We start from the raw sequence: 56,713 nt of genomic DNA, 5'->3' as shown, positions 1-56,713 counted from the left end.
GCATTCCCCACCAGCACGGCGCGATGGGAGACGGATGAGCTGGCAGTGGAGAGCGCCAGCGGGTAGACGCTGCGCTTCCCGGCATGCAGGATGCGACCAAGACGCCAGCCGAAGGCTTTTTGCAGCTCATCGCAAAACTGTTCGTCTGACCAGCTCGCCACCTGCTGCTGTTTTTCACGCGGGTGACACCACACCAGCGAAGAGCGCCCCTGCGACATCGGCAGCATCGCCAGCGGACCATGTTCAGTAAAGCGCTCAAAGGCGCGCCCCTGATGGGCAACAGAGGTGGTGACATTGGCAATCACCGCCGCCTGGTCATAAGGCGACTGCTGCCAGTCGATATTGAGCTGTCCGGCAATCGATGAGCGCGAGCCGTCTGCCGCCACCAGCAGTTCGCCGGTGAGCTGCTTGCCGCTTTGCAGCGTCACCGTCACCTGCTCTTCACTGCGGGTAAAGCGATCGACGCGATCCGGGCAGTGAAGGGTAACGCCCGGCGCGTTTTGCAGCCGCTTAAAGAGCCGCTGCCCGACATCGTGCAGCTCAACCACATGGCCTAACGCATCAAGCCGGTACTCTTCCGCCGTCAGCGTGACGAAACCGGCATGGCCGCGATCGCTGACGTGTACGGTTGAGATGGGCGTTGCGCAGGAGGCAAGCGCCTGCCAGACGCCGATATGCGCCAGCTGCTGGCAGGTGCCCGCCGCCAGCGCGATCGCACGCGCGTCAAAACCGGGGTGATCCTGCGCGCCGGGCGCGTTGGCTTCCACCAGATGAACGGCAAGCTTGCCCTGTGTCAGATGTGAAATCGCCAGCGCAAGGGTTGCGCCAGCCATGCCGCCGCCAACGATGATCACGCTCATGCGCGCGCCTTCGCCATCAGCGCTTCAATCTCATCGGCTTTTTTGACTACGCTGGCGGTCAGGTTCTCGTTGCCGTTGTCGGTGATGACAATGTCATCTTCGATGCGAATGCCGATGCCGCGATACTTCTCCGGCACATCGGCATCCGGCGCGATGTAGAGCCCCGGTTCAACGGTGAGCACCATGCCGGGCGCCAGCTCGCGGGAGCGATCCTGGCCGTAAACGCCGACATCATGCACATCCAGCCCCAGCCAGTGGCTTAAGCCATGCATAAAGAAGGCGCGGTGAGCGCTTTGTGCAACCAGCTCTTCAACGTCGCCCTGCAAAATGCCGAGCTTCACCAGCCCGCTCACCATAATGCGCACCACTTCTCCGGTCACTTCCTGAATTGAGGTGCCGGGGCGGAACAGTTCAAGCGCGCGTTCCAGCGAGGCGAGCACAATGTCGTAAATCTCACGCTGCGCCGGAGTAAATTTGCCGCTGACCGGGAAGGTGCGGGTGATATCGCCAGCATAGCCTTTGTATTCGCAGCCCGCGTCAATCAGCACCAGATCGCCCGCGCGCATTTCGCTTTCGTTCTCGGTGTAGTGCAGGATGCAGCCGTTTTCGCCCGCGCCCACAATGGTGTTGTAGGAGGGAAAGCGCGCGCCGTGGCGGTTGAACTCATGCTGAATTTCGCCTTCAAGCTGATACTCAAACATGCCCGGGCGGCACACCTGCATCGCGCGGGTATGGGCCAGCGCGGAAATTTCGCCCGCGCGGCGCAGCACTTCAATCTCTTCAGCGGATTTAAACAGGCGCATCTCATGCACGATGGGCCGCCAGTCGGTCAGCGTAGCGGGCGCTTTCAGATTCTGGCGCGAGCCTTTGCGCAGCTTGTCGAGCGCGGCAAAGAGGATGGTGTCCGCGTAAGCATATTCGCCCTGCGCGTGATAGACCGCATCAAGGCCATTGAGCAACTGATAGAGATGCTCATCAATCTCCGGGAACGCCAGCGCGCGATCGACGCCGAGCTTCTCAGGCGCGGCTTCCTGGCCGAGGCGGCGACCAAACCAGATTTCAGCGGTTTTGTCGCGCACGCGGTTGAAGAGCACGCTGTGGTTGTGGGTGTCATCGCTTTTGATCAGCACCAGCACCGCTTCCGGCTCGTTAAAACCGGTGAAATACCAGAAATCGCTGTTCTGGCGATAGGGGTATTCACTGTCTGCGCTGCGGGTCGCTTCCGGCGCGGCAAAGATCAACGCCGCGCTACCCGGAACCATCTGCGCCAGTAAAGCCTGGCGACGACGGAGAAACTCAAGCTGTGTCATGACACCTCCTCCATGTAAAAAACTAATTAGTGTAGTGTGGGCTTGCGCACTTCCGGTGCGGTCGGCTGCTGGCGCGTGAAGGTATCGTGGCAGAGCAGCGCCGCAACGCGGACATACTCGATAATCTCTTCCAGAGACATCTCCAGCTCTTCCTGATCTTCGTCTTCGTCGTAGCCCAGCTGCGCGATGTTGCGCAGGTCGTCGATCGCTTCGCCGGTTTCGCCGGTCACTTTGTCGAGCTTCGGCTGTGAGACGCCAAGCCCCAGCAGGAAGTGATTCACCCAGCCTGCCAGCGCATCGGCGCGGTCAAAGACGCTGACGTCGTCGCCTTCCGGCAGATAGAGCTGAAAGAGAAACCCATCATCTTCCAGCGAATCGCTGGTGGCGGCATGCATTGCACGCAGCGCCTGGGCCAACTCGTGACCGAAGGCCAGCCCTTCGTTGGTTAAATCATGCAGCAGCGGCTGCCATGAGGTGTCTTTGTTGCCGCCGCAGAGCATCCCCGCGATCAGCCCATGCATTTCAGCAGGATGCAATCCAACGCCTTGTTGGTTGAGTAACTGGCCTACTTCCTTGTAACCAGGTATTTCGTTCTGTATAGACATGCGCATTCGTCGTCGTTGGGGGAAATATTCATGGTATGCTACCACTTTGGACCCTGGTGATATACCCGTGATGGTTCACGTTACATGCCATTGCATGTACGCGGATTACTTAAGGTATAGACGTAAAATAGTTGAAAGTACTGACCAGGGTCGCTTATAGTGTCGCCCCTTCGCAGCCCAGGGCTCGAATGCGAAGGCAGAGCGCAGTCAAACAGCAGGAAGGTGGCATGTCTGCACAACCCGTCGATATCCAAATTTTTGGCCGTTCACTCCGCGTGAACTGCCCGCCTGAGCAGATAGATGCGCTGAATCAGGCTGCGGAAGATCTGAATCAGCGGTTGCAAGATCTGAAGGTTCGCACTAGAGTCACAAATACTGAGCAGTTGGTGTTTATCGCCGCGCTGAATATCAGCTACGAGCTTGCTCAGGAAAAGGCAAAAACCCGTGATTACGCCGCCAGCATGGAGCAGCGTATTAAGATGTTACAGCAGACCATTGAACAGGCTTTACTTGATCAGGGTCGCATAACGGAAAGACCGGGGCCGAAGTTTGAATAATACTTCAAGGTCAACTATGGTAGATTGACAGTGAGTTAAAAAATTCTCTGAGATGTTTGCAAGCGGGCCAGTCCCCTGAGCCGATATTTCATACCAACAGAGTGTGGCGATCCATGGTTGGTGAGCATGCTCGGTCCGTCCGAGAAGCCTTAAAATCATGACGACACATTCACCTTGAACCAAGGGTTCAAGGGTTACAGCCTGCGGCGGCATCTCGGAGATTCCCCTCTTCTACCAGTAACGACCATGACGCAACTGCCCGATTCACTTCCGTCACGACAAGCAATCCGCAAACAGATTCGTCAACGCCGACGAGAAATCACCAGCGCCCAGCAGCGCCGATTCGCTGAACAAGCCGCACTGCGCATGATGGCCTGGCCGCCTGTTGTGATGGCACATACCGTTGCCCTGTTTCTCTCCTTTGACGGCGAACTCGATACACAACCGCTGATTGAACAACTGTGGCGAAGCGGCAAACGCGTATATCTTCCCGTATTGCACCCTTTCAGTCCCGGCAATCTGCTCTTTTTGCACTACCATCCGCACAGCGAACTGGTGACCAATCGTCTGAAAATTCAGGAGCCGAAACTGGATGTGCGTGATGTGCTTCCACTAAGCCAGCTTGATGTGCTGATCACGCCGTTAGTCGCCTTTGATGAACAGGGGCAGCGCCTCGGCATGGGCGGCGGTTTCTACGACAGAACGCTGCAAAACTGGCGCGCGTATGGCGTACAGCCGGTCGGTTATGCCCATGATTGCCAGCGCGTAGAGAAGTTGCCGGTGGAGGAGTGGGATATTCCGCTGCCTGCGGTGATCACGCCGTCAACGGTGTGGGAATGGTAGGTTGTTCCCCTCCCGGACGGGAGAGGAACAGCTAACGCAACTTAGAACAGCAGACGGGAACGAATGGTGCCCGGAATCGCTTTCATGCTCTGTAGCGCGGTCTGCGCAACCTCTTCTTCCGCTTCGATATCAACCACCACATAGCCCATATGCGGTGTAGTTTGCAGATACTGCGCCGCAATGTTGATGTTCTGGCTGGCGAAAATCTGGTTAAGTGCCGTCAGCACGCCAGGGCGGTTTTCATGGATATGCAGCAGACGACGACCGCCGTGCAGCGGCAGGGAGACTTCCGGGAAGTTTACCGCCGAGAGTGTTGAGCCGTTATCGGAGTACTTAATCAGCTTACCGGCAACTTCCAGGCCGATGTTCTCCTGCGCTTCCTGCGTTGAACCGCCGATGTGCGGCGTCAGAATAACGTTATCAAACTCGCAGAGCGGCGAGTCGAACGGATCGCTGTTGGTCGCCGGTTCGGTCGGGAAGACGTCAATCGCTGCGCCCGCCAGATGCTTACGCTTCAGGGCATCGCACAGCGCCGGGATATCAACCACCGTGCCGCGCGCGGCGTTGATCAGCAGTGCGCCCGGCTTCATCAGCGCCAGCTCCTCTTCGCCAATCATATTCTTCGTTGAAGCGTTTTCCGGCACGTGCAGGCTGACCACGTCGCTCATGTTCAGCAGATCGGAGAGATGCTGCACCTGCGTGGCGTTGCCGAGCGGCAGTTTGTTCTCAATATCGTAGAAGAAGACGTGCATCCCCAGTGATTCAGCGAGAATACCGAGCTGGGTACCAATGTGGCCGTAACCAATGATGCCGAGCTTTTTGCCGCGCGCTTCATAGGAGCCGACCGCCAGCTTGTTCCAGATACCGCGGTGCGCTTTGGCGTTCGCTTCCGGAATGCCGCGCATCAGCAGCAACAGTTCGCCGATCACTAACTCCGCCACGGAACGGGTGTTGGAGAAGGGGGCGTTAAAGACCGGTACACCGCGTTTGGCTGCCGCTTCCAGGTTCACCTGGTTGGTGCCGATACAGAAACAGCCGATAGCGACCAGTTTTTCCGCTGCGGCGATGACATCTTCAGTCAGTTGAGTACGGGATCGCAGGCCAATGAAGTGGGCGTCGCGGATGGACTCTTTCAACTGCTCGCTGTCCAGTGCGCCCTTGTGGAATTCGATGTTGTTATAACCCGCCGCGCGGAGGCTTTCGACCGCTTTCTGGTGCACCCCTTCGACGAGCAGAAATTTAATCTTGTCTTTCTCCAGTGATACCTTTGCCATTTACCCGACCCTGTTTTATGTCTGACTGTGATGTTGTGCGGAGGAAAACCGCGTTAGCCAACATATCAAAAAAAACTATCGCGGCAATATGAACGTTTGCGTCACCGCTCTGAAGAAATGTCATCCAGCGGGAAATGGCAGAGAAAAATGCTGGAAAAGCAGAAGCTCGCGGCAGGGATGCGAGATGAAGGGGAAAAACGTGACAGATATCACCGAATTTAACGATGTCAGATTTTTACCGGGAGACCGCTGCCTCCCGGTCAGATCATTTCACGATGGTTTTGACGCCATCCGGGGTGCCGATCAGCGCCACGTCAGCCCCGCGATTCGCGAATAAGCCCACCGTGACCACACCGGGAATATTGTTGATGGTGTTCTCCATCGCGATGGGATCGAGAATTTCCAGACCATAGACATCAAGGATGACGTTGCCGTTATCCGTCACCACATTCTGACGATACTCCGGGCGGCCGCCCAGCTTGACCAGCGTGCGCGCGACCGCGCTGCGCGCCATCGGGATCACCTCAACCGGCAGCGGGAATTTGCCGAGGATCGGCACCTGCTTGGAGGCATCCGCGATACAGATAAACTTATCCGCCACTGACGCGATGATCTTCTCGCGGGTCAGCGCCGCGCCGCCGCCTTTGATCATCTGCATCTGGTCGTTGATCTCATCCGCGCCGTCGACGTAGATCCCCAGGCGATCGACCGCGTTAAGATCGAAAACGGTAATGCCTAAGCTTTTCAGCTTCTCGGTAGAAGCGTCCGAGCTGGAAACCGCGCCTTCAATCTGCCCTTTCATGGTACCCAGCGCGTCAATAAAGTGTGCCGCGGTGGAGCCGGTGCCTACGCCGACAATGGTGCCGGGTTCAACATAGTGAAGTGCTGCCCAGCCCACTGCTTTTTTGAGTTCATCCTGCGTCATGGTCGTTCGCCTGTGGTGTGAAATTTCAGGCGCATTATAAATAGGCTCTGCCGAAAAGTCCCTGTGACCTGTATCACAATACGCGACAACCATTTTCGTCTGCCACGACGGGAAATTTATGTCATAGTGCGAAAGACTATTTTTCAGGAGATTGCCCGAGCAATGAAACGTCCGGATTACAGAACACTACAGGCACTTGATGCAGTTATTCGTGAGCGTGGGTTTGAGCGTGCTGCGCAAAAGCTCTGTATTACTCAATCCGCCGTGTCACAGCGTATCAAGCAACTGGAGAACATGTTCGGGCAGCCATTGCTGGTGCGTACCGTACCGCCGCGCCCCACCGAGCAGGGGCAAAAACTGCTGGCGCTGTTGCGTCAGGTTGAGCTGCTGGAAGAGGAGTGGCTGGGTGATGAGCAAACCGGCTCTACGCCGCTGCTGCTGTCGCTGGCGGTCAACGCCGATAGCCTGGCAACCTGGCTGCTGCCCGCGCTGGCGCCGGTGCTGGTCGACTCCCCGATTCGCCTCAATTTGCAGGTGGAAGATGAAACCCGTACTCAGGAGCGTCTGCGTCGCGGTGAAGTGGTTGGCGCGGTGAGTATTCAGCCTCAGGCGCTGCCAAGCTGCCTGGTGGATAAACTGGGCGCCCTCGATTACCTGTTTGTTGGCTCAAAAGAGTTTGCCGAACGCTACTTCCCCAACGGCGTAACGCGTTCCGCGCTGCTGAAAGCGCCCGCGGTGGCGTTTGACCATCTCGACGATATGCATCAGGCCTTTTTGCAGCAATATTTCGATCTGCCGCCCGGCAGCGTCCCCTGCCATATCGTTAACTCATCGGAAGCCTTTGTGCAGCTGGCGCGCCAGGGAACCACCTGCTGCATGATCCCACATCTGCAAATCGAGAAAGAGCTGGCGAGCGGCGAGCTTATCGACCTGACGCCGGGCCTGCTGCAACGCCGTATGCTCTACTGGCACCGCTTTGCGCCGGAAAGCCGAATGATGCGCAACGTCACCGACGCGCTGCTGGCTTTCGGTCATCGGGTACTGCGACAGGATTAAGAGAGACCCTCTCCCCGAATGAGGAGAGGGACGCCAGCGTTACTTCGCGGCTGGCGTGGACTGCGGTTGCTGTTGCTGCGCCTGATTAGGCTCAATCTGGAAGACTACATCGACCTGATCGTCAAACTGGATGGTCGGCTGTTCGTAGGTCTCCTGCGCCGCAGACTCCGCTGGCGCATCGGCCTTCATCATGCGCACCATCGGGCTCGGCTGATAGTTAGAGACATGGTAACGAACGCTGTAGACCGGGCCAAGTTTGGCATTAAAGCCGGCAGCCAGCTGCTGCGCCTGGCGAGTCGCGTCATCAATCGCCGCTTTACGGGCTTTATCCTTGAAGGATTCCGATTGCGCAACACCCAGCGAGACGGAGCGGATTTCGTTCAGACCCGCTTTCAGCGCGCCATCAAGCAGTGAGTTAAGCTTGTCCAGCTCGCGCAACGTCACCTCCACGGTGCGCACAGCGCGATAGCCTTTCAGAATACTTTTGCCATTCTGGTAGTCGTAATCGGGCTGGGTGCGTAAGTTAGCTGAGTTGATATCTTTACGGGCGATGCCGTTTTGCTCCAGGAAGCTCAGGTATTGCGCAACGCGATCGTCCGCCTGCTTCTTGGCTGAGGCCGCATCTTTCGCGGCGACGTTCACTTCAATCGCCAGGGTGGCGATATCGGGGGTCGCATCCACGCTTGCCGTACCCGTTGTGACAATGTGCGGGCCATCCGGCAATTCACTGGCCTGTACCGCCATTGCGCTGAAACCCACCATCGCCGCCAGGGCTATCACTTTACGTTTCACAGGTACTCCTCCATGTTACTCAATTACGTCCCGTTGGACGGACGCCTGGCAGCAAGCTTAGCCACTTACGCCTGATTGTCCATCGGACTTACCTTAACTGAATAATCCTTGCAAATGGTTAACACCTTCCACCGCCAGTTTCAGCGCGATAAACCACATCACCAGGCCGACCAGAATATTGATAACCCGCTGCGCCGTGGCGGTGCGCAAACGCGGTGCGAGCCAGGCGGCCAGCAGCGCAAGGCTGAAGAACCAGAGAAAAGAGGCGCTGATGGTGCCGAGGGCAAACCAGCGCTTCGGCATCTCCGCTAATTGCCCGCCAAGACTGCCGAGCACCACAAAGGTATCGAGATAGACATGGGGATTGAGCCACGTAACGGCCAGCATGGTGGCGATGATCTGCCCACGCCCCTGGCGAAGCGCATCGGCATTTTCCAGATCGATATCAGGGGAAAAGGCGGTTTTCAGCGCGCCAAAGCCGTACCACAACAGAAAAAGTACTCCGCCCCAGGTCACCAGCGCCAGCAGCCACGGCGACTGCATCAGTAACGCACTGCCGCCGAATACCCCGGCGCTAATCAGCGCAACATCGCTCAGAGTGCAGAGCAGCGCCGTCATGAGGTGATACTGTCGGCGGATGCCCTGGTTCAGGACGAATGCGTTTTGCGGCCCCAGCGGCAAAATTAAAGCAGCGCCCAGCATAAGCCCTTGTAAATAATAAGATAACACGTCAAATGCCCATTCGATTTATTGCAGGAAACTGACTATAACGCGCGGGGATTATTAGGTGAAATTGATAATTTTAATCTGCCATTAACCAGGCTAATGGCGACAGCGATAAAAAAGGCCGACAGTGTCGGCCTTGTGCTTACTCGTCAGGTTGCTCTTTAACCCGTTTTAAATTCACATCCATTTGCGGGAACGGGAAGCTAATCCCTTCCTCATCGAAACGGCGCTTGATGGTCTCCAGTACATCCCAGTAGACGTTTTGCAGATCGCTACTTTTACTCCAGATACGCACCACAAAGTTGATCGATGACGCGCCCAGTTCGTTGAGGCGTACTGTCATCTCGCGATCTTTGATGATGCGCTCATCGGCCTGGATAATCTCGTTCAGAATACGTTTGACCTGGTCGATATCCGAATCATAGGCCACACCGATAATCAGCTCGTTACGGCGCTCCGGCTCGCGGGAGAAGTTAATGATGTTGCCCGCGATGATTTTACCGTTCGGGATGACGATAATACGGCCATCCGGCGTGCGCAGGGTGGTCGAGAAAATCTGCACCTGCAATACCGTGCCGGCAACGCCACCGAGATCAACATACTCGCCAGAGCGGAACGGACGGAAGGTCACCAGCAGCACGCCCGCCGCAAGGTTCGAGAGCGACCCTTGCAGTGCCAGACCAATAGCCAGGCCAGCGGCACCGAGCACCGCGATCACCGACGCCGTTTGTACGCCGACGCGCCCCAGCGCGGCAATCAGGGTAAACGCGATAATACCGTAGCGCACCAGCGCGGAGAGGAAGTCCGCAACGGTGGCGTCAATGTGTCTTGCACGCATCACCCGGTTAAGGGCGTTCGAAATAACGCGCGCCACAATCATACCAACGATGATGATGGCGATAGCCGCCACGATATTTACGGCATAGCTCAACAGCAGCGCCTGGTTATTTACCAGCCAGGAGCCCGCGTTGTTGATGCTATCGACAACGTGAAGATCTTCCATATTGTGCTTCCTTCTATTGTTCCAAAACGGAAAAAACGCCCCTTGCCAAAAGGACAGCCCCCTAAAGGGTAAACAAAAAGAGGCGCTTTCGCCAAATAGTTAAACTTTTCGCACCTATAGCAGCTTATTGAATTCGCAATAAAAAAGGCCCGCAAAGTGCGGGCCTTTTCGGAAAAGAGCGGCGTAAATTACAGAACGTCTACTGCGTTCAGCTCTTTAAATGCCTGCTCCAGACGCGTCACCATGCTGGTCTGCGCTGCACGCAGCCATACGCGCGGATCGTAGTATTTCTTGTTCGGCTGGTCTTCGCCTTTCGGGTTGCCCAGCTGGCTCTGCAGGTAGCCTTCGTTATCTTTGTAGTACTTCAGAATACCTTCCCAGGTTGCCCATTGGGTGTCGGTATCGATGTTCATTTTGATAACGCCGTAGCTTACGGAGTCTTTGATTTCCTGAGCAGAAGAGCCGGAACCGCCATGGAACACGAAGTTCAGGCTGTTGTGCGGCAGGTTATGTTTCTTGGAAACATACTCCTGAGAGTCGCGCAGGATAGTCGGGGTCAGTTTAACGTTACCCGGCTTGTAAACGCCGTGAACGTTACCGAAGGAAGCCGCGATGGTGAAACGCGGGCTGATGGCGTTCAGCTTGCTGTAAGCGTAGTCCACGTCTTCCGGCTGGGTGTAGAGAGCAGATGCGTCCATATGGCTGTTGTCGACGCCATCTTCTTCACCGCCGGTGCAGCCCAGTTCGATCTCGAGGGTCATGCCCATTTTGGACATGCGCTCCAGGTACTTAGAGCAGATCTCGATGTTCTCTTCCAGAGACTCTTCAGACAGGTCGATCATGTGAGAAGAGAACAGCGGTTTGCCGGTCGCAGCGAAGTGTTTTTCACCCGCGTCCAGCAGGCCGTCGATCCACGGCAGCAGTTTTTTCGCGCAGTGGTCAGTGTGCAGAATAACCGGCACACCGTAGTGTTCTGCCATCTGGTGAACGTGATGTGCGCCAGAGATAGCACCCAGAATAGCCGCGCCCTGAGGAACGTCAGTCTTCACGCCTTTGCCCGCGATGAACGCAGCGCCGCCGTTGGAGAACTGTACGATAACCGGTGCGCGAACTTTCGCAGCGGCTTCCAGAACGGCGTTGATGGAGTCAGTGCCCACGCAGTTAACTGCCGGCAGAGCGAAGTTGTTTTCTTTAGCTACCTGGAACACTTTCTGAACGTCATCACCGGTGATCACGCCAGGTTTTACGAAATCAAAAATTTTAGACATGTTACGTAGTCCTGTATCTTTGGCCTGGAAAAATGCGTGCCTTATAGCGCGCTGAAATTAAGGCGGGTTACCCCGCCCTGCTGATCTTACTGCTTAGCGCGCTCTTCGAGCATGGCTACTGCCGGCAGAACTTTGCCTTCCACGAATTCGAGGAATGCGCCGCCGCCAGTGGAGATGTAGGAGATCTTGTCAGCGATACCGAACAGATCGATAGCAGCCAGCGTGTCGCCGCCGCCTGCGATGGAGAACGCGTCGCTGTCAGCGATGGCGTTCGCCACGATTTCAGTACCCTTACGGAAGTTCGGGAACTCAAAGACGCCAACCGGACCATTCCACAGAATAGTTTTGGCGTTTTTCAGGATTTCAGCCAGTTTCTGCGCGGAAACGTCGCCCAAATCCAGAATTTGCTCATCATCTTTGATGTCATTAACAGATTTCAGCGTCGCGTTAGCGGTTTCGGAGAACTCAGTTGCCACGCGCACATCGGTCGGAACCGGGATATCACAGGTGCTCAGCAGACGTTTGGCTTCGTCAACCAGATCCGCTTCGTACAGGGATTTACCAACGTTATGGCCCTGGGCCGCAACGAAGGTGTTAGCAATACCACCGCCAACAATCAGCTGGTCAGCGATTTTGGATAAGGAATCCAGCACGGTCAGTTTGGTAGAAACTTTGGAACCGCCAACGATAGCCACCATCGGGCGAGCCGGCTCTTTCAGCGCTTTACCCAGCGCGTCCAGCTCTTCTGCCAGCAGCGGACCTGCGCACGCGACATCAGCAAATTTACCGACACCGTGAGTAGAAGCCTGCGCGCGGTGCGCAGTACCAAAGGCGTCCATCACAAAGATGTCGCACAGCGCGGCATATTTCTTCGCCAGCGTTTCGTCGTCTTTTTTCTCGCCTTTGTTGAAGCGTACGTTTTCCAGCACGACCAGCTCACCGGCAGCGATTTCTACGCCATCCAGGTAATCTTTTGCCAGGCGAACCGGGTTGGAGAGTTTGTCTTTCAGATAGTTAACTACCGGAAGCAGAGAGAATTCTTCGTTGTATTCACCTTCGGTCGGGCGACCCAGGTGAGACGTTACCATCACTTTCGCGCCCTGTTTCAGCGCCAGTTCGATGGTCGGCAGAGAAGCACGGATACGCGCATCGCTGGTCACTTTCCCTTCTTTAACCGGTACGTTCAAATCCGCACGGATTAGAACGCGTTTACCAGCCAGATCCAGATCGGTCATCTTAATTACAGACATGGTGAATCCTCTCGATGATTCTTAAGTTTTGTAGACACTCGCGTGCCTTACCTGAAACTCACTGCAGCTATTGCTAACGTTGTGTCGAGCATACGGTTAGCAAAGCCCCATTCGTTGTCGCACCACACAAGGGTTTTAATCAGGTGCGAACCACTGACCCGGGTTTGCGTGCCATCGACAATGGCGCTGTGCGGATCGTGGTTAAAATCAATTGAGACCAACGGTAATTCCGTATAGTCAACTATACCATGAAATGTTCCCTGCGCTGCTTTTTGCAGCAACTGGTTGACTTCACTCGCTTTTACCGGCTTTTGCACCGTTACGCTTAAATCAATGGCGGTGACGTTAATGGTCGGTACGCGCACCGCAATCGCTTCGAATTTGTCATTAAACTGCGGGAAAATGCGCGAGATGCCCGCCGCCAGTTTGGTATCGACCGGGATGATTGACTGGCTGGCTGCGCGTGTACGGCGCAGATCGGCATGATAGGCGTCAATCACCTGCTGATCGTGCATCGCCGAGTGGATTGTCGTTACCGTTCCCCACTCAATGCCGTAAGCCTCGTCGAGCAGTTTGATCACCGGAATAATACAGTTCGTGGTGCAGGAGGCGTTGGAGACAAGGTGATCTTCGGGACGCAGCGTCATATGGTTCACGCCAAAGACGATGGTTGCGTCGAGATCGCTGCTGCCAGGATGAGAGAAGAGCACTTTTTTCGCGCCTGCCGCCAGATGGGCTTCGCCATCTTCACGGCTGCCATAAACGCCGGTGCAATCAAGCACGATATCAACGCCCAGCTCGCGCCACGGCAGCGCAGAAATCTCGCTTTCGTGCAGGAGGCGAATGGCATCGTCGCCAATAAATAACTGCTCCCGCTCCTGGCGCACATCCCAGGCAAAACGCCCGTGGCTGGTGTCATACTTCAGCAGATGCGCGATCCCCGCGGCGTCCGCCAGTTCATTGATTGCCACCACGGTGATCTCGGCGCGACGCCCTGATTCGTAGAGTGCCCGAACCACGTTGCGCCCGATGCGACCGAAACCGTTAATCGCTATGCGTAGGCTCATAACTCTCCTGCAAGGCCAGCCCGCCTGAAGTGGATGACAGAGTAATCCAGTCGCCACCAGAGGGGAATCCTCGCCTGCCTGAACTGCGTCTGTTTGCTTATTTGTCGAACATTTAAACGACTGAAACGCTTCAGCTAGAATAAGCGAAAGCTGGAATAAAAGGAATGATTGTCCAGACGGATTCGCCAGTAATCTGACTTGCATCACATTTTTGCTGGAATAATTGACGGGAAAAGGCAGAGTCTAACTGAGGGCCAGAAAAGCAAACGAAGGAGAGAGAAAAGCGTCCTTGCTGGTTTATCAGACGGGAGAGTGTGTTGTGAAGCATTAAACAAGCCGGGCTGATGAGGGCTACGCTGAACCCGTTTCACTCCCCCATTTCTGCACTAATGCCAAGCGCTAAACGCGGATTAAAACCAGCTGCGCTCCGGCACCTGCGGTTCGGTACGATCCGCGCGCGGCATCTCAACCGGCTGCGAAGAGAGCTCTTTCGCCCACAGATCGGCTACCCATTTGACGCCCTTCGCGGTGAAGCGCGCCTGCGACCAGCTGTGGCTGTTTTCGCCCACGCCGCCATGCACGGTGAAGTAACCCGCATCGATATGGTACTGCGGCGGCATCAGCGCGCCGTTAACCCGCTGCATGATATTGCGCTCCAGCAAAAAGCGGCGGAACTGCGGCTCTTTCACGCGCAGCATTTTGCACAGCTGGCGGAAACCGAGCGACTCTTCAACCCGCACATACTGGTCGAAAAACTCCGCTTTAGGCGCAGTAATGGCAAGCTGCGCTTCCGCACGCTGGCGCTTTTCATACTGCTCCGCCCAGGCGCGTGCCGCCGCGGCAGGATTGGTAAAATCCGGCAGGCCGACGGTTTTTTCGCGCTCCTGCCAGCGGTCGAGCATTTCGGCGGTAAAAGCCGGAGAAAGGCGTGAAACCGTCAACAGTGAGTCGCGCTTATTGAGCAAAAACTCCTGCCGCATTTCGCCCTCGCGCTCGTAAGCATTGGCGCTTACCGGCTGGGAAAGACGTTGCGCAGTTTCCAGGCTTTTAACCATCCGTTTGACTTCGGCATGGGTTACGCCCGTCAGCTTCGCGATTTCGCGGCTGCTGATGGTCGACGTGGCAGCCTGCGAATTGAGATGTTCACCAGAGATCAGCATGTTCACTCCTTACTCAAACTCACATCAGTTAAGGTGAGGAAATAGTATACAACTTACTGGATAGATATCCAGTATATTTTTTACACATAGATCAAGGGGGCTTTGAGAGCGTTCAGTAAAACGAGGAGAGCGTGGTGAGGGCAGAACATAGACGTGCCGGAGGGCGATGACGCCTGCTCCGGCACGGAATAGTGCAAGCCCGGTAAGCGAAACGCTACCGGGTAATGGGGATTACAGCAGCTCTTTGGCTTTGGCGACCACGTTATCCACGGTGAAGCCAAACTCTTCAAACAGCAGCTCTGCCGGCGCAGACTCACCAAAGGTGGTCATGCCAACAACCGCGCCGTTCAGGCCGGTGTATTTGCACCAGAAGTCGGCGATACCGGCTTCCACCGCCACGCGCGCGCTGACCGCTTTCGGCAGCACCGCTTCACGGTAAGCAGCATCCTGCTTGTCGAAGGTGTCGGTAGACGGCATGGAGACCACGCGCGCTTTCACGCCTTCAGCTGTCAGACGTTCCCACGCAGCAACGGCCAGCTCCACTTCAGAACCGGTGGCGATGAAGATCAGCTGCGGCTGACCGTCACAATCTTTCAGCACGTAACCGCCGCGAGCGATATCCGCCAGCTGCTGCTCGGTACGCTCCTGCTGCGCCAGGTTCTGACGAGAGAGGATCAGCGCCGTCGGGCCGTCGTGACGCTCAACGGCATATTTCCACGCCACCGCAGACTCAACCTGGTCACACGGACGCCAGGTGCTGACGTTCGGGGTCAGGCGCAGAGAAGCAACCTGCTCAACCGGCTGGTGCGTCGGGCCATCTTCACCCAGACCGATGGAGTCGTGGGTGTAAACCAGCACCTGACGCTGCTTCATCAGCGCCGCCATACGTACCGCGTTACGCGCATACTCGACGAACATCAGGAAGGTGGAGGTGTACGGCACAAAACCGCCGTGCAGAGAGATACCGTTGGCAATCGCGGTCATACCGAACTCGCGCACGCCGTAGTGAATGTAGTTGCCTGCGGCATCTTCATTGATCGCTTTCGAGCCGGACCACAGGGTCAGGTTGGAAGGCGCGAGGTCAGCGGAACCGCCGAGAAACTCCGGCAGCAGCGGGCCAAACGCTTCGATAGCGTTTTGGGAAGCTTTACGGCTGGCGATTTTCGCCGGCTTCGCCTGCAGTTTGGCAATGAATTCGTTGGCTTTCGCTGCGAAATCTTCCGGCATTTCGCCTTTCATACGACGAGTGAACTCGGCAGCCAGCTCCGGGAACGCTTTCGCGTAAGCGGCGAACTTCTCATTCCACGCAGACTCTTTCGCCTGACCCACTTCTTTCGCATCCCACTGCGCATAAATCTCAGACGGGATCTCAAACGGAGCGTGTTTCCAGCCCAGCTGTTCGCGGGTCAGTGCCACTTCCGCGTCGCCCAGCGGCGCGCCGTGGGAGTCGTGGGTACCGGCTTTGTTCGGCGAGCCGAAACCGATGATGGTTTTGCACATCAGCAGCGACGGTTTGTCGGTGACGCTGCGTGCTTCTTCAACGGCGCGTTTGATGGCGTCGGCATCGTGGCCGTCCACGCCGCGAACAACGTGCCAGCCGTAGGCTTCAAAGCGTTTCGCGGTATCGTCGGTGAACCAGCCTTCAACGTGGCCATCGATAGAGATGCCGTTGTCGTCATAGAACGCAACGAGTTTACCCAGCTTCAGCGTACCGGCCAGCGAGCAGGCTTCGTGAGAGATGCCTTCCATCATGCAGCCGTCGCCCATAAAGGCGTAGGTGAAGTGGTCAACAATGTCATGACCCGGACGGTTGAACTGCGCGGCCAGCGTCTTCTCGGCAATCGCCATACCAACTGCGTTTGCAATCCCCTGACCCAGCGGGCCGGTGGTGGTTTCAACGCCTGCGGTGTAACCCACTTCCGGGTGACCCGGCGTTTTGGAGTGCAGCTGGCGGAAGTTCTGCAGTTCGGTAATCGGCAGATCGTAGCCGGTGAGGTGCAGCAGGCTGTAGATCAGCATCGAGCCGTGACCATTGGACAGCACAAAGCGGTCGCGGTCAGCCCATGCAGGATTCGTCGGGTTATGGTTCAGGAAATCACGCCATAACACTTCGGCGATGTCTGCCATGCCCATCGGGGCTCCCGGGTGACCGGATTTGGCTTTCTGTACCGCGTCCATGCTCAGCGCACGAATAGCATTGGCAAGCTCTTTACGTGAGGACATTTTGACTCCAGATCGGACTGTTAAGGGCTAATCCCGTAACGACTTGACGACAGCGCGTTTTGGGCTACGCCGGAAAAAAGTGCCAACAATGTAACCCAAGCGGGTAATCATGTACATGGAGCATCCTTTTGCGCTTCAGAAATCTCTGGAAGCCGCTCGCAAGTTGCGCAATCTCCTCGCCCGTCCAACACTCTCTTCTTTATACTGGCGCTCACCGCCCTCTCGTGTAGAAGAACGGCGGAGCAAAAAACGACTCAATCATTGCGGAAGATAATAAATGAAAATTCGCCCAGCCCTTCTTGCTCTGGGGATGACCACCCTGCTTGCCGGTTGTCAGAACATGGATTCAAACGGTTTTCTCAGCTCCGGCGCAGAAGCCTTTCAGGCTTATACCCTGAGTGATGCGCAGGTTATTGCCCTGAGTGACGACGCCTGTAAGCAGATGGACAGTAAAGCGACCATCGCACCTGCAAGCAGCGAATACAGCCAACGCGTGAACAAAATTGCCGCCGCCCTTGGCGACAACATCAACGGCCAGAAGGTGAACTACAAGGTGTATGTCACTAAAGACGTTAACGCCTTTGCCATGGCGAATGGCTGCATCCGCGTCTACAGCGGCCTGATGGATATGATGACCGACAATGAGGTCGAAGCGGTAGTTGGCCACGAAATGGGCCACGTTGCGCTCGGCCATGTGAAGAAAGGGATGCAGGTGGCGCTCGGCACTAATGCGGTGCGCGCAGCGGCAGCCTCGGCGGGCGGCGTGGTTGGTAGCTTGTCCCAGTCGCAGCTTGGTGCGCTCGGGGAAAAACTGGTCAACTCACAGTTCTCCCAGCGTCAGGAGTCGGAAGCGGATGACTACTCTTACGACCTGCTGCGTAAGCGCGGCATTAACCCGGTCGGTTTAGCCACCAGCTTCGAAAAACTGGCGAAGATGGACCAGGGCCGTCAAAGCTCAATGTTTGACGATCACCCGGCTTCAGAAGCCCGTGCCCAGCACATTCGCGACCGTATGGCCGCAGACGGCATCAAGTAATGAATAAAGGAGGCGCTTGCCTCCTTTTTATTACGCCCCGGCAGCGCCGATAAAAAAATCCCCTCCGGGCCTGGCCGGGAGGGGATTGATTTCATTGCGGCTCACACCGTGCGATGAGGTTACTCATCTTCCAGATAGGTATAGCCGTAGAGACCCGCTTCGAACTCTTCGAGGAACTGCTGCTGCAGCGCATCGTCCAGCCCTGTCTCTTTAACCTGATCGCGGAACTGCGTTAACAGCTTGCCCGGATCGAGCTGCACGTACTCCAGCATATCGGCCACGGTATCGCCTTCATCAGAAAGCTCCACTTCTACGCTGCCATCCGGGAAGACAAACACGTCAACCGCTTCGGTATCGCCGAACAGGTTGTGCATGTTGCCGAGGATCTCCTGATAGGCACCGACCATAAAGAAGCCCAGCATCGGCGGGTTCTCCGGATCGTACTCGGGCATTGGCATCGTGGTGGCAATGCCGTCGCCATCGACATAGTGATCGATAGCACCATCGGAGTCACAGGTAATATCCAGCAGCACCGCACGGCGCTCCGGCGCATGGTTCAACCCTTCCAGCGGCAGCACCGGGAAGAGCTGATCGATACCCCACGCATCCGGCATCGACTGGAACAGGGAGAAGTTGACGTACATCTTGTCCGCCATACGCTCCTGCAGTTCGTCGATAATCGGACGGTGCGCACGGTTGCTCGGATCGAGCTGCTTCTGCACTTCATGGCACATGTTCAGGTAGAGCTGCTCTGCCCACGCGCGCTCTTGCAGGCTAAAGGTGCCGGAAGAGTAACCAACGTGAATGTCGTGCAGATCCATCTGGCTATCATGCAGCCACTCGCGCAGCGAACGGCGCGTCCCCGGCTCGTGCATCTCCTGCCAGGTTTCCCACATGCTTTGCAGCGCGCGCGGCGCATCTTCCGCCGGCGGAATAGCCGGGGTGTATTCGTTGCGCTCAACGCCAATGATATTGGAGACCAGCACCGTATGGTGCGCGGTGACCGCGCGGCCCGATTCGGTGATCACCGTCGGGTGCGGCAAACCGTGCTCTTCGCAGGCATCGCCAATCGCCCAAATAATGTTGTTCGCGTACTCGTTCAGGCCGTAGTTAACGGAGCAGTCGGATTGCGAACGGGTGCCTTCATAATCGACACCCAGGCCGCCGCCGACGTCGAAGCACTGAATATTCACGCCCAGCTTGTGCAGCTCAACGTAGAAACGGGCAGACTCGCGTACGCCGGTGGCGATATCGCGAATATTGGCCATCTGCGAACCGAGGTGGAAGTGCAGCAGTTGAATGCTGTCCAGACGACCGCGCTCACGCAGCATCTCAACCAGTTGCAGCACCTGCGTCGCCGCCAGACCAAACTTCGACTTCTCACCACCGGAGGATTGCCACTTGCCGGAGCCTTGCGATGCCAGACGCGCCCGCACGCCAAGGCGCGGGATCACATTCAGACGTTCAGCTTCTTCCAGTACGATGGCGATTTCGCTCATCTTCTCGATCACCAGATAGACCTTGTGGCCCATCTTCTCGCCAATCAGCGCCAGGCGGATGTATTCACGGTCTTTATAGCCGTTACAGACGATCACCGAACGGGTCATGCCCGCATGGGCGAGTACCGCCATCAGTTCCGCTTTTGAACCCGCTTCCAGCCCCAGCGGTTCGCCGGAGTGGATTAGGGATTCAATGACGCGACGGTGCTGGTTAACCTTGATCGGGTAAACCAGGAAGTAGTCGCCGTTATAGCCATAGGATTCACGCGCGCGTTTAAAGGCGGCATTAATCGAGCGCAGACGGTGTTGCAGGATCTGCGGGAAGCAGAAGAGCGCCGGTAAACGCTGGCCCTGCGCTTCACGCGCTTTCACCAGCTGTGCCAGATCGACACGCGCCTCGGGGACATCCGGATCGGGGCACACGCTGATGTGGCCCAGCTCATTGACGTCGTAGTAGTTATTGCCCCACCAGGCAATATTGTAAGTCCGTAGCATCTTGCTGGCTTCCTGGGAGCTCATCGCTACCTCCTGCATGGAACGTAGTGCACCGTGTTCGCCTGCTGACGAAGGCGAAACTGAAGAGATGTCGTCAGACATTGCGAACCTCACTTAATTAAAGTGTATACCCTGTGAACGTCACCCTGCTCATTGGCGAGGCGAAGCGACACGGGGATGAAATAGTTGACTACTATCGCAGTGACACATAGCGATAACAACCCATAAACAGCCATGATTTTCGGCATAACATGCCAAAGCACCGACTGCGCGACCGGTTTCTGGTTCATATGATAGTAAAACATCTGTCCGGACCCGAGTATGACAGGCCGGCGAAACCACGAGAAAACTCCTGATGCTCAGGAGAGCCCTTGTTCAGTTATCACAATGCCTTACCGGCCCTGGAGTCCTGAGAAGCGCCGAAATGGGGATAACATCGGCTGGTTTGCAGATCAGAGATGCGAATGACGGGAAATGCGTGCACGTCAGAACGACGCGGCAGAATATTCGGAAAACGACGGTTCATTATTTCGTATCACCTCCACGCAAGCCATGACGACCCGCGACAAGCCAAAGCCATTAAATACACTGCTTAACCCGGCTGGAAGTGGCGACACAGCACTGATGCCGTGCGCTTTTTTGATGAGCCGCGCGCGGCGTTTTATACCGATAACCGGGTGAAAAAGCAAAATAAAAAAGGCCTTCTTGCCCCATTGCCAGGAAAATTTTCCGTGACAGAGTGTGTCAGGAGGCGACGCAGATCAAAAAACGCTGGCAATGAGATGAATAAGTAACCTAAAATAGCCGTCCAGATGTTAATCCGTCCAGACCGATTAACACACAGACTTCTTGTGTCATCTTTGCGTAGCCACCGTGAAGAGAGCCGAACACAGAATTCGATTTAACCGAATTACACCAGGTGAAAATTTATTATGGCAAAACACCTTTTTACGTCCGAGTCCGTCTCTGAAGGGCATCCTGACAAAATCGCTGACCAAATTTCCGACGCTGTGCTGGATGCAATCCTCGAGCAGGACCCTAAAGCGCGCGTCGCTTGTGAAACGTACGTGAAAACCGGCATGGTGCTGGTCGGTGGCGAAATCACCACCAGCGCATGGGTGGATATCGAAGAGATCACCCGTAATACCGTGCGTGAAATCGGCTATGTTCACTCTGACATGGGCTTTGACGCCAACTCCTGCGCCGTACTGAGCGCAATCGGTAAGCAGTCCCCGGATATCAACCAGGGCGTTGACCGTGCCGATCCGCTGGAGCAGGGCGCGGGCGACCAGGGCCTGATGTTTGGCTATGCGACCAACGAAACCGACGTGCTGATGCCAGCGCCAATCACCTACGCTCACCGTCTGGTTGAACGCCAGGCTGAAGTGCGTAAAAACGGCACCCTGCCGTGGCTGCGTCCGGATGCGAAAAGCCAGGTCACTTTCCAGTACGACGACGGCAAAATCGTTGGCATTGATGCTGTAGTGCTCTCCACCCAGCATTCAGAAGATATCGATCAGAAATCGCTGCAGGAAGCGGTGATGGAAGAGATCATCAAGCCGATCCTGCCGACCGAGTGGCTGAACGCCTCGACTAAATTCTTTATCAACCCGACCGGCCGCTTTGTGATCGGCGGCCCGATGGGCGACTGTGGTCTGACCGGCCGTAAAATCATCGTTGACACCTACGGCGGCATGGCCCGTCACGGCGGCGGCGCATTCTCCGGTAAAGATCCGTCGAAAGTTGACCGTTCCGCAGCGTACGCGGCGCGTTATGTGGCGAAAAACATCGTGGCTGCTGGCCTTGCCGACCGCTGTGAAATCCAGGTCTCCTACGCCATTGGCGTGGCAGAGCCGACCTCAATCATGGTTGAAACCTTCGGCACCGAGAAAGTCTCCACCGAGCAGTTAACGCTGCTGGTGCGTGAGTTTTTCGACCTGCGTCCATACGGCCTGATTCAGATGCTGGATCTGCTGCACCCGATCTATAAAGAGACCGCTGCATACGGTCACTTCGGTCGCGAATCTTTCCCGTGGGAAAAAACTGACAAAGCCGCGCTGCTGCGCGACGCTGCCGGCCTGAAATAATCCACTGACCGCACCGCTATCAAGGCCAGCCTCGCGCTGGCCTTTTTCATTTTTATGCGCGTTATAACCATCCACTGCCATTTGTGCAGCTATACTCACTCTGCCCGTAACTATTTCATTTGAAAGCGATTACACTAGGCAATTAACGAAACTCCTCCCTTCCCTCACTGGCTGAAACGGTCGCGCGTCATAATTGTTACATCACGCTTCGGTTTAGTCTGAAATAACGCCCTGCAATTAACCATTCATTGTCAAGAATCCTATAATCCTCAACACTTTTATTTACATTCGTGGCCTGCCCGAAATGTAACCGATTACACTCATGTGATGCATATCACGACTTTTCGCTTATGAGTGACCTAACGTTTATCTCGATAAAATTCATAACATGAATGGAGGGCATAATGCCTGACAATAAGAAACAGAAGCATTCCAACAAGGCCATGACCTTTTTTGTCTGCTTCCTCGCAGCACTGGCAGGATTACTTTTTGGCCTGGATATTGGCGTGATTGCGGGCGCACTGCCCTTCATCACGGAAGATTTTCAAATCAGCTCGCACACTCAGGAGTGGGTGGTGAGCTCAATGATGTTTGGTGCCGCCGTCGGCGCAGTCGGCAGCGGCTGGCTCTCCTGGCGTCTCGGGCGTAAAAAGAGCCTGATGATCGGCGCGGTGCTGTTTGTTATCGGCTCCCTCTGCTCTGCCGCCGCACCGAACGTTGAGTTCCTGATCGTTTCACGCGTGCTGCTCGGCCTGGCGGTTGGTATCGCCTCTTATACCGCCCCGCTCTACCTCTCTGAGATCGCCCCGGAAAAAATCCGCGGCAGTATGATTTCGATGTATCAGTTGATGATCACCATCGGGATTCTCGGCGCGTACCTCTCCGATACCGCCTTCAGCTACAGCGGCGCATGGCGCTGGATGCTGGGCGTGATCATCATTCCAGCGGTGCTGCTGCTGATTGGCGTCTTCTTCCTGCCGGACAGCCCGCGCTGGTTCGCCGCCAAACGCCGCTTCAACGATGCTGAGCGGGTGCTGCTGCGCCTGCGCGACACCAGCGCCGAAGCGAAAAACGAGCTGGATGAGATCCGCGAAAGCCTGAAAGTGAAGCAGACCGGCTGGGCGCTGTTCAAAGAGAACAGCAACTTCCGCCGCGCGGTCTTCCTCGGCGTGCTGCTGCAGATCATGCAACAGTTCACCGGCATGAACGTCATCATGTACTACGCGCCGAAAATCTTTGAACTGGCGGGTTACACCAACACCACCGAACAGATGTGGGGAACGGTGATCGTCGGTCTGACCAACGTGCTGGCGACCTTTATCGCTATCGGCCTGGTGGATCGCTGGGGCCGTAAACCGACGCTGGTGCTGGGCTTTATGGTGATGGCCGCCGGTATGGGTATTCTCGGCACGATGCTGCATATGGGCATCCACTCGCCGTCAGCGCAGTACTTCGCTGTCGCCATGCTGCTGATGTTTATCATCGGCTTCGCCATGAGCGCCGGTCCGCTGATTTGGGTTCTCTGCTCCGAAATCCAGCCGCTGAAAGGCCGCGATTTTGGTATCACCCTCTCTACAGCCACTAACTGGATCGCCAACATGATTGTCGGCGCGACCTTCCTGACGATGCTGAACACGCTGGGCAATGCCAACACCTTCTGGGTATACGGCGGTCTGAACGTGCTGTTCATCCTCCTCACCCTGTGGCTGGTGCCGGAAACCAAACACGTTTCGCTGGAGCACATTGAGCGCAACCTGATGCGTGGCCGTCCGCTGCGTGAAATTGGTTCCCGTGACTGATTAACACCCTTCAGGCTTCCTCTGCGGAGGAAGCCTTTTTTGCTTATTGCACTCCCGTCCCGCCCATCCTATTCTCTGCAGTTATGAAAACACCCCGCCTCCCTATCGCCCTCCAGCAAGCTGTTATGCGTAGCCTGCGGGATAAACTCGCCCTCGCTAACCAGAAGCTTGAGCGTGACTACCCTGAACCGAAGCTGGTCTACCAACAGCGCGGCACCGCCGCCGGTACGGCGTGGCTTGCCGATTACGAAATTCGCCTTAACCCGGTGCTGCTACTGGAAAATCAGCAAGCCTTTATTGATGAAGTGGTTCCCCATGAGCTGGCGCACCTGCTGGTGTGGAAAGAGTTCGGGCGCGTTGCGCCACACGGCAAAGAGTGGAAGTGGATGATGGAGAGTGTGCTCGGCGTACCTGCACGGCGAACGCATCAGTTTGAGCTGGAATCGGTGCGGCGCAACACCTTCCCCTACCGCTGTAAATGCCAGCAGCATCAGTTGACCCTGCGTCGCCATAATCGGGTGGTGCGCGGTGAGGCGATCTACCGCTGCGTGCGCTGCGGCGAGCCGTTAATGGCTGAAACGGCTAACTGAATCCATTAAGAAGTTTTATGCGCTAACTGATTGCATCAGGAAGCCCCTTCCGCTACGTTGCGAGCTCGTTTTGACAGGGAGTTCGCTATGTTCCGTTTTATACCTTTTCTCTTCACGTTGCTGGCAGTGCCTGCCCTGGCCGCCAACGGTATCAACAACTTTTCCCAGGCCAAAGCGGCCGGAGTGAAAGTGAATGCTGACGCGCCGGGCGATTTTTACTGCGGCTGTAAAATCATCTGGCAGGGCAAAAAAGGGGTCGTCGATCTCGCCTCCTGCGGCTATAAAGTGCGTAAAAATGAGAACCGCGCCAGCCGCATCGAGTGGGAGCATGTGATGCCCGCCTGGCAGTTCGGCCACCTGCGTCAGTGCTGGCAAGATGGCGGGCGCAAACAGTGCGCCAAAGATCCGGGCTACCGTAAGATTGAGAGCGATATGCATAACCTGCAACCCGCCGTGGGCGAGGTGAATGGCGATCGCGGTAACTTTATGTACAGCCAGTGGAACGGCGGTGAAGGGCAGTATGGCCAGTGCGAAATGAAGGTCGATTTCAAAGCGAAGCTGGCTGAACCACCGGCGCGCGCACGCGGTTCGATTGCCCGCACCTACTTCTATATGCGCGATCAATACCAGCTACCGCTCTCACGCCAGCAAACCCAGCTTTTCACCGCCTGGGATAAGCTCTATCCGGTCACTGCGTGGGAGTGCACGCGCGATGAGCGTATCGCGGCCATTCAGGGCAACCATAACCCGTATGTGCAGCGCGCTTGCATGGCGCGAAAGAGCTAACCTACACTAGCGCCATTGTTAACATCCGCCCTGCCGTGCCGGGCGGTAATCTGAACGGATCTAAAACATGCGCATTCCCCGCATCCATCACCCAGAATGTATTCAGCCGGGCAGTGAAATTGCCCTCAGCGAGGATGCTGCCAACCACGTCGGCCGCGTGCTGCGTATGGGCCCGGGCCAGGCGGTGCAGCTTTTCGATGGCTCTAACCAGGTTTTCGACGCAGAAATCACCCACGCCGATAAAAAAAGCGTGCGCGTCAGCGTGCTGCGCGGCGAAGTGGACGATCGTGAATCGCCGCTGCATATTCACCTGGGCCAGGTGATGTCGCGCGGTGAAAAGATGGAATTCACTATCCAGAAATCGATCGAGCTGGGTGTAAGCCTCATTACGCCACTTTTTTCTGAGCGCTGCGGCGTTAAACTGGACGCCGAACGCCTGAACAAGAAGCTGCAGCAGTGGCAAAAGATCGCCATTGCCGCCTGTGAACAGTGCGGGCGCAACCGTGTTCCGGAGATTCGCCCGGCCATGGATCTCGAAGCCTGGTGCGCCGAAGAGGAGAGCGGTCTGAAGCTCAACCTCCATCCGCGCGCCAGCCAGAGCATTAACACCTTGCCTCTGCCCGTCGAGCGCGTGCGCCTGCTGATTGGCCCGGAAGGCGGGTTATCCGCCGATGAGATCGCCATGACCGCGCGCTACCAGTTTACGGATATTTTGTTAGGTCCCCGTGTGCTACGCACCGAGACAACGGCGCTTACCGCCATCACCGCGCTTCAGGTTCGCTTCGGCGACCTGGGTTGAAAGGAGAAGCAGAATGATTAAGCTCGGCATCGTGATGGATCCCATCGCGGACATTAACATCAAGAAAGACTCCAGCTTTGCCATGCTGCTGGAAGCACAGCGCCGCGGCTACGAGCTGCACTACATGGAGATGGCCGATCTCTATCTGATTAACGGTGAAGCCCGCGCCCGCACGCGTACCCTCTCCGTCGAGCAGAACTACGACAAATGGTATGAGTTTGGCAGCGAGCAGGATATCGCGCTGGCCGATCTCGACACCGTTTTGATGCGTAAAGATCCGCCGTTCGACACCGAGTATATCTACGCGACCTATATCCTTGAGCGCGCGGAAGAGAAAGGCACGCTGATCGTTAACAAACCGCAGAGCCTGCGCGACTGTAATGAAAAGCTCTTCACCGCCTGGTTCCCGGACCTGACGCCGGAAACGCTGGTAACGCGCGATAAAGCACGGCTGAAAGCCTTCTGGCAAAAGCACACCGACATTATTCTCAAGCCGCTGGACGGCATGGGCGGCACCTCGATTTTCCGCGTCAAAGAGGGCGACCCGAACCTCTCGGTTATTACCGAAACCCTGACCGAACTGGGCACGCGCTACTGCATGGCGCAGAACTATCTGCCTGCTATTAAAGAGGGCGACAAACGTGTGCTGGTAGTCGATGGCGAACCGGTGCCTTACTGCCTGGCGCGCGTGCCGCAGGGCGGTGAAACCCGTGGCAACCTGGCGGCCGGTGGTCGCGGCGAACCGCGTCCGCTGACCGAGAGCGACTGGGCGATTGCGCGTAAAGTCGCGCCGGTGCTGAAAGCCAAAGGGCTTATCTTCGTCGGTCTCGATATCATCGGCGATCGCCTGACTGAAATTAACGTCACCAGCCCGACATGCATCCGTGAAATCGAAGCCGAATTCCCGGTCTCCATCACCGGTATGCTGATGGACGCTATCGAAAAACGTCTGGCTAAATAAGTGCCACACAGGGTGCGAGCGAGAGCCCGCGCCCTTCCCGCTTTATCTCGTGACAGCACCCTGCTTTCCCCCCATACTACGTTGTCGCTTTTTTGAACCAGGAACAGAACCTCTGACAATGAATTTACAGCATCACTTTCTTATTGCCATGCCTGCTCTCCAGGATCCCCTCTTCCGGCGCTCCGTTGTCTATATCTGCGAGCACAGCGAGGAAGGGGCGATGGGGCTTATCATCAATAAGCCGCTGGAAAACCTGACGGTAGAGGGCGTGCTTGAAAAACTGAAAATCGAGGCCGTTGAACGCGACCCGGCGATCCGTCTTGATAAACCGGTGCTGCTCGGCGGCCCGCTGGCGGAAGATCGCGGCTTTATCCTGCACACCCCACCCGGCGGTTTTGCCTCCAGCATTCGCGTCTCGGACAACACCGTGGTCACCACCTCACGTGACGTGCTGGAGACGCTCGGCACCGGCGAACAACCCGCTGAGGTGATGGTCGCGCTGGGCTACTCGTCGTGGGATAAGGGGCAGCTTGAGGAGGAGATCCTTGATAACGCGTGGCTTACCGCGCCGGCGGATCTCAATATCCTGTTCAAAACGCCCATAGCCGATCGCTGGCGCGAAGCGGCAAAGCTTATCGGCATCGATATTTCGACCATGCCGGGCGTCGCGGGGCATGCCTGATGAGCGGCACACTGCTGGCGTTTGATTTCGGCACCAAAAGTATTGGCGTTGCCATCGGGCAGCGCATTACCGGGACGGCGCGCGCGCTGACGGCGCTGAAAGCGCAGGACGGCACCCCGGAGTGGAAGCGGATCGAAAACCTGCTCAAAGAGTGGCAGCCCGAGGCGGTGGTGGTTGGTTTGCCGCTTAATATGGATGGCACCGAGCAGTTGCTCACCGCCCGCGCCCGCAACTTCGCCAATAAAATCCACGGCCGTTTTGGCGCAAAAGTGATCCTGCATGATGAACGGTTAAGCACCGTTGAAGCGCGATCCGGGCTGTTTGAACGCGGCGGATTTCGCGCCCTTGATAAAGGCAGCGTCGACTCAGCGTCGGCGGTGATTATTCTCGAAAGCTACTTCGAACTGCACCCGTAAGCCTGCCCGTTTTCCCCTCTCTTTTCTGTTAGCCGCGATCGCGTCGCGGCTTTCTGCCGATCCTTCTCACACTTTCCAGCCCCGCTTTTTGCATTCTCGCCAATGTTTCTATAAAAGAAACATTGAAGGCTATCAGGATTTCTCAGTTAAGCGCTGAGCCAGTTCGTGCAGGGCGTCTAAGCGCGTCTCAACCACCGCATCGTCAACCTGCCACAGACCGGCAAACGCGAGCGCGGCTGAGTGGGCGCCAAGGGGTTTCGCCATCGACACTTCGCCGTCGTCGTGATGCCACACCACGTGCCCCTGCGCGCGCTGCTGGGCGACATGCGGGCCAAGCTGCTGCCACTGCTCCGGCGTAAAGCGCTGTTGCAGCGCCTCATCGCTCTCCGCTGCCAGCAGCGACATGCCGATGACCGACTGCCAGGCAGGCAGCATATGGAAACCGGCCAGCGCCTGGCTCACCTGGCTACCGGGTTCAGAGTGGTAGATATAGATCACCTGATCCTCCCACAGCACGCCCATCGCCACGACGATATCTTTCGGGGCGTAGCGTTCAAGCAGCGGCAGCGCGTGGGAGAAGAGCGCCGAGCCGCGAATGGCCTGCGCCGCCAGTGCATGAATGCCGGGGCCGGGAAGGTAGCGACGCTGCGCATCCTGCATAGTCAGGCCGATAGAGGCCATGGTCATCAATAACCGGTTTACGCGGGTGGTGTTAATGCCCATCAGACGCGACAGCTCACGACAGCCAATGGCGCGATCGCTGGAGACGAGGTACTGCAGGCAGCGAATGCCATCAATCAGACTTTGGTTCGGTTGAGAAGACATTGCAGGGTTCGCTTTTCAGTTGGCTGGAAAAAACGATTCTACCGTCAGTCAAAAAGGAAACAAGATAATGAAAATCTTTCCTCACACCGATGCCAGAGCTTTTCCGACCCGGCAGCTGCACGCCGATCTGGTCGTCGCGGGCGGCGGGCTGGCAGGGCTTTGCGCCGCGCTGGCGGCAGCGCGCGACGGTTTAGAGGTCGTGCTAATCCAGGACAGGCCGGTGCTCGGCGGCAACGCCTCCAGCGAAGTACGCCTGTGGGCGAACGGCGCGACATCGCATATGGGCAACAACAACCGCTGGGCGCGCGAAGGCGGCATTATGGGCGAGATCATGGAGGAGAACCTCTGGCGCAACAAAGAGGGCAACCCGGTGATGTTTGACCTGGTGCTGCTCGACCTTGCCAGAAGCCAGCCGGGGCTGACACTGCTGCTTAATACCGCCGTCTTTGAGGTGGAAAAAGAGGCGCAGACCATCACTCAGGTAAAAGCCTTTAACCCGATCAACGAGACGTTTTATACCGTCAGCGGCGCACAGTTTTGTGATGCCACCGGCGACGGCGTGCTCGGCTATCTGGCGGGTGCCGAATATCGTGAGGGCGCAGAAGAAGCGGAGGAACTCGGGGAGAAAATGGCCCCCGGCGACAACTTCGGCCATAAGCTCGGCCACTCCATCTACTTCTACACCAAGCAGACTGATGGGCCGGTTAACTTTGTTCCCCCCTCCTTTGCGCTGAAAGATATTACCGCCATCCCCCGCTATAAACGCCTCACCTCTACCCTTAACGGCTGCGATCTCTGGTGGCTTGAGTGGGGCGGGCGTCTTGATACCGTGCATGAGAGCGAAGAGATCAAATGGGAGCTGTGGAAGATCGTCTGGGGCGTGTGGGATCACATCAAAAACTCCGGCAACTTCCCGGAAGCGGACAAGATGACCATCGAGTGGGTCGGCGCGATCCCCGGCAAGCGCGAAAGCCGCCGCTTCGTTGGCGACCATCTGCTGAGCCAGCAGGATATCATTGAGCAGCGCGACCACTACGATGCCGTGGGCTACGGCGGCTGGTCGATCGATCTGCACCCGGCGGACGGCGTCTACAGCACCCATGACGGCTGCCGTCAGTTTCACAGCAAAGGCACCTACACCATCCCGTTTCGCAGCCTCTACAGCCGCTCGCTGGATAACCTGCTGCTGACCGGGCGGATTATCTCCGCGTCCCACGTCGCCTTCGGTAGCGCCCGCGTAATGTGTACCTGCGGCCTGCTCGGCGAGGTGGTGGGGCGCGCCGCCGCGCTTTGCCATGCGCGCGGTCTCACGCCGCAGGCCCTGGCCCAGCGCGAGCATATCGGCGCGCTGCAACAGCAGCTGCAGCTTAACGGCTGTTATATTCCGCGCCAGTGGCTCAACGACCCGGCGGCAGGTGCCAGCGTCAGCGCCAGCAGCGAGTACTGCCTGACGGCGCTTGCGCCCAACGGCAACTGGCATCCGCTGGCAGAGAGGATGGCCCTGCTGCTGCCCGTTCCGGCGGGCCATACCGTGCCCTCCATCACCCTGCGGCTGCGGGCAAAGCGGCCAACGGAGCTGACGGTCTCCCTGCTCGGCAGCGTGCGGGCTGGCAACTTCACCCCGGATTGCCACTTTGAAGAGCAGACGCTGAGCGTGGCTGACGAAGGCGAACAGACCGTCACCTTCCAGTGGCAGAGCGAACGCAACCAGTACGTCTTTCTCGCTTTCGCTGCCAATGAAGAGGTTGAGATCGCGCTGACCGATGCGCGCCTGCCGGGTATCATGACGGTGTTTAACAGCCTTAATGCGCGCGTTGCCAAACATACCCGCCAGGTCGCCGATGGCGATTACGGCGTCGATGAATTCGACTTCTGGCTGCCTCGCCGCCACCCTTCGCAGATCCTGCCCGCCCTGCGCTGCGATCCGCCGATTGCCGCCTGGAGCATGCAGAATGTGCTCAATGGCCGCCTGCGCCCTGAACAGCAGATCAACGCATGGTCCCCGGCGCTGGATGACGCCGCGCCGGAGATTGTCTGGCGTTGGGAGAGCCCGCAGACGATTAGCCAGTTGACGCTGGTGCAGGACAACGATTTCGATAACGCCATGGAGTCCGTACAGATGGGACACCCGCTCGCCGTCACGCCGCACTGCATTACGCACTATCGCCTGTGGGCCGACGAGTGGCTGCTGGCAGAGGTGCATGATAATCACCACTCCGTCTGTCAGCACCGTTTCACCCGCCCCATTACGGCGAGCAGCATCAGGCTGGAGGTCGTCGCTACCGCAGGCGCGCTGCCCGCCGTTTACGCGCTGCATCTTCACTAAAGACGCCCTTCGCGCACCCGCTGCTGGTGGCTCTGCGCGAAGGTCTGCATCCCCTGCTGCTGCCCGGTTTGCATCACGCCGGGCAGTTGATGCGTTTTGCCTTCGCGGATAAGGTTCGCCACCGCCGGGGTATTAATCAGCAGCTCAAACAGCGCCACGCGCCCGCCCTGCTTATCCACCTCCAGCCTCTGTGCCAGCACCGCCTGTAAACTGCCCGCCAGCTGGCTGCGCACCGGCTCCTTTTCCTGCGCCGGGAAACTGTCCACCAGCCGCTCGACGGCCTGCGCCGCGCCGCGCGTGTGCAGGGTCGCCAGCACCAGATGCCCGGTTTCGGCGGCGGTGAGCGCCAGGCGGATCGTCTCGCTGTCGCGCAGTTCGCCAAGCAGGATCACATCCGGATCCTGGCGCAGCGCCGCGCGCAGCCCATCGGCAAACGAGGCGCAGTGTTGCCCAATCTCGCGCTGCTGAATCAGGCTGTTGCCGCTCTGGTGCACGAACTCGATGGGATCTTCCAGTGTAATAATATGCGCCCCGGCCTGCTGATCGAGGTGCTGCACCATCGCCGCAAGGGTTGTCGATTTACCACTCCCGGTCGCGCCGGTGACGAGGATCAGGCCGTTCTCCCGCGCCAGCAGTTCGGCCAGCGCCGCCGGAGCAGAGATATCGCTAAGCTGCGGGCAGCGCTGTGGCAACAGGCGCAGCGCTAATGAGATGCCGCCGTGGCGGGCAAACGCGCCTGCGCGCAGCCGCCTGCCGCTCGCGGTGGTCAGGGCGAAATCTACCTGCCTCGACTCGCGCCACTGCTGCTGTTGCAGGGAGGTAAGCTGCCCGCTAAGCAGTGCGCTGATGTCGGGCTGCTCAAAAGGCGCAACGGTAAGCTTCCCGTGCTGTCGCCAGCGCGGTGGAGAACCACTGCACAGGTGTAGATCCGAGACATTATGCTTTACACTAAGCGCCACTATTTCTTCTATATCCATTACGCCATCCTGGAATCATGAACGATATCGCGCATAACCTGGCACAGGTCCGGGACAAAATCTCCGCCGCGGCGGCACGCTGCGGCCGGGCTTCAGAAGAAGTTACGTTACTTGCAGTGAGTAAAACTAAGCCTGCGAGCGCCGTCGCAGAAGCGATTGACGCCGGGCAGCGTGCGTTTGGTGAAAACTATGTGCAGGAGGGGGTGGAGAAGATCCAGCACTTCCAGCAGGCGGGTGTCAGCGGGCTGGAGTGGCACTTTATCGGCCCGTTGCAGTCCAACAAAAGCCGTCTGGTAGCGGAGCACTTCGACTGGTGCCACACTGTCGACCGTCTGCGCATCGCCAGCCGCCTTAGCGAGCAGCGCCCGGCCACGCGCGCGCCGCTTAATGTTCTTATCCAAATCAACATCAGCGATGAGCAGAGCAAGTCCGGGATCCCCCTGAGTGAACTGGATGAGCTTGCCGCGCAACTCGCTGAACTGCCGGGCATCTGCCTGCGCGGGTTGATGGCGATCCCGGCACCGGAAGCAGAGTACGAACGGCAGTTTGCCGTGGCACGGCAAATGGCTGTAGCATTTGAGGCGCTTAAAACGCGCTATTCAACGGTCGATACCCTGTCGTTGGGCATGACGGATGATATGTCCGCAGCCATCGCGGCGGGCAGTACGATGGTGCGCATTGGTACCGCCATTTTTGGTGCGCGCGATTACACAAAAAAGTAAGAGAAACTGAGGAACGCCATGAAGACGTTGACTTTCCTGCTCTCAACAGTAATTGAACTCTACACCATGGTTCTGCTGTTGCGCGTCTGGATGCAGTGGGCACGCTGTGATTTTTATAACCCTTTTTCGCAATTTGTCGTTAAAGCCACCCAGCCGATTGTCGGGCCGCTGCGCCGCATTATCCCGGCGATGGGGCCGCTGGACAGCGCCTCGCTGCTGGTCGCTTTTGTGCTGAGTTTTATCAAGGCAATCGTGCTGTTTATGGTGGTCACCTTGCAGCCGATTATCTGGATATCCGCCCTGCTTATTCTGGTCAAAACCATTGGCCTGATGATTTTCTGGGTGCTGCTGGTAATGGCAATCATGAGCTGGGTCAGCCAGGGGCGCAGCCCGGTTGAGTACGCACTGGTTCAGCTGACCGAGCCGCTGCTGCGCCCGATCCGCAACCTGCTGCCGGCAATGGGCGGCATCGACTTCTCGCCGATGATCCTCGTGCTGCTGCTCTATGTGCTCAATATGGGGATTGCCGAACTGCTGCAATCCACCGGTAATATGCTGCTGCCGGGGCTGTGGATGGCACTATGAGTGCCGTTGTTTCCTCTCAGGACGGGCTGGTTTTACGGCTTTATATTCAGCCGAAAGCCAGCCGCGACGCGATTATCGGTTTGCATGGCGACGAAGTGAAAGTCGCCATCACCGCCCCGCCGGTGGATGGCCAGGCCAATGCGCACCTGGTGAAATTTCTCGCTAAACAGTTCCGCGTCGCGAAAAGCCAGGTGCTGATCGAAAAGGGCGAACTGGGCCGCCATAAACAGATTAAAATCGTTCATCCGCAACAGATCCCGACAGAAGTCGCGGCGCTGATAAATTAGGATCCGCTATGCAAAAAGTTGTCCTCGCCACCGGTAACGCCGGTAAAGTGCGCGAGCTTGCCTCGCTGCTCAATGATTTCGGCCTCGATGTGGTCGCACAAACCGAGCTGGGCGTCGAATCCGTTGAAGAGACCGGGCTGACCTTTATTGAAAATGCCATTCTGAAAGCCCGCCATGCGGCAAAAGTGACCGGCTTACCCGCCATTGCCGATGATTCGGGGCTGGCAGTCGATGCGCTGGGCGGCGCGCCGGGGATCTACTCCGCACGCTACGCAGGCCTTGAAGCCAGCGATCAGCAGAACCTGGAAAAACTGCTTGATGCGCTGCAAAACGTGCCGGACGGCGAGCGCCAGGCGCAGTTCCACTGTGTGCTGGTCTATATGCGCCATGCCGACGATCCGACGCCGCTGGTGTGCCACGGAAGCTGGCCTGGCGTGATTGCCCGCGCGCCTGCGGGCAGCGGCGGCTTTGGTTATGATCCTATCTTTTTCGTCCCCTCCGAAGGCAAAACCGCCGCGGAGCTGACACGCGACGAGAAGCGCGCCCTCTCCCATCGCGGTCAGGCGTTAACCCTGTTACTGGAAGCAATGCGTAATGGCTGATTTGCCGCCTCTGAGTCTCTATATCCACATTCCCTGGTGCGTGCAGAAGTGCCCCTACTGCGACTTCAACTCCCACGCGCTGAAGGGCGAAGTGCCGCACGACGACTATGTCCAGCATCTGCTTGCGGATCTGGATGGTGATGCCGCCTACGCCCAGGGACGGGAAATAAAGACCATCTTTATCGGCGGCGGTACGCCGAGCCTGCTCTCCGGCCCGGCAATGCAGACTCTGCTTGATGGCGTTCGCGCGCGTCTGCCGCTGGCCAGTGATGCGGAAATTACCATGGAGGCGAATCCGGGCACCGTTGAGGCTGACCGCTTCGCCGACTACCAGCGCGCTGGCGTTAACCGTATCTCGATAGGCGTGCAGAGTTTCAGCGAAACCAAGTTGCAGCGTCTCGGGCGTATTCACGGCCCGGAAGAAGCTAAACGTGCGGCACGCCTTGCGAGCGGGCTGGGGCTGCGCAGTTTCAACCTCGATTTAATGCACGGCTTGCCGGATCAATCCGTTGAGGAAGCGCTCGACGATCTGCGCCAGGCCATCGCCTTAAATCCACCGCATCTGTCGTGGTATCAGCTCACCATCGAACCTAATACCCTCTTTAGCTCGCGCCCACCGGTGCTGCCGGATGACGACGCGCTGTGGGATATCTTCGAGCAGGGGCATCAGATCCTGACGGCTGCCGGTTATCAGCAGTATGAAACCTCGGCCTATGCCAAACCGGGTTATCAGTGCCAGCACAACCTGAACTACTGGCGCTTTGGCGACTACCTCGGAATCGGCTGCGGCGCGCACGGCAAAGTGACCTTCGCGGACGGGCGCATTTTGCGTACGGCGAAAACGCGCCATCCACGCGGCTATATGCAGGGAAATTACCTTGATAAGCAGCATGATGTTGAAGAGCAGGATAAGCCGTTCGAGTTCTTTATGAACCGGTTCCGCCTGCTGGAACCGGCGCCGCGGGCAGAGTTTTCCGCGTATACCGGTCTGGATGAAGCGACCATCCGCCCGCAAATTGAGCAGGCGCTGGCGCTCAATTATCTGACCGAGACCGCAACGCACTGGCAGATAACCGAGCACGGTAAGCTGTTTCTCAATTCATTGCTTGAGTTGTTTCTTAGCGAATAACGTGAAGTGAGAGATAAAAATAAGGGGAAATATTATTTCCCCTTAATTATTTTAGCGGCGTGATTATTTAAAGAATGGTATTACAGCAATTTCCGTTGGTGCATTCCGTGGCGTAATAAGACGATGCCAGAGGAGATAATGCCACCAAGAACGATCGCCAGCACGATAATAATCGCTTTCCCCGGGCCATCTTTTTTCATCGGCAGCGACGGCGAAAGTTGATATTTAAAAGGAGAGAACTCCACATCTTTAATATTCACTTTCTCAAGCTGCGCCAGATGATACTCACGGTTACGGAAGTCTGCATTCAGCTCGGTAAAATCTTTCATCGACTGCTCAATACGCAGTTTTTCAGAGATACCATCGGCGCCGAGCGCGATAGAGAAGTCCGGGTCATCCTGTACCGCCTGACCATTGCTGTAGACCGGGCGTTTGATGCCCGCGGCATTCGCTACTTCAAGGGAGTAGTTCAGGCGCTTTAATTTAGCCTCGTGCGCGTTCGCAATGCGGGTGCGATCCATCTCCAGCACATTTTTTTCGACGTTTTTCTTCAGCTCAATATCGTTACGCACGGTTTCAAGCGTTTCGCTCACCACTTTGGCGGTAATGAAATTGATATAGTCTGTCAGTACCTGCTGAGCCTCAACAGCCTTTGGCGCGGTGAAACTGAGCGACCATGAGGTGTACGGCGTGTCGGTCGTACCTGTCGACTTATCGTTGTTGGTAAGTTTGAGGTTGCCAGCCACCAGCGCCAGCGCGCGCCGCAAATCATACTGATCGAGATTACTCTGTTCCAGTTGGCCCAGCACCAGCGGAGAAGTCGCAAGGAACTCCTCTTTCAACGATTGTGAAGAAAATTTCTTGAGGAAGAGTTTGTAAACATCATCCGGCGAAACAGAACTTTTCACATCAAGGACTTGCAGGGTCATCAACGCTCTCTGCAATTCCGCCCACTGGATCTTTTCAGCCGGTGTTATCTCAGCCTGACTGGTCCATTTTTGCGGCAGTAATGCGCTAATAAAGAAGCCACAGACGGCGAAAAAAAGGACGGTGGCAATAATAAGCTTTTTGCCTCGCCATAAAAGGCTGAACAGATAAAGCAGATCAACCTCGTTATTTTTGAGATTAAGATCAGAACCTTCATAAAATGAAGCGTCGCTTCGCGGCTGTAAGTTTATTGATGACATAGAGTGCTTATGCAGGAGTGGTGTCCGTAATTGAGGCGGCGATATTAGCATCAACAAGAACATTCTGAAAGTATGTAAATAGCGGTTCGCCAGTCAAAGTCGTTTATTTTTTAAGTAAAACCCCAATATTTGGTAGGTAAAAATAGAGATATAAAGATTGATTTTACTGAAAGGCATTTATCAGAAATAAGAGAGATATACCAGGTAAGCATAATTAAGGAAAAAGAGTATTAAATAAGCAACGCAAACCAGAAGGTTATTTATGAATAGATATTGAAACAGCGGCGTTCGCAGAAAGGAAAAGCCGCTGTGGAAAGTTACTTCAGGGAGGAGGTTAACGCTTTGCGGCTCTCTTCGAGAGAAACCACGCGCTGGCAGACATCTTTGCCAAACTGCTGGAAGTCAGCTTCCTGATTTTTCCATTCGTTCTGGATAGACGTTTGTAAGCCGCCGAGATTGCCGAGCACATTCTGCAACGGGTTGCCGCCGCTTTTCATCACCGCTTTCGCGCCCATCTCGTTAATGCTGTCCTGCAGAATGCCGCCCATCGCCTGGTTGACTAACTGCTGACCATCGGCGCGAACCTGTTCAATCGCCTTGTAGTGGAACGTCAGGCCGTCGCTGCGATGCTCGATGATACGATTCATCTGCTCTTTGAGCTGCGCGTCGAGTTTGGTGAGGCGGTTACGCATGCTGCTGCTCTCCCCCACCTCTTTGACGATGATCTTATCCAGCGCAATGCGGTTTTTCTCCACGCGGGTCAGCGCGCCGTTGTCGATCCACGGCAGGGCGCTGCGTAACTCAGCCTGGTAATCTTTCGCCTGCTCGCGCTGTGCGGCGCTAAGGGAAGGCTGTTTGCCGTTAAACATCACATTGCCCTCTGGTGTGATCACCAGATTGCCGTTTTCGCCCTTCACCTGCACGGTTTGCGGGCTGATAATCACATCGTCGCGCGGCGTGACGCTGCACTGATAATCTGCCTGCGCCGCGAAAGCTGTAAGGGTGAGCGTTGCCGCCAGCAGCGTTTTACGCATTCTATTAACTCCTGTAGAGACAAAATGGGCCAGCAGATGCTGGCCCTTATGTTTGTTTAGTCCCACCAGACGTCGAAAAGTTCGCTGGTGCGTACCGCTTCGAGCTTCTGCTCCTCCAGCCACTTACGCACAAGGGCCTGATGCTCTTCGGTGCATTTGCCAATCTCTTGCAGGCAGATTAACCCTTCCCACGCCAGATAGCCGCTGCCATCAAACGCCAGTTTATTCGGCGCAATCACCTGCTTAATGAAGTTATCAACGGTGCTGTCGATCTGCTCTTCGGTGGTACCTTCCGGGAAACGCCACGCGACGGAGAAACCCACTTCCTGGAATTCGTCGATATGCATTTTTTTACGCAAGCGACGGCTGCGGTTCTTTGCCATTATTTCACCCTCTCGAACATTAAGTCCCATACACCGTGACCAAGACGATGGCCACGCTGTTCAAATTTCGTTACCGGGCGCGATTCCGGGCGCGGCACATAGTCGTTGCTGGCCGACAGGTTCTTATACCCGTCGATGGAGTTCATCACCTCCAGCATATGTTCTGCATAGGCTTCCCAGTCGGTCGCCATATGGAATACGCCGCCCAGCTTGAGCTTGCTCTTCACCAGCTCGGCAAAGGGTACCTGCACAATACGGCGCTTATTATGACGCGCTTTATGCCACGGGTCCGGGAAAAAGAGTTGCACCATGTTTAAGGCGTTATCCGGGATCATCGTGTGCAGCACTTCTACCGCGTCATGACACATTACGCGCAGGTTCTCGACGCCCTCTTCGTGCGCAGAAGAGAGGCAGGCACCGACGCCCGGCGAGTGTACTTCAATGCCGAGGAAATCCTGCTCCGGGCGGGTTTTCGCCATTTCGACCAGCGAAGCGCCCATGCCAAAACCGATCTCCAGCGTCACCGGTGCGGTGCGACCAAACAGGGCGGTAAAATCGAGCGGCTGTTCGGTAAACTCAACGCCCATCACCGGCCAGTAATTGTCCAGCGCATGCTGCTGACCCTTCGTCAGTCGCCCCTGGCGACGGACAAAGCTACGAATGCGGCGCAGCGGGCGGCCATTTTCATCAAATTCCGGTGAAATGACGTCGTTATTCATAAAGTTTTCTGCTCGTGAGAGTGTTCAGGAAACGGGCATTATCCAAAGTTCATGGCATGATGCAAGCACCGGAAAGTTCCGGTTTACAGTGCAACGCCGCTGTGCTGCAATCTTCGCCCCTGATAAAGCGATTCTGGTGACCATGCAAGCGTCTCAATTCTCAGCCCAGGTTCTGGACTGGTACGACAAATTTGGGCGGAAAACCCTGCCCTGGCAAATTGAAAAGACGCCCTACAAAGTATGGCTGTCAGAAGTGATGTTGCAACAAACCCAGGTCACAACGGTGATCCCCTATTTTGAGCGCTTTATGGCGCGCTTCCCGACGGTGACCGATTTAGCCAACGCGCCGCTGGATGAAGTGCTGCATCTGTGGACCGGGCTCGGTTACTACGCCCGCGCACGCAATTTGCATAAAGCCGCGCAGCAGATCGCCACGCTGCACAATGGCCGTTTTCCTGAAACCTTCGAAGAGGTCGCCGCGCTGCCAGGCGTTGGCCGCTCAACGGCGGGTGCCATTCTCTCTTTATCTCTCGGCAAACACTTTCCGATTCTCGATGGCAACGTTAAGCGCGTGCTGGCCCGCTGTTATGCGGTGGCCGGCTGGCCGGGGAAAAAAGAGGTGGAGAAACGGCTGTGGGAGATAAGCGAGCAGGTAACACCGGCGAAAGGCGTCGAGCGCTTTAACCAGGCGATGATGGATCTTGGTGCCATGGTCTGCACCCGCTCAAAACCGAAGTGCGAACTCTGCCCGCTGCAAAGCGGCTGTGTCGCTTACGCCACGCATAGCTGGAGCAGCTACCCGGGTAAAAAGCCGAAGCAGATCCTGCCCGAGCGCACCGGTTATCTGCTGCTGATGGAGCATGAAGGCACGGTTTACCTTGAACAGCGCCCGCCGAGCGGCCTGTGGGGTGGCCTCTTCTGCTTCCCGCAGTTTAGCGATGAAGCGGCGCTGCGCGACTGGCTGGCGCAAAAAGGGATTAACGCAGATACTCTCAGCCAACTTGTCGCGTTCCGCCACACTTTTAGCCATTTCCACCTCGATATTGTGCCGATGTGGCTTCCTGTGTCTTCCGTTGCCGCGTGCATGGATGAAGGTGCAGGTCTTTGGTATAACTTAGCGCAACCGCCATCCGTCGGTCTGGCGGCTCCGGTGGAACGCCTGATACAGCAATTACGCGCCGAAGCAGCATCTTAGCGGCGCGCAAAAAGAGGAATGATTATGAGCAGAACCATTTTTTGTACCTTCCTGCAACGCGAAGCGGAAGGGCAAGACTTCCAGCTCTATCCGGGCGACCTGGGTAAACGCATTTATAACGAGATCTCGAAAGAGGCCTGGAAGCAGTGGCAGCAGAAGCAGACGATGCTGATCAATGAGAAGAAACTCAACATGATGAACGTCGAGCACCGCAAATTGCTGGAAGAGGAGATGGTCAATTTCCTGTTTGAAGGCAAAGACGTGCACATTGAAGGCTACACGCCACAAGAAAAAAAATAGGCGTCGTGGTTTAAACCCGCCGGCAGTGCCATAAATCCAGGGAAGGCATTGCCGGTTCGCGAGCGTCTCAGGCGCTGTAATCAAACACAACTGCATCCGGAATGATGAAAAAATTTTTAGCGCTAGCGATGATCGCGCCGTTGCTGATCTCTTGTTCCAGCTCTAATAAATCCGGCGAAGACTACAACGAAGCCTGGATCAAAGACACCAACGGTTTTGACATTTTGATGGGCCAGTTCGCCCACAATATTGAGAATTTATGGGGCTTTAACGAAGTACTGATCGCAGGCCCAAAGGATTACGTTAAGTATACCGATCAGTACCAGACGCGAAGCCACATCAACTTTGATGAAGGGACGATTACTGTCGAAACCATCTCGGCGACCGATCCGGCGGCGCACCTGCGCGCGGCGATCGTTAAAACGCTGCTGATGGGCGACGATCCCGGCTCTATCGATCTCTACTCCGATACCGACGATATCACCATCTCCAAACAGCCTTTCCTCTATGGTCAGGTGCTGGATAACAACGGCGAAGCGATTCGCTGGCAGTGGCGCGCGGAAAAATATGCCGACTATCTGCTGCAAACGCGGCTGAAAACCCGCACCAGCGGCATCCGTGTGATCTCCAGCATCACTATTAACCTGGTGCCGAACCACCTCGATAAACGTGCGCATAAATATATGGGCATGGTGCGCAAAGCGTCGCATAAGTATGGCGTTGAGGAGTCGCTGATTCTGGCGATTATGCAGACAGAATCCTCCTTCAACCCCTATGCGGTGAGCCGCTCCGATGCGCTAGGTCTAATGCAGGTAGTGCAGCACAGCGCCGGGAAAGATGTTTTCCGCGCGCAGGGGAAATCCGGTACGCCGGACCGCAGTTATCTCTTCGATCCGCAGAGCAATATTGATACCGGCACCGCTTATCTGGCGATGCTGAACAATGTCTATCTTGGCGGTATCAGCAACCCGACCTCACGTCGCTATGCGGTGATCACTGCCTATAACGGCGGTGCGGGCAGCGTGCTGCGCGTCTTCTCGGCGGATAAAGTGCAGGCGGCGAATATCATCAATACCATGTCGCCGGGCGATGTGTATGAAACGCTGACCACGCGCCACCCTTCTGCTGAGTCACGCCGCTATCTCTACAAAGTGAACGCCGCGCAGAAAACCTACCGTCGTAATTAACGCCCCTTGTGGTTTATGCCTTTTTACCTTTGCAGGTAAAAGGGCATAAGCCCGCCTTCTGGCCCTCGCAATCGGTTGCGTAAAAGCGTGATCAAGATCACTTAATAAGAATGCAATCAGACGAAGATTGCATTTTTCTGTCGTACGTAACAAACAACGCCGCCGCAAAGTGATAAAGTGCCGCCACAAATCGCAGTATATCTGCCCATTACAACGACAACCGTCTCCTTTGCGAGGAAAAAAGCATGAATCTTAAGCTGCAGCTGAAAGTGATCATCTTTCTGCAGTTCTGCCTGTGGGGCAGTTGGCTGACGACACTTGGCTCTTATATGATCGTGACCCTGAAATTTCAGGGCGCGGAAGTCGGCGCGGTCTACAGCTCCCTTGGTATCGCCTCGCTGTTTATGCCAACCCTTTTAGGCATCGTCGCCGATAAGTGGCTTAGCGCGAAATGGGTATATGCCCTCTGTCATCTGGTCGGGGCCATCACGCTGTTTATCGCCGCAGGCGTCACCACGCCGGGCGCGATGTTTGCCATTATTCTGCTCAACTCGCTGGCCTATATGCCGACGCTGAGCCTGGTGAACTCCATCTCCTATTTCCGTCTTAAATCTGCCGGGCACGATATCGTCACCGATTTCCCGCCGATTCGTATCTGGGGCACCATCGGCTTTATCCTCGCCATGTGGGCGGTGAGCTTCTCCGGCTTTGAGTTAAGCCATATGCAGCTCTACATTGGCGCGGCGCTGTCGCTGCTGCTGAGCGTGATTGCGCTGACGCTGCCGCACATTCCGGTAGCGAACAGCAAGCAGAAGCAGACCTGGGTGGAGATGCTCGGCCTGAACGCCTTTGCGCTGTATAAAAACAAACGTATGGCGATCTTCTTTATCTTCTCCATGCTGCTGGGCGCGGAGTTGCAGATCACCAATATGTTCGGCAACACCTTCCTGCACAGCTTCGACTCGAATCCGCTGTTCGCTAACAGCTTTATCGTTACCCACGCGTCGGTAATGATGTCGATTTCGCAGATTTCGGAAACGGTCTTTATCCTCGCCATTCCGTTCTTCCTGAGCCGTTACGGCATTAAGAACGTGATGATGATCAGTATCCTCGCCTGGGTGCTGCGCTTTGGTCTGTTCGCTTATGGCGACCCAACGCCGTTCGGCACCGTGCTGCTGGTGCTGTCGATGATCGTGTACGGTTGCGCCTTCGACTTCTTCAATATCTCCGGCTCGGTGTTTGTTGAGAAAGAGGTTAGCCCGGAAATCCGCGCCAGCGCGCAGGGTATGCTGCTGATGATGACCAACGGCTTCGGCTGTATCCTCGGCGGTATGGTGAGCGGCAAAGTGGTGGAGATGTACACCACCGCCGGTCTTACCGACTGGAAAACCGTGTGGCTGATCTTCGCCGGTTATTCGCTGGTGCTGGCCGTCGCCTTCGTGATGCTGTTTAAGTACAAACACGTGCGCGAGCCATCTGGCGTGACGCAGAAAGCGTAAACAGAAAACCCGGCCTGAGCGCCGGGTTTTTTTATGCGTATCATTTTGTTGGCCTGATAAGCGCAGCGCCATCCGGCATTTGTACCCATTGCCGGATGGCGGCGTTGCCTTATCCGGCCTACGAAGCAGCCTCTTCGGCGTCGACACATAATCGATGCACGTCCGTAGGCCGGATAAGCGCAGCGCCATCAGGCATTTGCACCTATTGCCGGATGGCGGCGTTGCCTTATCCGGCCTACGTAACAGCTTCAGTTACGGGATCATCGCCAGCACATACGCCACTGCCAGCAGATCGGCGCTGCCGCCGGGGCTTAAATGTCGCGCAATCAACGCCTGATCCATCTGGCGTAAATCATCCCTCTCCCATTCGGTGGCTAATAGCTGCTGTGCATAATCCTGCACATAACGCAGCCCCGCCAGGCCACCGCGTGACACCAGATTGCTGTCGCGGTTAACCGCCATCAGCCTGAGCAGCGCGTTGTGCAAACGGCGCTCCCCCTGCTCCTGCTGCCAGAAGGGCAATACCGCACGGCGCACGGTGATGAACCCCTGCTCCGCCTCGCCGCGCGCGCCGGTCAGGCCATAGTCGCGAAACTGCTTTTCACCGGCCGTGATTGCCTGCGCCCGCCCGGCCAGCTCGCGCGCCACCAGCCCGCGGCAGATCGCGCTCACCTCGTTACAAAGCGCATCCGCGCTCAGTTGCCAACCCAGCCCCCGCAGCCGCCCGGCGGCAAACGACAGCAACCCGAGTGAGAAGATGCCGCCTTTATGGGTATTCACCCCAGCAGTGGCGGCAAACATCGCCTGCTCACAAGCAATCCCCATCGGTCGAATCAGCCGTAACTGCGCCGCCGCCGGTTGATGGGCATGATCAAAACCCGCCTGCTCGAAGCGGGCAAACCACGGCGTAATGGCGTCGATACTGGCGAGAAACAGCGCGTAATCCATATCGCGGTGCGCGCCGCTGTTTGCCCTGTCCACCAGCCCCGGCTTCGGGGTGAGATCCAGCTCCTGCCGCAGCGCCCGCGCCGCCAGCGCAGGCACAAACGCCACGGCAGGTTTAGTCGCGGGTAAACCAGCCATTGATCAGCCCCTCAACGCGGCTCACCACCTCATCCAGCGGATGACGGCGGGAGCGGGCACAGCTGTGCGCCGGTTCATCGCACACCAGACAGCGGCGGGTGGTGCGATCCAGTGAATGGCGGCCAACCTGGCCGTTCTGCGGGCAGAAGATATCAAAATCCCACAGCCTGCCGAGCGGATGGGTCTGCTCCAGCTCAATGCACTGCGCTTTGATTTCCGCCGCCGGATGGGCCACGCACCACATCGCTTCCGCGCCGGTCGGCAGCCACAGCACCTGGCGGTCAAGCGTCTGCCAGCCGTGCTGCCACAGCATCTGGTCGCAGGCCTGTAACGCCACGCCCATAGTGTTGCGATAGCGCATCGTATCTTTCACCGCGCCCGGGGTGACCAGCGTCAGGGAGATAATCGGTTGTTGATAGTGGCGAAGCCAGTCAGCCTGGCGCGCGGCGCGGTTCTCTTTCGCCGCCAGCAGCGCCTCAAGGCTGACACCGGTACGCTCGGGAGTCATGGTAGTCATAACGCCTCCTCTTTTACCTGGCGCACAACGTCAATCACGCTGCCGTCGCGATAGCGAATCACCCCGACAATGCGGTCGGTAAAGGCGATCGGTTTTGGCTCGCCGGTAAGGGAAATTGCCCGCTGATAGAGCGCCTCGATATCGACAACTTTCAGCCCTGCCGCCACTAAACGTTCGCGGACTTCCGGGCGCGCCGGGTTGACCGCAATACCGTGGTCGGTGACCAGCACATCAATACTCTCCCCCGGCGTCAGGCGGGTGGTCACGCGCTTCACCACTGTCGGAATGCGGCTGCGCAGCAGTGGGGCAACCACAATGGTCAGATTCGCCGCCGCGGCCACATCGCAGTGGCCGCCGGATGCGCCGCGCATTACGCCGTCCGAACCGGTAATCACGTTGACGTTGAAGTCGATATCGATCTCCAGCGCGCTGAGGATCACCACGTCCAGCTGGTCGCAGCTTGCCGCTTTACCGCCGGGGTTGGCGTAAACGTTGGTCGAGATCTCCACATGGTTGGGATTACGGCGCAGCGAAGCCGCCGCTTCACCGTCAAAGCACTGGGTATCAAGCAGCTTCTCAATCAGCCCCTTCTCATGCAATTCGACCAGGCTGCCGGTAATGCCGCCGAGGGCGAAACGGGCTTTGACGCCGTGGCGCGCCATCTTTTCGGCCATAAAGCGGGTCGCCGCCGTCGATGCCGCGCCGGAGCCGGTCTGCATCGAGAAGCCGTCGCGGAAGTAGCCGGAGTGCTCAATCACATCCGCCGCATAGCGGGCGATCATCAACTCTCGTGGATTGCTGGTAACACGTGCGGCGCCGACGCTGATTTTCGCCGGATCGCCCACGCTCTCCACCTGGACAATCAGATCCACCCGATCCTGGCTCAAACTGGCGGGCATATTGGGAAACGGCACCACTTCTTCGGTCAGCAGCACCACTTTATCGGCAAATTCGGCGTCAACCATCGCGTAGCCGAGCGAGCCACAGCAGGATTTCCCCTGCGTACCGTTGGCGTTACCGAAGGCATCGCTGCACGGCACGCCGAGAAAGGCGACATCGATCTTCAGCTCACCATCCTGCAACAGTTTTACCCGCCCACCGTGGGAGTGGATCTGCACCGGCTCTGCCATCAGCCCGTGGGAGATGGCATCCGCCAGCTTGCCGCGCATGCCGGAGGTGTAAATTTTGCGGATCAGGCCGCTCTGAATATGCTCAATCAGCTCATCGTTACAGGTCATCAGCGAACTGGAGGCGAGCGTCAGGTTTTTGAAGCCGAGGCGCGCAAGGGTTGCCACCACGGTGTTGATCACCCGGTCGCCTTCGCGAAAGGCGTGGTGGAAAGAGATGGTCATACCATCGCGCAGGCCGCTGCGCCTAATCGCCTCTTCCAGCGAGGCGCAGAGTTTACGGTTTAGCCTGGCGTCATCATCCGCCAGCCACGGCGTGGCGCTGTGGGCGGTATCAAAGGGTTTCAATTCACGCAGATGGGGAAAGTTGACGTGAAGCAGCTCAGTTTGGTGGTTCATGGTTTTCTCCTTAACGACGCACGCCGGACGCCGCCGCGCGTTCCAGCACCATCTGCGCATGGTTAATAATGGGGGCGTCGATCATTTTGCCATTCAGGGAGACGACGCCAAGGCCGTTACGCTCCCCCTCCTCTGCCGCCTCAATCACGACTTTGGCGTGATCGACCTCCTGCTGCGTCGGCGCATAGGCGTTATGCAGCAGGTCAATCTGGCGCGGGTTAATCAGCGATTTGCCGTTAAAGCCCATCTTGCGCACCAGCTCCACTTCGCGCAGGAACCCGGCTTCATCATTGACGTCTGACCACACAACGTCGAAAGCGTCGATACCGGCAGCACGGGCAGCGTGCAGCACCGCACAGCGGGCATAGAAGAGCTCGGTGCCGTCGCCGCGCTCGGTCTGCATATCCATCACGTAATCGAAGGCCGCCAGCGCAATGCCGATCAGCCGCTGCGAACTGCGGGCAATTGCCACGGCATTAATCACGCCTATCGCCGACTCAATCGCCGCCATCACGCGGGTTGATCCCACTTCCCGCCCGCAGGCAAGCTCGATGCGCTCCAGATGGCGTTCGAGTTCGTAGATATCCTCCGGACTGTCGGTTTTCGGCAGGCGTACCACATCAACACCGGCGCGCACCACCGCTTCGAGATCCGGCAGGCCAAATGGGGTATTCAGCGGGTTGATGCGTACCACGGTTTCAATATCCTGGTACATCGGATGTTGCAGAGCATGAAAGACCAGCAGGCGCGCGGTGTCCTTCTCGCGCAGCGCCACCGCATCTTCGAGGTCAAACATGATTGAATCGGGGCGGTAGATAAAGGCGGTGGAGAGCATGGCGGCGTTAGCGCCCGGCAGAAACAGCATGCTACGACGGAGTTTTTTCACAGCAGTGTCCCCCACGCGATCTCCTTCTCTTCTGCGGCGCGCAACACGGCGCTTTGCAGACGGGCGCGGATCACGCAATCCAGCGCGCCTTTATCTTCAATAATGATTAAGCCCTGGCGGATCTCCATCGCGCGCAGTGTCTCATTCACCACGCGGCGGATCTGATCGCCAAACTGCTTGATCACTTCACTGCGCACCACCACCTCCAGCTCACCGTCGGTAGGGGCGATTTTCACCATCAGGTCGCTGGATTCGAGGGTTCCCGCCAGCGCCTCCCGTACAATTTTCATAGTTATCAGTCCTGATTTTTAAGCGACTTCCACGCTGTAATGGGCTTCAAGGTGCGCGAAAGTGGTATCTGGTACGATTTCCCGAATGCGGGAAAACTGGTGTGTTTTTAATAAACGGCGCACTTCGGACGCCGAAATTGCCGTGCCTGCGGCTTTAATACGCGGGATCTCCACCACCTCAACCGCGCCCCCCAGCATCTGGTGCATGGTGTTGTTGTACTGGCGGGTCACCGCGCAAAAGGGTTCGCTGCCAATAAAGCGGTGGGTAATGCCGAGCGCCGGGGCGATGTGGTTGCGAAAGATCAGCAGGTCGATTTCGCTCCACGCCTGCTGCACTTTGCCGGTCTCTTTCAGGAAGTAGGCCGGAAAGGTGGCGCGGGAGATGATGTACTGCGAGCCCTCATGCACCGTGACATTCGCCAGGTGCGCTACGCCCGCTTTCACCATCTTCAGCCGCGCGGCGAAGGGGAAAAACGAGGCATCTTCGCGCACCACAAACAGATGCAGGGCATCGCAGGCTTTTGCCGCCTGCTCCACCAGATGGCGGTGGCCGAGGGTAAAGGGGTTGGCGTTCATGACGATGGCGCCAATGCGCTTACCTGCCAGCCGCTTTGCCCGCAGCGAGCGGCAGTAGCGCTCAATGCCCGACGGCGTGTTCTCCATCAGCACCGCGTTATTGCCGCTCTGCACGATGGGCCAGAAACCGCTGTGCTGAAAGCGCTCCCGGTTGCAGGGGCGCGTGCAGAGAAAGAGGTGGAAGTGGCCGCGCGCCAGCGCCAGGTTCTCCACTTCCGCCAGCAGCCGGGCGCTGAGGTTTTCGCCGCGAAGCTGCGCATCGACCGCCACGCATTTGATGACGTTCGCGGCAAGGCCTGCACACCCTACCAGTTGCTCTCCCGACCAGGCTTCAACGAAGGTCGTGATGTCGCTGTCCATGCCTAATCCGCTGTCGGCTAATAGCGAGCGGATGCGCTCAAGCCGGGGCGTGTTACCGTTGACTTCCGCAATGCGGAAGTCGATGGAGGGTCGTGTGTGCATCTGTTGGCCTTCGTCCTTAGTGCGCTGCTGCCAGCGCCTGCTCCGGCGCTTCCACGATCACATTGCTGAGATGCCCGATCTTCTCGATCTCCACTTCGATGCGATCGCCCGCCTTCATAAACAGCGGTGGCGTGCGTTTTTTCCCGACGCCGCCCGGTGAACCGGTGATGATCACATCGCCCGGCGTCAGGCTGGTGAAGGTGCTGATGTATTCGATAAGCTCGGCGACTTTGTGGATCATGCTGGCGGTGGTGTCATCCTGCACCATGCGGCCATTGAGCCAGGTGCGGATGGCGAGCGTGTGCGGGTCGGGGATCTCATCGGCGGTGGTCATCCACGGGCCAAATGCCCCGGTCTGCCGCCAGTTTTTGCCGGCGGTAAACCAGCTGTGCTGCCAGTCTCGCGCCGAGCCATCCATATAGCAGCTGTAGCCCGCCACATGGCTTAAGGCCGTTTCGCGGGCAATATTCTCCCCGCCTTTACCGATAATCACCGCCAGTTCGCCTTCATAGTCGAACTCGCTGGAGTGGCGCGGTTTCACCACCGGCGCGTTATGGCCGGTTTGCGAATCGGCGAAGCGGACAAACAGCGTCGGCGCCGGGTTGTGCTGGTCGAACTCTTTGCGCTTTTCGGCGTAGTTCATCCCGACACAGAGGATTTTGCCCGGGTTATCAATCACCGGCAGAAAGGCGATCTCATCAAAACGCAGATCGGCGGCTTCTTCGCTGTAGCGCGCGGCCTGCGCCAGCCCATCGTCGGCGGCGAGCAGCGCTTTTAAATCGGCGTAGCGGTCGCCCAGGCGCTGGCCGAGGTTGACGACGCCTTCCGCGCTGACGATGCCGTAACTGCGGATACCCTGGTGAACAAAGCTTGCGAGTTTCATATCAGTTCCTGTAATTCCTGAATCAGACGAGGAAGTTGCCGAGCACCAGCAGCGAGATGGAGACGTTAATTGCCCCACCGATGCGGGTAGCGATCTGTGCGAACGGCATCAGGCTCATACGGTTACCTGCGGTAAGAATGGCGACGTCGCCGGTGCCGCCCTGCCCGCTCTGGCAGCAGGAGACGATGGCCACATCAATCGGGTGCATGCCGATCTTTTTACCGACGAAGAAGCCGGTCGCGACCAGCGCGGAGACGGTGCTGACAATCACCAGCAGGTTATTGATGGTGAAAGCGTGAACCAGCTCTTCCCACGGCGTAATGGCTACGCCAACGGCGAAGAGGATCGGGTAAGTGACTGAGGTCTGGAAGAATTTGTAGACCACCTGCGAGCCTTCCAGCAGGCGCGGCGAGACGCCGTGAGCGAGCTTAATCAGCACCGCGACAAACAGCATGCCAACCGGGGCAGGCAGGCCAATCAGTTTGTGGCCGAGCATACCGATCATATAAAGCAGCACCGCCAGCAGCGCGCCTGCGGCAATGGTCGTGACATCGGTTTTACCGGAGAAGGCCGGAGTGGCAGAGGGTTCGTCGCCGTTACTGCGGTTCGGCATCAGCTGGCCTTCGCCAGTGAGGTGCGGGAAGCGTTTACCGAGCTGGTTCAGGCAGCCGGAGATAATGATCGCCGTCAGCCCGCCGAGCATCACCATCGGCAGCACGCGGCCCAGCGCAACGCCCTGATCCATATGCAGCAGCGTGGCGTAACCAATTGACAGCGGGATCGCGCCTTCGCCCACGCCGCCCGCCATGATCGGCAGAATGATAAAGAAGAAGATCTGGAACGGCTCCATGCCGAGCGCCATACCAACGCCCATGCCGACCAGCATGCCGACGATTTCACCGCACAGCATCGGGAAGAAGATACGCAAAAAGCCCTGAATCAGCGTGGTGCGATTCATACTCATAATGCTGCCAACAATAATGCAGCAGATGTAGAGATAGAGAATGTTGGTCGATTTGTAGAACTTAGTGGTGGACTCAACCACCACATCCGGCAGCAGGCCGTAATAGACCATCGCCGAGGGGATAAAGGTGGCGCAAATCGCCGCCGCGCCCAGCTTGCCAACAATCGGCAGCCGCTTGCCAAACTCACCGCAGGCGAAGCCAAAAAAGGCCAGCGTGGCGACCATCACCACGATATCGCTCGGCAGTTTACCGCCAAGGCAGTCGACGGCAATTAATGCCCCTGCCAAAAGAAACAGCGGCAGGGGAATAATCCCGACTTTCCAGCTATCCATAATGTGCCACCACTTATCTTTCAGTGATGTTTTATCAAGCGTTCGCGACTTTCCGGGTACAGAGAATGAATCGTCAGTTGTGCTCATAATTAAGCCCCTTCGTTATTTTGTGCTTACAGCGTAGTGGGCTAAATACACACTTTATGTGAGGGCAGGCATATTAAAACCAGAGTTTTTAAGGCACCTATGGTTTTTATGGTTTCTTCTATTTTGCGTGAGCTGGCTCTTATTTATTGCCGTGGTTTTTATGGTTTTTTTAAAAGGAAATACATGTTCATAACAAACCGTAACAGGAGGTTGTAACAGCTTGTTTTTCCACAGCAACACGCGCTGTGTAAGGGATCACAAGTTTCCCGCAAACTGCTCGCCCGCGCAGGGAAAAGTGTTACATTGAGCCTTTCCTTATTGCTGCGCGTGTCGTTATGAAAGTCTCCTTTCAAATCAAGCTGTTTATCTCGCTGGTGCTTTTCTTCTCCGGCCTGTTCGTCCTGTTGGGCGTTTATTATTACAAGGACGTCGGACGCCAGCTCTATCAGGAGATGAGCGCCCGCGCGAAAATACAGGCGGAAGAGATTGCGATTATTCCGAATTTACGGCGCTCCGTCGCCGAGAAGAATATTCCCGCTATTAATCAGTTTATGCAAAAGGTGGTTTCCCACAGCGATGCCAGCTTTATTGTGATTGGTGATAATAAAGGCCTGCACCTATTTCACTCCGTACATGCAGATGTGGTGGGAAAAACGCTGGTCGGCGGCGATAACGCGGAAGTATTACAGGGCAAAAGCACCACTACCATTCGCAAAGGCGGGCTGGGGATTTCGCTACGCAGTAAAGCGCCTATTTTTGATGATAATGGCCGGGTGGTCGGCATTGTCTCGGTTGGGTATCTGACCAGCTATCTGGATGCCATCACCCTCGGCAAAGTAATTAATATCTTTATCGCCGCTGTGCTGCTGCTCGTCGCGCTGTTTGTCTTCTCCTGGTTTTTTACCCGCAGCATTAAAAAGCAGATCTTCTCCCTTGAGCCGCGCGAGATTGGCCTGCTGGTGCGCCAGCAGAAGGCGATGATGGAGTCGATCTACGAAGGGGTGATTGCGATTGATCGCGAGTCGCGCATTGAGGTGATCAACCAGGCGGCGCGTAAGCTGCTGGGGTTGAGCCAGCCAACCCGCGCCCTGCGGGGCCATGCGATTAGCGATGTGATTGCGCCAGTGCCCTTTTTTGCTGCCGAGACGATGCTGGAGAGCGACACCCATGATGAGATTTGCCGCTTCAACCACCTGACGGTGATCGCCAGCCGGGTGCGCATTATGCTTGAAGATAGCTTACAAGGGTGGGTGATCACCTTTCGCGATCGCAATGAGATCGATAGCCTGAGCGCACAGTTAAGCCAGGTAAAGCGCTATGCTGACAACCTGCGCATTATGCGCCACGAGCAGCTTAACCGCATGACCACCCTTTCCGGGCTGCTGCATATGGAGCGTTATGACGAGGCGGTGAACTATATTCAGGCCCAGTCGGAACACGCTCAGGAGCTGCTGGACTTTATCTCCTCGCGCTTTACCTCGCCGACCATTTGCGGTCTGCTGCTGGGCAAAGCGGCGCGCGCGCGGGAGAAGGGCGTGGAACTGAACTTCGACCCATTGAGCCGCATGGATCGCCCCTGTCGTGGGCTGGCAGAAGCGGAGCTGATCTCCATCATCGGCAACCTGCTGGATAACGCTATTGAAGCAACCCAGCGCGCCACTCTGCCACACGATCCGGTCGATGTGCTGATCCTGCTTAACGAGCGGGAGCTGATCATAGAAGTGGCGGATCGCGGGATTGGGATCGATCCGGCGATTGCCGATCGCATTTTTGAGCGCGGGGTGACCACCAAACGCCGCGGCGATCACGGCATTGGCCTCTATCTGATCGCCAGCTATGTCACCCAGGCGGGCGGCGCGATCGAGGTGTCGGCTAATGCGCCCCGCGGCACCATTTTTTCTCTGTTTATTCCTGAAACGGGCAGCGCGCAGCGCCCCGTTGCCACCGTGGATGAGATGTATGCAACATGAACCGATAGACGTGCTGATCGTCGAAGATGAAGAGACGCTGGCGCAGCTCAACGCTGAGCTGGTGAGTAAACATCCGCGCCTGCGGCTGGTGGGGATGGCGTCATCGCTGGCGGAAGCGAAAGCACTCCTTAGCCAGCGACAGCCGCAGCTCATCCTGCTGGATAACTACCTGCCGGATGGCAAAGGCATCACGCTGATTAGCGACCCCGAGATTATCAACGCCAACTGTTCAGTGATCTTTATTACCGCCGCCAGCGATATGGACACCTGTAGCCAGGCGATCCGCAACGGCGCTTTCGATTACATTCTCAAACCGGTGTCGTGGAAGCGCTTAAGCCAGTCGCTGGAGCGCTTTGTGCAGTTCACCGAGCAGCAGCGGGTGTGGAAGATTGTCGACCAGCAGAACGTCGACACCCTCTATCAGCTACAGTCGAAAAATTACCGCCAGGATAACGGCAGCAAAGGGATTGAAGAGAGCACGCTGGCGCTGGTGCAGAAGCTGTTCGCCGACGACGAGGCGCGCTGTTTTTCCGTTGATGAGGTGGTAAGCGAAACGGGGCTGAGCAAAACCACCACCCGCCGCTACCTTGAACACTGTGTCGAGGCGGGCTTTCTGGCGGTGGAGATGCAGTATGGCAAGATTGGTCATCCGCGACGCATTTACCGCCGCGCGGCCGCCTGAGACGCATCCCAGGCGGCGCGGTGATTACTTCAGCACGTAACCATAGAGGCGCTTGATGCCATCGGCATCGGTTTCCGAGTAGACACCCTGTAGCTCCGGCGAGAAGCCGGGCAGCAGGTTAACCCCCTCCTCCAGCGCGAGGAAGTAGCGCTGTACTGATCCACCCCACACTTCACCCGGCACCACGCAGAGCACGCCCGGCGGATAGGGCAGCGCGCCCTCTGCCGCAATGCGCCCTTCCGCCTCGCTGATGCGCACCAGCTCGACGTTACCGCGAATAAACTCGCTGTTGGCATCCTGCGGATTCATCGCCACCGCCGGGAAGCTCTCTTTGCGGAACATCGCTTTTTGCAGATCTTTAACGTCAAAGCTGACGTAGAGATCGTGCATCTCCTGGCACAGTTCGCGCAGGGTGTAATCGCGGTAGCGCACCGGGTATTTATTAAAGATGGTCGGCAGTACGTCGGCCAGCGGCGTGTCATCTTCAATATGCTGCTCAAACTGGGCGATCATCGCCACCAGCTGCGCCATCTTCTCCGCGCTTTCGGCAGGCGTCAGCAGGAAGAGGATCGAGTTGAGATCGCACTTCTCCGGCACAATGCCGTTTTCACGCAGGTAGTGCGCCAGAATGGTCGCCGGAATGCCGAAATCGGTGTATTCACCCGTCTCCGCATCGATGCCCGGCGTGGTGAGCAGCAGTTTGCAGGGATCGACAAAATATTGATCCTGGGCGTAGCCCTCAAAACCGTGCCACTTGTCGCCCGGCTCAAAGCTGAAGAAGCGGCGCTTGCGGGCGATAAGCTCGGTCGGATGATCCTGCCACGGGCGACCGCCGATCACCGGCGGCACAAACGGCTGGATCATTTTGCAGTTGGCGATGATCGCTTTGCGCGCCTCAATGCCCAGCTCGACGCACTCCGCCCACAGCCTGCGCCCGCTCTCGCCCTGGTGAATTTTGGCGTTGATATCCAGCGCGGCAAACAGCGGATAAAACGGGCTGGTGGAAGCGTGCAGCATAAAGGCGTTATTCAGCCGCTTGTGCGGGCAAAAGCGTGCCTGGCCGCGCAGATGGTTATCTTTTTTGTGGATCTGCGAGGTTTGCGAGAAGCCCGCCTGCTGTTTATGCACCGACTGGGTGACGAAGATCCCCGGATCGTTCTCATTCAGATCGAGCAGCAGCGGCGAGCAGTCAGCCATCATCGGGATAAACTGCTCGTAACCGACCCACGCCGAGTCAAACAGGATGTAGTCGCACAGATGGCCGATCTTATCGATCACCTGGCGGGCGTTGTAGATCGTGCCATCGTAGGTGCCAAGCTGGATCACCGCCAGGCGGAACGGGCGCGGCTGTTTGGCCTTATCAGGCGCGACATCGCTGATTAAGGTGCGCAGGTAGGCTTCATCAAAACAGTGATCGTCAATGCCGCCGATAAAGCCAAACGGGTTGCGCGCCGCTTCCAGATAGACCGGCGTCGCCCCGGCCTGAATCAGCCCACCGTGGTGGTTGGATTTATGGTTGTTGCGATCGAAAAGCACCAGATCGCCGCGCGTCAGCAGCGCATTGGTCACCACTTTATTGGCGGCGGAGGTGCCGTTAAGCACAAAGTAGGTTTTGTCGGCGTTAAACACTTTGGCGGCAAACTTCTGCGCGTGCTTGGCGGAACCTTCGTGGATCAGCAAATCACCGAGCTTAACGTCGGCGTTGCACATATCGGCGCGAAAGACGTTCTCACCGAAAAAGTCGTAAAACTGGCGACCTGCCGGGTGCTTTTTAAAGAACGCGCCGTGCTGGTGGCCGGGACAGGCGAAGGTGCTGTTCTTCATCTCGACATATTGACGCAGCGTATCGAAGAACGGCGGCAGCAGCGTTGCTTCATAATCACAGGCGGCGGCTTCCAGCTCCAGCCACTCCTGATCGCGTCCGCTAATCACCGCCGTCACGCCTTCAGGCGCGGTAACCGGTTCGCCGGAGAAGAGAAAGACCGGCAGATTAAAACCAGTGCGTTTGAGCAGCGCGAGAATGCCGCTGCGGCTCTCCGCTACCGTCATGACGACTGCCGCCACATCCGTAAAATCGGTACTCTCAAGGGAGATCACCTCGCGGTGGGTTGAGAGGGTGGAGAGCAGCTCGCGGCTGACGGCAATTTTCAGTGAGTTCATAAGCACGAATACCCGTTTCAGGGGAGTAAAAAGCCCCGGACGAAGCGGTGGCTTCGCCCAACGAAAATGTCTGGCTGGGATCAGCTCCGGACGCCAGACATCAGTAAAAGCAGAAAACCGCTGATCTTACTGTTGTCCTGCGGTGAGCGTGCGCTACCCTCACCGCATGGTGAGAAAGAGTGACGATAAGCGGGGGCGAGTGGCCCTGGCACGGGCGTGAAACGCAGTGTCAGCGGCTGAAATGTACAGCATCAGGCGGCCCCGTCAGATGGATGAAAATTCGCGCAATCATGTCATTTTTAACCCGCAGGCGCAACCTGGGCGGCACTTCGCCGCGCATAAAAATGCTATGGTATGCGCCTTCTTATTCATTTTTATGGCACTTCAGGAGTGTGAACGTGCTGACAGGTCCTTTTATTAACGCGGCTGCCGTACTGATCGGCGGCACGCTCGGTGCGCTGATGAGCCACCGTTTACCGGAGCGCGTGCGCTCATCAATGCCCTCCATTTTTGGCCTTGCTTCGCTTGGCATCGGCATTTTACTGGTGGTCAAATGCGTCAACCTGCCGGTGATGGTGCTGGCGACGCTGCTTGGCACACTGATTGGCGAGCTCTGTTATGTTGAGCGCGGCATCGGCGGCGGCGTTAACGCCCTGCGCAAGCTGGCGCAGAAGCGCAACGCGGTTGAGTCAGCCTCCAGCGCCCATGAGTCGTTTATTCAGAGCCTGGTGGCGATCATTATTCTCTTTTGCGCCAGCGGAACCGGGATTTTTGGCGCCATGCGCGAAGGGATGACCGGCGATCCCAGCATCCTGATCGCCAAAGCATTTCTCGATTTCTTTACCGCGCTGATTTTCGCCACTTCCCTCGGTTTCGCCGTGGCGATCATCTCGGTTCCGATGCTAATTATTCAGCTGACGCTCGCCACCTGCGCGACGCTTATTCTGCCGCTCACCACCCCGGCGATGATGGGCGATTTTACCGCCGTCGGTGGAATTCTGCTGCTGGCGACCGGGCTGCGCATCTGCGGGATAAAGATGTTCGCCGTGGCGAATATGCTGCCGGCGCTGGTGCTGGCAATGCCGCTATCCGCCCTCTGGACGGCCTTTTTTGCCTGAGTGCGCGTGCAATGGGCAGAAAGTGGTGATAGATTGTGCACTCTGTGACGAAATGAAGAAATTTCGTTGACGGAGCGCAGTGAATCAGGTTTAATGCGCCCCGTTGCCCGGATAGCTCAGTCGGTAGAGCAGGGGATTGAAAATCCCCGT

General features: G+C 57.0%; 55 protein-coding genes and 1 other RNA gene (1 of these 56 cut by a window edge). 26 read left to right on the top strand and 30 right to left on the bottom strand.

Annotated features, from left to right (window positions below; all coding sequences use genetic code 11):
* The 3 genes in view from ubiH to IAE48_RS16015 are tightly spaced (at most 26 nt apart) and all read right to left on the bottom strand, a layout consistent with a single transcriptional unit that may run on beyond the window.
* On the bottom strand, positions 1 to 860 hold the 5' portion of the coding sequence (ubiH, locus tag IAE48_RS16025) for a 2-octaprenyl-6-methoxyphenyl hydroxylase (protein WP_200134948.1). It extends 319 nt beyond the left edge of the window; only the first 860 of its 1,179 coding nucleotides appear in the window; it begins with the start codon at positions 858 to 860; its stop codon lies off the left edge, out of view.
* Entirely contained in the window at positions 857 to 2,170 is a 1,314-nt protein-coding gene (gene pepP / locus IAE48_RS16020) for a Xaa-Pro aminopeptidase (protein ID WP_200134947.1), read from the bottom strand. Before pepP ends, ubiH begins: the two co-directional genes overlap by 4 nt.
* Before the next feature lie 26 nt (positions 2,171 to 2,196).
* Positions 2,197 to 2,775: a YecA family protein gene (locus tag IAE48_RS16015; RefSeq protein WP_023480800.1), complete on the bottom strand. Its 579-nt coding sequence runs from the start codon at positions 2,773 to 2,775 to the stop codon at positions 2,197 to 2,199.
* A 227-nt stretch (positions 2,776 to 3,002) separates the two neighbouring features.
* Between IAE48_RS16015 and zapA the strand changes: the two genes are divergently transcribed.
* From zapA to IAE48_RS16000, 3 genes are all read left to right on the top strand, one after another.
* A complete protein-coding gene (gene zapA / locus IAE48_RS16010; RefSeq protein ID WP_023480874.1) occupies positions 3,003 to 3,332 on the top strand; it encodes a cell division protein ZapA in 330 nt (109 codons plus the stop codon).
* A 41-nt stretch (positions 3,333 to 3,373) separates the two neighbouring features.
* Positions 3,374 to 3,557, top strand: a non-coding RNA gene (gene ssrS / locus IAE48_RS16005) — 6S RNA.
* Between the two features lie 21 nt (positions 3,558 to 3,578).
* On the top strand, positions 3,579 to 4,175 hold the full coding sequence (locus IAE48_RS16000) for a 5-formyltetrahydrofolate cyclo-ligase (RefSeq protein ID WP_200134946.1): 597 nt from the start codon (positions 3,579 to 3,581) through the stop codon (positions 4,173 to 4,175).
* Positions 4,176 to 4,216: 41 nt separating this feature from the next.
* On the opposite strand, the gene serA is transcribed toward IAE48_RS16000, so the two are convergent.
* Both serA and rpiA read right to left on the bottom strand, forming a co-directional pair.
* Positions 4,217 to 5,449 carry a phosphoglycerate dehydrogenase gene (gene serA, locus IAE48_RS15995; protein ID WP_023480742.1) on the bottom strand — a complete coding sequence of 411 codons (1,233 nt, stop codon included), beginning with the start codon at positions 5,447 to 5,449 and terminating at the stop codon, positions 4,217 to 4,219.
* Between the two features lie 265 nt (positions 5,450 to 5,714).
* Positions 5,715 to 6,374: a ribose-5-phosphate isomerase RpiA gene (gene rpiA, locus IAE48_RS15990; RefSeq protein ID WP_023480899.1), complete on the bottom strand. Its 660-nt coding sequence runs from the start codon at positions 6,372 to 6,374 to the stop codon at positions 5,715 to 5,717.
* 162 nt (positions 6,375 to 6,536) lie between these two features.
* On the opposite strand from rpiA, the gene argP reads away from it, so the two are divergent.
* On the top strand, positions 6,537 to 7,430 hold the full coding sequence (gene argP / locus IAE48_RS15985) for a DNA-binding transcriptional regulator ArgP (protein WP_023480875.1): 894 nt from the start codon (positions 6,537 to 6,539) through the stop codon (positions 7,428 to 7,430).
* A 39-nt stretch (positions 7,431 to 7,469) separates the two neighbouring features.
* On the opposite strand, the gene IAE48_RS15980 is transcribed toward argP, so the two are convergent.
* The 8 genes from IAE48_RS15980 to tkt all read right to left on the bottom strand — a co-directional run bounded on the left by IAE48_RS15980 (position 7,470) and on the right by tkt (position 16,919).
* Positions 7,470 to 8,222, bottom strand: a complete 753-nt coding sequence (locus IAE48_RS15980) for an oxidative stress defense protein (RefSeq protein WP_200134945.1) — start codon at positions 8,220 to 8,222, stop codon at positions 7,470 to 7,472.
* Positions 8,223 to 8,315: 93 nt separating this feature from the next.
* Positions 8,316 to 8,951: an arginine exporter ArgO gene (argO, locus tag IAE48_RS15975; protein ID WP_200134944.1), complete on the bottom strand. Its 636-nt coding sequence runs from the start codon at positions 8,949 to 8,951 to the stop codon at positions 8,316 to 8,318.
* 139 nt (positions 8,952 to 9,090) lie between these two features.
* On the bottom strand, positions 9,091 to 9,951 hold the full coding sequence (gene mscS / locus IAE48_RS15970; protein WP_200134943.1) for a small-conductance mechanosensitive channel MscS: 861 nt from the start codon (positions 9,949 to 9,951) through the stop codon (positions 9,091 to 9,093).
* Between the two features lie 188 nt (positions 9,952 to 10,139).
* Positions 10,140 to 11,219: a class II fructose-bisphosphate aldolase gene (fbaA, locus tag IAE48_RS15965; RefSeq protein WP_200134942.1), complete on the bottom strand. Its 1,080-nt coding sequence runs from the start codon at positions 11,217 to 11,219 to the stop codon at positions 10,140 to 10,142.
* A gap of 86 nt (positions 11,220 to 11,305) precedes the next feature.
* Positions 11,306 to 12,469, bottom strand: a complete 1,164-nt coding sequence (pgk, locus tag IAE48_RS15960) for a phosphoglycerate kinase (RefSeq protein ID WP_042718328.1) — start codon at positions 12,467 to 12,469, stop codon at positions 11,306 to 11,308.
* 47 nt (positions 12,470 to 12,516) lie between these two features.
* A complete protein-coding gene (gene epd, locus IAE48_RS15955) occupies positions 12,517 to 13,536 on the bottom strand; it encodes an erythrose-4-phosphate dehydrogenase (RefSeq protein WP_076769180.1) in 1,020 nt (339 codons plus the stop codon).
* Positions 13,537 to 13,946: 410 nt separating this feature from the next.
* Complete coding sequence (locus tag IAE48_RS15950) at positions 13,947 to 14,696, bottom strand: phage antirepressor KilAC domain-containing protein (RefSeq protein WP_200134941.1); 750 nt, start codon at positions 14,694 to 14,696, stop codon at positions 13,947 to 13,949.
* A gap of 231 nt (positions 14,697 to 14,927) precedes the next feature.
* On the bottom strand, positions 14,928 to 16,919 hold the full coding sequence (tkt, locus tag IAE48_RS15945; RefSeq protein WP_200134940.1) for a transketolase: 1,992 nt from the start codon (positions 16,917 to 16,919) through the stop codon (positions 14,928 to 14,930).
* Positions 16,920 to 17,196: 277 nt separating this feature from the next.
* Between tkt and IAE48_RS15940 the strand changes: the two genes are divergently transcribed.
* Positions 17,197 to 17,955: a M48 family metallopeptidase gene (locus IAE48_RS15940; RefSeq protein WP_200134939.1), complete on the top strand. Its 759-nt coding sequence runs from the start codon at positions 17,197 to 17,199 to the stop codon at positions 17,953 to 17,955.
* 119 nt (positions 17,956 to 18,074) lie between these two features.
* Here the strand turns inward: IAE48_RS15940 and speA are convergent, their stop codons facing one another.
* Entirely contained in the window at positions 18,075 to 20,051 is a 1,977-nt protein-coding gene (gene speA / locus IAE48_RS15935) for a biosynthetic arginine decarboxylase (protein ID WP_139569346.1), read from the bottom strand.
* 8 nt (positions 20,052 to 20,059) lie between these two features.
* Positions 20,060 to 20,239, bottom strand: coding sequence for an acid stress response protein YqgB (yqgB, locus tag IAE48_RS24340; protein WP_148285619.1), 180 nt, complete (start codon positions 20,237 to 20,239; stop codon positions 20,060 to 20,062).
* A 642-nt stretch (positions 20,240 to 20,881) separates the two neighbouring features.
* On the opposite strand from yqgB, the gene metK reads away from it, so the two are divergent.
* The 8 genes from metK (at position 20,882) to ruvX (ending at position 28,069) form a co-directional block, all read left to right on the top strand.
* Complete coding sequence (gene metK / locus IAE48_RS15920) at positions 20,882 to 22,036, top strand: methionine adenosyltransferase (RefSeq protein ID WP_076769184.1); 1,155 nt, start codon at positions 20,882 to 20,884, stop codon at positions 22,034 to 22,036.
* A 404-nt stretch (positions 22,037 to 22,440) separates the two neighbouring features.
* On the top strand, positions 22,441 to 23,835 hold the full coding sequence (locus IAE48_RS15915) for a sugar porter family MFS transporter (protein ID WP_076769185.1): 1,395 nt from the start codon (positions 22,441 to 22,443) through the stop codon (positions 23,833 to 23,835).
* A gap of 83 nt (positions 23,836 to 23,918) precedes the next feature.
* A complete protein-coding gene (locus IAE48_RS15910; protein WP_094422030.1) occupies positions 23,919 to 24,425 on the top strand; it encodes a SprT family zinc-dependent metalloprotease in 507 nt (168 codons plus the stop codon).
* 87 nt (positions 24,426 to 24,512) lie between these two features.
* A complete protein-coding gene (gene endA / locus IAE48_RS15905; protein WP_042713585.1) occupies positions 24,513 to 25,211 on the top strand; it encodes a deoxyribonuclease I in 699 nt (232 codons plus the stop codon).
* 67 nt (positions 25,212 to 25,278) lie between these two features.
* Entirely contained in the window at positions 25,279 to 26,010 is a 732-nt protein-coding gene (rsmE, locus tag IAE48_RS15900; protein WP_042713583.1) for a 16S rRNA (uracil(1498)-N(3))-methyltransferase, read from the top strand.
* Positions 26,011 to 26,023: 13 nt separating this feature from the next.
* A complete protein-coding gene (gene gshB / locus IAE48_RS15895) occupies positions 26,024 to 26,971 on the top strand; it encodes a glutathione synthase (protein ID WP_042713582.1) in 948 nt (315 codons plus the stop codon).
* A 118-nt stretch (positions 26,972 to 27,089) separates the two neighbouring features.
* Positions 27,090 to 27,653: a YqgE/AlgH family protein gene (locus tag IAE48_RS15890; RefSeq protein ID WP_023480870.1), complete on the top strand. Its 564-nt coding sequence runs from the start codon at positions 27,090 to 27,092 to the stop codon at positions 27,651 to 27,653.
* Positions 27,653 to 28,069, top strand: coding sequence for a Holliday junction resolvase RuvX (gene ruvX / locus IAE48_RS15885; protein ID WP_023480823.1), 417 nt, complete (start codon positions 27,653 to 27,655; stop codon positions 28,067 to 28,069). The genes IAE48_RS15890 and ruvX overlap by 1 nt, the downstream gene beginning before the upstream one ends.
* 132 nt (positions 28,070 to 28,201) lie before the next feature.
* Here ruvX and IAE48_RS15880 read toward each other — a convergent pair whose 3' ends face one another.
* Complete coding sequence (locus tag IAE48_RS15880) at positions 28,202 to 28,894, bottom strand: hypothetical protein (RefSeq protein WP_042713579.1); 693 nt, start codon at positions 28,892 to 28,894, stop codon at positions 28,202 to 28,204.
* A gap of 67 nt (positions 28,895 to 28,961) precedes the next feature.
* Here IAE48_RS15880 and IAE48_RS15875 point away from each other — a divergent pair, with 67 nt between their 5' ends.
* Positions 28,962 to 31,220, top strand: a complete 2,259-nt coding sequence (locus tag IAE48_RS15875) for an FAD-dependent oxidoreductase (RefSeq protein ID WP_200134938.1) — start codon at positions 28,962 to 28,964, stop codon at positions 31,218 to 31,220.
* Here IAE48_RS15875 and IAE48_RS15870 read toward each other — a convergent pair.
* Positions 31,217 to 32,197: a type IV pilus twitching motility protein PilT gene (locus IAE48_RS15870; RefSeq protein WP_200134937.1), complete on the bottom strand. Its 981-nt coding sequence runs from the start codon at positions 32,195 to 32,197 to the stop codon at positions 31,217 to 31,219. The two genes, IAE48_RS15875 and IAE48_RS15870, sit on opposite strands and share 4 nt — an antisense overlap.
* A gap of 17 nt (positions 32,198 to 32,214) precedes the next feature.
* Here IAE48_RS15870 and IAE48_RS15865 point away from each other — a divergent pair, with 17 nt between their 5' ends.
* Genes IAE48_RS15865 through hemW form a run of 5 tightly spaced genes read left to right on the top strand, consistent with a single transcriptional unit; the run spans position 32,215 to position 35,522 of the window.
* Positions 32,215 to 32,919, top strand: a complete 705-nt coding sequence (locus IAE48_RS15865; RefSeq protein WP_042713573.1) for a YggS family pyridoxal phosphate-dependent enzyme — start codon at positions 32,215 to 32,217, stop codon at positions 32,917 to 32,919.
* 18 nt (positions 32,920 to 32,937) lie between these two features.
* Positions 32,938 to 33,504, top strand: coding sequence for a YggT family protein (locus IAE48_RS15860; protein WP_094422044.1), 567 nt, complete (start codon positions 32,938 to 32,940; stop codon positions 33,502 to 33,504).
* On the top strand, positions 33,501 to 33,791 hold the full coding sequence (gene yggU, locus IAE48_RS15855) for a DUF167 family protein YggU (protein ID WP_042713571.1): 291 nt from the start codon (positions 33,501 to 33,503) through the stop codon (positions 33,789 to 33,791). Before IAE48_RS15860 ends, yggU begins: the two co-directional genes overlap by 4 nt.
* A gap of 8 nt (positions 33,792 to 33,799) precedes the next feature.
* Positions 33,800 to 34,393 (top strand): XTP/dITP diphosphatase, encoded by a 594-nt coding sequence (locus IAE48_RS15850; RefSeq protein WP_200134936.1) that lies wholly within the window; start codon positions 33,800 to 33,802, stop codon positions 34,391 to 34,393.
* Positions 34,386 to 35,522: a radical SAM family heme chaperone HemW gene (hemW, locus tag IAE48_RS15845; RefSeq protein ID WP_200134935.1), complete on the top strand. Its 1,137-nt coding sequence runs from the start codon at positions 34,386 to 34,388 to the stop codon at positions 35,520 to 35,522. The genes IAE48_RS15850 and hemW overlap by 8 nt, the downstream gene beginning before the upstream one ends.
* Positions 35,523 to 35,602: 80 nt before the next feature.
* Here hemW and wzz(fepE) read toward each other — a convergent pair whose 3' ends face one another.
* The 4 genes from wzz(fepE) to trmB form a co-directional block, all read right to left on the bottom strand.
* A complete protein-coding gene (gene wzz(fepE), locus IAE48_RS15840; protein ID WP_200134934.1) occupies positions 35,603 to 36,709 on the bottom strand; it encodes an LPS O-antigen length regulator Wzz(fepE) in 1,107 nt (368 codons plus the stop codon).
* 317 nt (positions 36,710 to 37,026) lie between these two features.
* A complete protein-coding gene (locus IAE48_RS15835; protein ID WP_023480977.1) occupies positions 37,027 to 37,743 on the bottom strand; it encodes a DUF2884 domain-containing protein in 717 nt (238 codons plus the stop codon).
* A 56-nt stretch (positions 37,744 to 37,799) separates the two neighbouring features.
* The gene (locus IAE48_RS15830; RefSeq protein ID WP_023480838.1) at positions 37,800 to 38,126 is read right to left on the bottom strand and encodes a YggL family protein; all 327 of its coding nucleotides are present in this window, start codon (positions 38,124 to 38,126) and stop codon (positions 37,800 to 37,802) included.
* Positions 38,126 to 38,845 (bottom strand): tRNA (guanosine(46)-N7)-methyltransferase TrmB, encoded by a 720-nt coding sequence (gene trmB / locus IAE48_RS15825; protein ID WP_054803427.1) that lies wholly within the window; start codon positions 38,843 to 38,845, stop codon positions 38,126 to 38,128. The genes IAE48_RS15830 and trmB overlap by 1 nt, the downstream gene beginning before the upstream one ends.
* Before the next feature lie 142 nt (positions 38,846 to 38,987).
* On the opposite strand from trmB, the gene mutY reads away from it, so the two are divergent.
* The 4 genes from mutY to IAE48_RS15805 all read left to right on the top strand — a co-directional run bounded on the left by mutY (position 38,988) and on the right by IAE48_RS15805 (position 43,026).
* A complete protein-coding gene (gene mutY, locus IAE48_RS15820) occupies positions 38,988 to 40,040 on the top strand; it encodes an A/G-specific adenine glycosylase (protein WP_200134933.1) in 1,053 nt (350 codons plus the stop codon).
* Positions 40,041 to 40,064: 24 nt separating this feature from the next.
* Positions 40,065 to 40,340, top strand: a complete 276-nt coding sequence (locus tag IAE48_RS15815; RefSeq protein ID WP_020455176.1) for an oxidative damage protection protein — start codon at positions 40,065 to 40,067, stop codon at positions 40,338 to 40,340.
* A gap of 104 nt (positions 40,341 to 40,444) precedes the next feature.
* A complete protein-coding gene (gene mltC / locus IAE48_RS15810; protein ID WP_042713600.1) occupies positions 40,445 to 41,527 on the top strand; it encodes a membrane-bound lytic murein transglycosylase MltC in 1,083 nt (360 codons plus the stop codon).
* 245 nt (positions 41,528 to 41,772) lie between these two features.
* Positions 41,773 to 43,026, top strand: a complete 1,254-nt coding sequence (locus tag IAE48_RS15805; RefSeq protein WP_076769192.1) for a nucleoside permease — start codon at positions 41,773 to 41,775, stop codon at positions 43,024 to 43,026.
* A 252-nt stretch (positions 43,027 to 43,278) separates the two neighbouring features.
* On the opposite strand, the gene citG is transcribed toward IAE48_RS15805, so the two are convergent.
* Genes citG through IAE48_RS15765 form a run of 8 tightly spaced genes read right to left on the bottom strand, consistent with a single transcriptional unit; the run spans position 43,279 to position 50,633 of the window.
* Entirely contained in the window at positions 43,279 to 44,109 is an 831-nt protein-coding gene (gene citG / locus IAE48_RS15800; protein WP_200134932.1) for a triphosphoribosyl-dephospho-CoA synthase CitG, read from the bottom strand.
* The gene (gene citX, locus IAE48_RS15795; protein WP_200134931.1) at positions 44,087 to 44,626 is read right to left on the bottom strand and encodes a citrate lyase holo-[acyl-carrier protein] synthase; all 540 of its coding nucleotides are present in this window, start codon (positions 44,624 to 44,626) and stop codon (positions 44,087 to 44,089) included. The genes citG and citX overlap by 23 nt, the downstream gene beginning before the upstream one ends.
* A complete protein-coding gene (gene citF / locus IAE48_RS15790; RefSeq protein ID WP_200134930.1) occupies positions 44,623 to 46,152 on the bottom strand; it encodes a citrate lyase subunit alpha in 1,530 nt (509 codons plus the stop codon). The genes citX and citF overlap by 4 nt, the downstream gene beginning before the upstream one ends.
* Before the next feature lie 10 nt (positions 46,153 to 46,162).
* Positions 46,163 to 47,038, bottom strand: a complete 876-nt coding sequence (citE, locus tag IAE48_RS15785) for a citrate (pro-3S)-lyase subunit beta (protein WP_023481022.1) — start codon at positions 47,036 to 47,038, stop codon at positions 46,163 to 46,165.
* Complete coding sequence (citD, locus tag IAE48_RS15780; protein ID WP_042716827.1) at positions 47,035 to 47,328, bottom strand: citrate lyase acyl carrier protein; 294 nt, start codon at positions 47,326 to 47,328, stop codon at positions 47,035 to 47,037. The genes citE and citD overlap by 4 nt, the downstream gene beginning before the upstream one ends.
* An 18-nt stretch (positions 47,329 to 47,346) precedes the next feature.
* Positions 47,347 to 48,366, bottom strand: coding sequence for a [citrate (pro-3S)-lyase] ligase (gene citC, locus IAE48_RS15775; RefSeq protein WP_094422058.1), 1,020 nt, complete (start codon positions 48,364 to 48,366; stop codon positions 47,347 to 47,349).
* A gap of 16 nt (positions 48,367 to 48,382) precedes the next feature.
* Entirely contained in the window at positions 48,383 to 49,249 is an 867-nt protein-coding gene (locus tag IAE48_RS15770; RefSeq protein ID WP_076769195.1) for a fumarylacetoacetate hydrolase family protein, read from the bottom strand.
* Positions 49,250 to 49,271: 22 nt separating this feature from the next.
* Complete coding sequence (locus IAE48_RS15765) at positions 49,272 to 50,633, bottom strand: 2-hydroxycarboxylate transporter family protein (RefSeq protein ID WP_200134929.1); 1,362 nt, start codon at positions 50,631 to 50,633, stop codon at positions 49,272 to 49,274.
* 335 nt (positions 50,634 to 50,968) lie between these two features.
* Here IAE48_RS15765 and IAE48_RS15760 point away from each other — a divergent pair, with 335 nt between their 5' ends.
* Both IAE48_RS15760 and IAE48_RS15755 read left to right on the top strand, forming a co-directional pair.
* The gene (locus IAE48_RS15760) at positions 50,969 to 52,603 is read left to right on the top strand and encodes a sensor histidine kinase (protein WP_200134928.1); all 1,635 of its coding nucleotides are present in this window, start codon (positions 50,969 to 50,971) and stop codon (positions 52,601 to 52,603) included.
* The gene (locus IAE48_RS15755; protein WP_200134927.1) at positions 52,593 to 53,285 is read left to right on the top strand and encodes a response regulator; all 693 of its coding nucleotides are present in this window, start codon (positions 52,593 to 52,595) and stop codon (positions 53,283 to 53,285) included. The genes IAE48_RS15760 and IAE48_RS15755 overlap by 11 nt, the downstream gene beginning before the upstream one ends.
* A 24-nt stretch (positions 53,286 to 53,309) precedes the next feature.
* On the opposite strand, the gene IAE48_RS15750 is transcribed toward IAE48_RS15755, so the two are convergent.
* Positions 53,310 to 55,445, bottom strand: a complete 2,136-nt coding sequence (locus IAE48_RS15750) for an ornithine decarboxylase (RefSeq protein ID WP_200134926.1) — start codon at positions 55,443 to 55,445, stop codon at positions 53,310 to 53,312.
* A 398-nt stretch (positions 55,446 to 55,843) separates the two neighbouring features.
* On the opposite strand from IAE48_RS15750, the gene IAE48_RS15745 reads away from it, so the two are divergent.
* On the top strand, positions 55,844 to 56,563 hold the full coding sequence (locus IAE48_RS15745; RefSeq protein WP_094422068.1) for a DUF554 domain-containing protein: 720 nt from the start codon (positions 55,844 to 55,846) through the stop codon (positions 56,561 to 56,563).
* The last annotated feature ends 150 nt before the right edge of the window (positions 56,564 to 56,713 follow it).

The sequence above is a fragment of the Kosakonia sp. S57 genome, from assembly GCF_016516575.1.
Taxonomy (GTDB): domain Bacteria; phylum Pseudomonadota; class Gammaproteobacteria; order Enterobacterales; family Enterobacteriaceae; genus Kosakonia; species Kosakonia cowanii.
This window is presented reverse-complemented; position numbering and strand designations above follow the sequence as displayed.

Coding starts and splice junctions, on each gene's coding strand:
- pepP (WP_200134947.1), bottom strand. CDS start 2,170: ATGACACAGCTTGAGTTTCTCCGTCGTCGCCAGGCTTTACTGGCGCAG.
- IAE48_RS16015 (WP_023480800.1), bottom strand. CDS start 2,775: ATGTCTATACAGAACGAAATACCTGGTTACAAGGAAGTAGGCCAGTTA.
- zapA (WP_023480874.1), top strand. CDS start 3,003: ATGTCTGCACAACCCGTCGATATCCAAATTTTTGGCCGTTCACTCCGC.
- IAE48_RS16000 (WP_200134946.1), top strand. CDS start 3,579: ATGACGCAACTGCCCGATTCACTTCCGTCACGACAAGCAATCCGCAAA.
- serA (WP_023480742.1), bottom strand. CDS start 5,449: ATGGCAAAGGTATCACTGGAGAAAGACAAGATTAAATTTCTGCTCGTC.
- rpiA (WP_023480899.1), bottom strand. CDS start 6,374: ATGACGCAGGATGAACTCAAAAAAGCAGTGGGCTGGGCAGCACTTCAC.
- argP (WP_023480875.1), top strand. CDS start 6,537: ATGAAACGTCCGGATTACAGAACACTACAGGCACTTGATGCAGTTATT.
- mscS (WP_200134943.1), bottom strand. CDS start 9,951: ATGGAAGATCTTCACGTTGTCGATAGCATCAACAACGCGGGCTCCTGG.
- fbaA (WP_200134942.1), bottom strand. CDS start 11,219: ATGTCTAAAATTTTTGATTTCGTAAAACCTGGCGTGATCACCGGTGAT.
- pgk (WP_042718328.1), bottom strand. CDS start 12,469: ATGTCTGTAATTAAGATGACCGATCTGGATCTGGCTGGTAAACGCGTT.
- epd (WP_076769180.1), bottom strand. CDS start 13,536: ATGAGCCTACGCATAGCGATTAACGGTTTCGGTCGCATCGGGCGCAAC.
- IAE48_RS15950 (WP_200134941.1), bottom strand. CDS start 14,696: ATGCTGATCTCTGGTGAACATCTCAATTCGCAGGCTGCCACGTCGACC.
- tkt (WP_200134940.1), bottom strand. CDS start 16,919: ATGTCCTCACGTAAAGAGCTTGCCAATGCTATTCGTGCGCTGAGCATG.
- IAE48_RS15940 (WP_200134939.1), top strand. CDS start 17,197: ATGAAAATTCGCCCAGCCCTTCTTGCTCTGGGGATGACCACCCTGCTT.
- speA (WP_139569346.1), bottom strand. CDS start 20,051: ATGTCTGACGACATCTCTTCAGTTTCGCCTTCGTCAGCAGGCGAACAC.
- yqgB (WP_148285619.1), bottom strand. CDS start 20,239: ATGAACCAGAAACCGGTCGCGCAGTCGGTGCTTTGGCATGTTATGCCG.
- metK (WP_076769184.1), top strand. CDS start 20,882: ATGGCAAAACACCTTTTTACGTCCGAGTCCGTCTCTGAAGGGCATCCT.
- IAE48_RS15915 (WP_076769185.1), top strand. CDS start 22,441: ATGCCTGACAATAAGAAACAGAAGCATTCCAACAAGGCCATGACCTTT.
- IAE48_RS15910 (WP_094422030.1), top strand. CDS start 23,919: ATGAAAACACCCCGCCTCCCTATCGCCCTCCAGCAAGCTGTTATGCGT.
- endA (WP_042713585.1), top strand. CDS start 24,513: ATGTTCCGTTTTATACCTTTTCTCTTCACGTTGCTGGCAGTGCCTGCC.
- rsmE (WP_042713583.1), top strand. CDS start 25,279: ATGCGCATTCCCCGCATCCATCACCCAGAATGTATTCAGCCGGGCAGT.
- gshB (WP_042713582.1), top strand. CDS start 26,024: ATGATTAAGCTCGGCATCGTGATGGATCCCATCGCGGACATTAACATC.
- IAE48_RS15890 (WP_023480870.1), top strand. CDS start 27,090: ATGAATTTACAGCATCACTTTCTTATTGCCATGCCTGCTCTCCAGGAT.
- ruvX (WP_023480823.1), top strand. CDS start 27,653: ATGAGCGGCACACTGCTGGCGTTTGATTTCGGCACCAAAAGTATTGGC.
- IAE48_RS15880 (WP_042713579.1), bottom strand. CDS start 28,894: ATGTCTTCTCAACCGAACCAAAGTCTGATTGATGGCATTCGCTGCCTG.
- IAE48_RS15875 (WP_200134938.1), top strand. CDS start 28,962: ATGAAAATCTTTCCTCACACCGATGCCAGAGCTTTTCCGACCCGGCAG.
- IAE48_RS15870 (WP_200134937.1), bottom strand. CDS start 32,197: ATGGATATAGAAGAAATAGTGGCGCTTAGTGTAAAGCATAATGTCTCG.
- IAE48_RS15865 (WP_042713573.1), top strand. CDS start 32,215: ATGAACGATATCGCGCATAACCTGGCACAGGTCCGGGACAAAATCTCC.
- IAE48_RS15860 (WP_094422044.1), top strand. CDS start 32,938: ATGAAGACGTTGACTTTCCTGCTCTCAACAGTAATTGAACTCTACACC.
- yggU (WP_042713571.1), top strand. CDS start 33,501: ATGAGTGCCGTTGTTTCCTCTCAGGACGGGCTGGTTTTACGGCTTTAT.
- IAE48_RS15850 (WP_200134936.1), top strand. CDS start 33,800: ATGCAAAAAGTTGTCCTCGCCACCGGTAACGCCGGTAAAGTGCGCGAG.
- hemW (WP_200134935.1), top strand. CDS start 34,386: ATGGCTGATTTGCCGCCTCTGAGTCTCTATATCCACATTCCCTGGTGC.
- IAE48_RS15835 (WP_023480977.1), bottom strand. CDS start 37,743: ATGCGTAAAACGCTGCTGGCGGCAACGCTCACCCTTACAGCTTTCGCG.
- IAE48_RS15830 (WP_023480838.1), bottom strand. CDS start 38,126: ATGGCAAAGAACCGCAGCCGTCGCTTGCGTAAAAAAATGCATATCGAC.
- trmB (WP_054803427.1), bottom strand. CDS start 38,845: ATGAATAACGACGTCATTTCACCGGAATTTGATGAAAATGGCCGCCCG.
- mutY (WP_200134933.1), top strand. CDS start 38,988: ATGCAAGCGTCTCAATTCTCAGCCCAGGTTCTGGACTGGTACGACAAA.
- IAE48_RS15815 (WP_020455176.1), top strand. CDS start 40,065: ATGAGCAGAACCATTTTTTGTACCTTCCTGCAACGCGAAGCGGAAGGG.
- mltC (WP_042713600.1), top strand. CDS start 40,445: ATGAAAAAATTTTTAGCGCTAGCGATGATCGCGCCGTTGCTGATCTCT.
- IAE48_RS15805 (WP_076769192.1), top strand. CDS start 41,773: ATGAATCTTAAGCTGCAGCTGAAAGTGATCATCTTTCTGCAGTTCTGC.
- citG (WP_200134932.1), bottom strand. CDS start 44,109: ATGGCTGGTTTACCCGCGACTAAACCTGCCGTGGCGTTTGTGCCTGCG.
- citX (WP_200134931.1), bottom strand. CDS start 44,626: ATGACTACCATGACTCCCGAGCGTACCGGTGTCAGCCTTGAGGCGCTG.
- citF (WP_200134930.1), bottom strand. CDS start 46,152: ATGAACCACCAAACTGAGCTGCTTCACGTCAACTTTCCCCATCTGCGT.
- citD (WP_042716827.1), bottom strand. CDS start 47,328: ATGAAAATTGTACGGGAGGCGCTGGCGGGAACCCTCGAATCCAGCGAC.
- citC (WP_094422058.1), bottom strand. CDS start 48,366: ATGCACACACGACCCTCCATCGACTTCCGCATTGCGGAAGTCAACGGT.
- IAE48_RS15770 (WP_076769195.1), bottom strand. CDS start 49,249: ATGAAACTCGCAAGCTTTGTTCACCAGGGTATCCGCAGTTACGGCATC.
- IAE48_RS15765 (WP_200134929.1), bottom strand. CDS start 50,633: ATGAGCACAACTGACGATTCATTCTCTGTACCCGGAAAGTCGCGAACG.
- IAE48_RS15760 (WP_200134928.1), top strand. CDS start 50,969: ATGAAAGTCTCCTTTCAAATCAAGCTGTTTATCTCGCTGGTGCTTTTC.
- IAE48_RS15755 (WP_200134927.1), top strand. CDS start 52,593: ATGCAACATGAACCGATAGACGTGCTGATCGTCGAAGATGAAGAGACG.
- IAE48_RS15750 (WP_200134926.1), bottom strand. CDS start 55,445: ATGAACTCACTGAAAATTGCCGTCAGCCGCGAGCTGCTCTCCACCCTC.